This is a genomic window from Shewanella sp. HN-41, assembly GCF_000217915.1.
Lineage (GTDB): Bacteria > Pseudomonadota > Gammaproteobacteria > Enterobacterales > Shewanellaceae > Shewanella.
In genome coordinates, this window is record NZ_AFOZ01000031.1 from 1 (window position 1) to 57,671 (window position 57,671).

At 46.1% G+C, this 57,671-nt stretch carries 42 protein-coding genes, 1 tRNA gene and 2 pseudogenes (1 of these 45 running past the window's edge); 24 read left to right on the top strand and 21 right to left on the bottom strand.

From position 1 onward, the window contains the following. Window positions 1-38 precede the first annotated feature (38 nt). From SOHN41_RS11705 to atcC, 5 genes are all read left to right on the top strand, one after another. Window positions 39-115: transfer RNA gene (locus SOHN41_RS11705), tRNA-Met, on the top strand. 295 nt (window positions 116-410) lie between these two features. Continuing rightward, entirely contained in the window at window positions 411-695 is a 285-nt protein-coding gene (locus SOHN41_RS11710) for a J domain-containing protein (RefSeq protein ID WP_007649137.1), read from the top strand. A 24-nt stretch (window positions 696-719) separates the two neighbouring features. Next, on the top strand, window positions 720-1,235 hold the full coding sequence (gene atcA, locus SOHN41_RS11715) for a cold adaptation protein AtcA (protein WP_007649138.1): 516 nt from the start codon (window positions 720-722) through the stop codon (window positions 1,233-1,235). Beyond that, window positions 1,235-1,993 (top strand): cold adaptation protein AtcB, encoded by a 759-nt coding sequence (atcB, locus tag SOHN41_RS11720; protein ID WP_007649139.1) that lies wholly within the window; start codon window positions 1,235-1,237, stop codon window positions 1,991-1,993. The genes atcA and atcB overlap by 1 nt, the downstream gene beginning before the upstream one ends. Before the next feature lie 11 nt (window positions 1,994-2,004). Continuing rightward, window positions 2,005-2,901, top strand: coding sequence for a cold adaptation protein AtcC (gene atcC / locus SOHN41_RS11725; protein ID WP_007649140.1), 897 nt, complete (start codon window positions 2,005-2,007; stop codon window positions 2,899-2,901). Between the two features lie 94 nt (window positions 2,902-2,995). On the opposite strand, the gene SOHN41_RS11730 is transcribed toward atcC, so the two are convergent. From SOHN41_RS11730 to smc, 11 genes are all read right to left on the bottom strand, one after another. Next, on the bottom strand, window positions 2,996-3,682 hold the full coding sequence (locus tag SOHN41_RS11730; RefSeq protein ID WP_007649141.1) for an exonuclease domain-containing protein: 687 nt from the start codon (window positions 3,680-3,682) through the stop codon (window positions 2,996-2,998). Next, window positions 3,683-5,530, bottom strand: a complete 1,848-nt coding sequence (locus tag SOHN41_RS11735) for a DUF294 nucleotidyltransferase-like domain-containing protein (RefSeq protein WP_007649142.1) — start codon at window positions 5,528-5,530, stop codon at window positions 3,683-3,685. It lies immediately after the preceding gene. 135 nt (window positions 5,531-5,665) lie between these two features. Next, a complete protein-coding gene (locus tag SOHN41_RS11740; RefSeq protein WP_007649143.1) occupies window positions 5,666-7,402 on the bottom strand; it encodes a sodium:solute symporter family protein in 1,737 nt (578 codons plus the stop codon). 11 nt (window positions 7,403-7,413) lie between these two features. Beyond that, window positions 7,414-7,680 (bottom strand): DUF4212 domain-containing protein, encoded by a 267-nt coding sequence (locus SOHN41_RS11745; protein ID WP_007649145.1) that lies wholly within the window; start codon window positions 7,678-7,680, stop codon window positions 7,414-7,416. A gap of 326 nt (window positions 7,681-8,006) precedes the next feature. Beyond that, window positions 8,007-8,627 carry a thiol:disulfide interchange protein DsbA/DsbL gene (locus tag SOHN41_RS11750; RefSeq protein ID WP_007649146.1) on the bottom strand — a complete coding sequence of 207 codons (621 nt, stop codon included), beginning with the start codon at window positions 8,625-8,627 and terminating at the stop codon, window positions 8,007-8,009. 106 nt (window positions 8,628-8,733) lie between these two features. Continuing rightward, the gene (locus SOHN41_RS11755) at window positions 8,734-9,597 is read right to left on the bottom strand and encodes a hypothetical protein (RefSeq protein ID WP_007649147.1); all 864 of its coding nucleotides are present in this window, start codon (window positions 9,595-9,597) and stop codon (window positions 8,734-8,736) included. 57 nt (window positions 9,598-9,654) lie between these two features. Continuing rightward, window positions 9,655-10,860, bottom strand: coding sequence for an HD-GYP domain-containing protein (locus tag SOHN41_RS11760; protein WP_007649149.1), 1,206 nt, complete (start codon window positions 10,858-10,860; stop codon window positions 9,655-9,657). A gap of 235 nt (window positions 10,861-11,095) precedes the next feature. After that, entirely contained in the window at window positions 11,096-11,575 is a 480-nt protein-coding gene (locus tag SOHN41_RS11765) for a DUF2919 domain-containing protein (protein ID WP_037458964.1), read from the bottom strand. 193 nt (window positions 11,576-11,768) lie between these two features. Further along, window positions 11,769-13,817: an NAD-dependent DNA ligase LigA gene (gene ligA, locus SOHN41_RS11770; protein ID WP_007649154.1), complete on the bottom strand. Its 2,049-nt coding sequence runs from the start codon at window positions 13,815-13,817 to the stop codon at window positions 11,769-11,771. A gap of 77 nt (window positions 13,818-13,894) precedes the next feature. Continuing rightward, a complete protein-coding gene (gene zipA / locus SOHN41_RS11775) occupies window positions 13,895-14,932 on the bottom strand; it encodes a cell division protein ZipA (RefSeq protein ID WP_007649157.1) in 1,038 nt (345 codons plus the stop codon). Window positions 14,933-14,955: 23 nt separating this feature from the next. Further along, entirely contained in the window at window positions 14,956-18,393 is a 3,438-nt protein-coding gene (gene smc / locus SOHN41_RS11780) for a chromosome segregation protein SMC (RefSeq protein ID WP_007649159.1), read from the bottom strand. Window positions 18,394-18,590: 197 nt separating this feature from the next. On the opposite strand from smc, the gene cysZ reads away from it, so the two are divergent. Next, on the top strand, window positions 18,591-19,370 hold the full coding sequence (gene cysZ, locus SOHN41_RS11785) for a sulfate transporter CysZ (RefSeq protein ID WP_007649162.1): 780 nt from the start codon (window positions 18,591-18,593) through the stop codon (window positions 19,368-19,370). 123 nt (window positions 19,371-19,493) lie between these two features. On the opposite strand, the gene SOHN41_RS11790 is transcribed toward cysZ, so the two are convergent. Beyond that, complete coding sequence (locus tag SOHN41_RS11790; RefSeq protein ID WP_007649164.1) at window positions 19,494-20,615, bottom strand: beta-ketoacyl-ACP synthase III; 1,122 nt, start codon at window positions 20,613-20,615, stop codon at window positions 19,494-19,496. After that, window positions 20,612-21,880, bottom strand: a complete 1,269-nt coding sequence (locus SOHN41_RS11795) for an RDD family protein (protein ID WP_007649165.1) — start codon at window positions 21,878-21,880, stop codon at window positions 20,612-20,614. Before SOHN41_RS11795 ends, SOHN41_RS11790 begins: the two co-directional genes overlap by 4 nt. A 246-nt stretch (window positions 21,881-22,126) precedes the next feature. On the opposite strand from SOHN41_RS11795, the pseudogene cysK reads away from it, so the two are divergent. The 4 genes and pseudogenes from cysK to SOHN41_RS11815 all read left to right on the top strand — a co-directional run bounded on the left by cysK (window position 22,127) and on the right by SOHN41_RS11815 (window position 28,816). After that, window positions 22,127-23,094 (top strand): annotated as a pseudogene (gene cysK, locus SOHN41_RS11800) (cysteine synthase A). A 223-nt stretch (window positions 23,095-23,317) separates the two neighbouring features. After that, window positions 23,318-24,403, top strand: coding sequence for a methyltransferase (locus SOHN41_RS11805; RefSeq protein ID WP_007649177.1), 1,086 nt, complete (start codon window positions 23,318-23,320; stop codon window positions 24,401-24,403). A 123-nt stretch (window positions 24,404-24,526) separates the two neighbouring features. Then, window positions 24,527-25,516: a TDT family transporter gene (locus SOHN41_RS11810; RefSeq protein ID WP_007649179.1), complete on the top strand. Its 990-nt coding sequence runs from the start codon at window positions 24,527-24,529 to the stop codon at window positions 25,514-25,516. Between the two features lie 681 nt (window positions 25,517-26,197). Continuing rightward, the gene (locus SOHN41_RS11815; RefSeq protein WP_007649188.1) at window positions 26,198-28,816 is read left to right on the top strand and encodes a TonB-dependent receptor plug domain-containing protein; all 2,619 of its coding nucleotides are present in this window, start codon (window positions 26,198-26,200) and stop codon (window positions 28,814-28,816) included. Window positions 28,817-28,869: 53 nt separating this feature from the next. Here SOHN41_RS11815 and yfcC read toward each other — a convergent pair whose 3' ends face one another. Beyond that, window positions 28,870-30,375, bottom strand: coding sequence for a putative basic amino acid antiporter YfcC (yfcC, locus tag SOHN41_RS11820; RefSeq protein ID WP_007649190.1), 1,506 nt, complete (start codon window positions 30,373-30,375; stop codon window positions 28,870-28,872). A gap of 311 nt (window positions 30,376-30,686) precedes the next feature. On the opposite strand from yfcC, the gene SOHN41_RS11825 reads away from it, so the two are divergent. Continuing rightward, window positions 30,687-31,598, top strand: a complete 912-nt coding sequence (locus tag SOHN41_RS11825; RefSeq protein WP_007649194.1) for a LysR family transcriptional regulator — start codon at window positions 30,687-30,689, stop codon at window positions 31,596-31,598. Window positions 31,599-31,809: 211 nt separating this feature from the next. On the opposite strand, the gene focA is transcribed toward SOHN41_RS11825, so the two are convergent. Continuing rightward, entirely contained in the window at window positions 31,810-33,408 is a 1,599-nt protein-coding gene (focA, locus tag SOHN41_RS11830; RefSeq protein WP_007649195.1) for a formate transporter FocA, read from the bottom strand. Window positions 33,409-34,321: 913 nt separating this feature from the next. Here focA and SOHN41_RS11835 point away from each other — a divergent pair. The 3 genes from SOHN41_RS11835 to pflA all read left to right on the top strand — a co-directional run bounded on the left by SOHN41_RS11835 (window position 34,322) and on the right by pflA (window position 39,564). Then, a complete protein-coding gene (locus tag SOHN41_RS11835; protein ID WP_007649196.1) occupies window positions 34,322-35,854 on the top strand; it encodes a DUF3360 family protein in 1,533 nt (510 codons plus the stop codon). 623 nt (window positions 35,855-36,477) lie between these two features. Further along, the gene (gene pflB / locus SOHN41_RS11840; RefSeq protein WP_007649197.1) at window positions 36,478-38,760 is read left to right on the top strand and encodes a formate C-acetyltransferase; all 2,283 of its coding nucleotides are present in this window, start codon (window positions 36,478-36,480) and stop codon (window positions 38,758-38,760) included. A 63-nt stretch (window positions 38,761-38,823) separates the two neighbouring features. Beyond that, window positions 38,824-39,564, top strand: a complete 741-nt coding sequence (pflA, locus tag SOHN41_RS11845) for a pyruvate formate lyase 1-activating protein (protein WP_007649198.1) — start codon at window positions 38,824-38,826, stop codon at window positions 39,562-39,564. A 15-nt stretch (window positions 39,565-39,579) separates the two neighbouring features. Here the strand turns inward: pflA and yfbV are convergent, their stop codons facing one another. After that, on the bottom strand, window positions 39,580-40,023 hold the full coding sequence (gene yfbV, locus SOHN41_RS11850) for a terminus macrodomain insulation protein YfbV (RefSeq protein WP_007649208.1): 444 nt from the start codon (window positions 40,021-40,023) through the stop codon (window positions 39,580-39,582). Window positions 40,024-40,163: 140 nt separating this feature from the next. Between yfbV and ackA the strand changes: the two genes are divergently transcribed. From ackA to SOHN41_RS11875, 4 genes are all read left to right on the top strand, one after another. Continuing rightward, on the top strand, window positions 40,164-41,363 hold the full coding sequence (gene ackA / locus SOHN41_RS11855) for an acetate kinase (protein ID WP_007649210.1): 1,200 nt from the start codon (window positions 40,164-40,166) through the stop codon (window positions 41,361-41,363). A gap of 122 nt (window positions 41,364-41,485) precedes the next feature. Continuing rightward, window positions 41,486-43,639, top strand: coding sequence for a phosphate acetyltransferase (pta, locus tag SOHN41_RS11860; protein WP_007649212.1), 2,154 nt, complete (start codon window positions 41,486-41,488; stop codon window positions 43,637-43,639). A 480-nt stretch (window positions 43,640-44,119) separates the two neighbouring features. Beyond that, complete coding sequence (locus tag SOHN41_RS11865; RefSeq protein ID WP_007649216.1) at window positions 44,120-44,551, top strand: hypothetical protein; 432 nt, start codon at window positions 44,120-44,122, stop codon at window positions 44,549-44,551. A 599-nt stretch (window positions 44,552-45,150) separates the two neighbouring features. Beyond that, window positions 45,151-45,375, top strand: coding sequence for a hypothetical protein (locus SOHN41_RS11875; RefSeq protein WP_007649218.1), 225 nt, complete (start codon window positions 45,151-45,153; stop codon window positions 45,373-45,375). Between the two features lie 117 nt (window positions 45,376-45,492). On the opposite strand, the gene SOHN41_RS11880 is transcribed toward SOHN41_RS11875, so the two are convergent. Then, a complete protein-coding gene (locus SOHN41_RS11880) occupies window positions 45,493-46,416 on the bottom strand; it encodes a class I SAM-dependent methyltransferase (protein WP_007649220.1) in 924 nt (307 codons plus the stop codon). Window positions 46,417-46,422: 6 nt separating this feature from the next. Continuing rightward, a pseudogene (locus SOHN41_RS11885) lies at window positions 46,423-47,530 on the bottom strand (AI-2E family transporter). A gap of 98 nt (window positions 47,531-47,628) precedes the next feature. Between SOHN41_RS11885 and folX the strand changes: the two are divergent. The 3 genes from folX to gltS all read left to right on the top strand — a co-directional run bounded on the left by folX (window position 47,629) and on the right by gltS (window position 50,733). Then, complete coding sequence (gene folX, locus SOHN41_RS11890) at window positions 47,629-47,991, top strand: dihydroneopterin triphosphate 2'-epimerase (RefSeq protein ID WP_007649227.1); 363 nt, start codon at window positions 47,629-47,631, stop codon at window positions 47,989-47,991. An 85-nt stretch (window positions 47,992-48,076) separates the two neighbouring features. Continuing rightward, window positions 48,077-48,970 (top strand): TIGR01777 family oxidoreductase, encoded by an 894-nt coding sequence (locus tag SOHN41_RS11895; protein ID WP_007649229.1) that lies wholly within the window; start codon window positions 48,077-48,079, stop codon window positions 48,968-48,970. A gap of 539 nt (window positions 48,971-49,509) precedes the next feature. Then, entirely contained in the window at window positions 49,510-50,733 is a 1,224-nt protein-coding gene (gene gltS, locus SOHN41_RS11900; protein WP_007649236.1) for a sodium/glutamate symporter, read from the top strand. Between the two features lie 68 nt (window positions 50,734-50,801). On the opposite strand, the gene lepB is transcribed toward gltS, so the two are convergent. The 3 genes from lepB to SOHN41_RS11915 all read right to left on the bottom strand — a co-directional run bounded on the left by lepB (window position 50,802) and on the right by SOHN41_RS11915 (window position 54,875). Next, window positions 50,802-51,464: a signal peptidase I gene (lepB, locus tag SOHN41_RS11905; RefSeq protein ID WP_037458973.1), complete on the bottom strand. Its 663-nt coding sequence runs from the start codon at window positions 51,462-51,464 to the stop codon at window positions 50,802-50,804. A 151-nt stretch (window positions 51,465-51,615) separates the two neighbouring features. Continuing rightward, window positions 51,616-54,132, bottom strand: a complete 2,517-nt coding sequence (locus SOHN41_RS11910; RefSeq protein WP_007649240.1) for an ABC transporter permease — start codon at window positions 54,130-54,132, stop codon at window positions 51,616-51,618. Between the two features lie 2 nt (window positions 54,133-54,134). Beyond that, the gene (locus tag SOHN41_RS11915) at window positions 54,135-54,875 is read right to left on the bottom strand and encodes an ABC transporter ATP-binding protein (RefSeq protein ID WP_007649245.1); all 741 of its coding nucleotides are present in this window, start codon (window positions 54,873-54,875) and stop codon (window positions 54,135-54,137) included. A 52-nt stretch (window positions 54,876-54,927) separates the two neighbouring features. Here SOHN41_RS11915 and SOHN41_RS11920 point away from each other — a divergent pair, with 52 nt between their 5' ends. The 3 genes from SOHN41_RS11920 to SOHN41_RS11930 all read left to right on the top strand — a co-directional run. After that, window positions 54,928-55,527 (top strand): arylesterase, encoded by a 600-nt coding sequence (locus tag SOHN41_RS11920; RefSeq protein WP_037458975.1) that lies wholly within the window; start codon window positions 54,928-54,930, stop codon window positions 55,525-55,527. Window positions 55,528-55,671: 144 nt separating this feature from the next. Beyond that, window positions 55,672-56,739, top strand: a complete 1,068-nt coding sequence (locus SOHN41_RS11925; protein WP_007649257.1) for a DUF3083 family protein — start codon at window positions 55,672-55,674, stop codon at window positions 56,737-56,739. 174 nt (window positions 56,740-56,913) lie between these two features. After that, on the top strand, window positions 56,914-57,671 hold the 5' portion of the coding sequence (locus SOHN41_RS11930) for an SO2930 family diheme c-type cytochrome (RefSeq protein WP_083820776.1). 1,972 nt of this gene lie beyond the right edge of the window; only the first 758 of its 2,730 coding nucleotides appear in the window; its start codon is at window positions 56,914-56,916; the stop codon falls past the right edge of the window.

Consider the following 57,671-nt stretch of genomic DNA (forward strand, 5'->3'; position numbering starts at 1 on the left):
AATGTGAAAATAGCAAAGTAATACAGATAGATATCGGACGCGGGATGGAGCAGCATGGTAGCTCGTCGGGCTCATAACCCGAAGGTCGTTGGTTCAAATCCAGCTCCCGCAACCAATTCTCTTTATAAAAGAGAACATAACCAGCATAGGCTGGTTTTTTTGTAGCTAAAATTTGCAATACCACTGACTATCCCTCTAAGTAGATCAAATGGCTCCCATAAATCCGTTTATTTTAAAAGCACCACTAAGCCTGCGATCAGTCTACAAATAGCCACTCAGGTGTTTGCCGCCCCATAAGCATTTCTGCTATGATCCAGCGCTGACTAATCATAATTCCACAAAATTTAAGATAATCAGATTTAAACCCTTTTTATCTTGCGATATCAGATCCATCGCCTGCAGGTACAAGTATGATTAACCACTTTAGTGTGCTCGGCATCAAACCCAGTGCCAAAGAAGACGACATTAAAAAAGCCTATCGACGACTCTCAAATAAATACCATCCGGATAAGTTGTTAGGTGCCTCTGAAGAGGAAAAGGAACAAGCATCACAGCAACTCGAACGCGTTAAAAAAGCCTATGAAGTGCTATCGGACCCCAAGCTTAGAAATGCGTTTATTAAAGATTTCAATAACGTGATAGTGACAGATCCCGCTGGTGCCATGCGCGAGTTATGGGATCAATTTTACCCTTGAACGTTTAATGTAGAGTAATGCCATATGGCCAAAAAACTGAATATCTCACGCATTAATGAGCTGAAAAATAATGCCTACGACAATATCGAGTCCTATGATGACCCCGATACTCCCAAGGCACTAGAACAATTTACGAGTCAAATCAAAAAGGTATTACAAGCTGATCCAAAAATGTTGGATTCAGTGCCTGAATATCTCCCCGTTGCGCTCTACGGTCGAGTGAAGTTTCCGAGCGATGCCAAGCTGAAATGGGCCCATTGGATCAACACGGCCACTCAACCCGAATGGGATGAGTTTAAGGTCACCATTGGCTTTAACAATGCCGATTTGCCATTAGTATTGGCCGTACGAACCTACTCAGAAGATTTGCTTATTGAAAGCTGTGCTGTTTTGTATTTACTTGAAACTCAAGGTAAAGCAACACCACCACCTAAGCATGATGAAGATGATGATGACGACTATGTCGGTCATTCCGATGACGACGATGAAGGTGAAGAGGAAGATGGCTACTACGATCACTATGATGATGAGGACCGCTAATGAACACTAGTCTCATTGAGATAACCGTTGCCGAAATAAAAGAACTGGCAGACGTAGAGCCAAAACAAGCGAGCAAACGTTTCGAACTCATCGCCACCACCATGAGTGATGAGCAATTGGTTGAAGTTATTGAACAAATGGACATAGTCACGCTGACTCAAATTAATAGTCACCATGATATATCCTGCCCTTCAATCATGTCAGAACTGATGACCCCAGAGCAAATCCGCGACATAGTGTGTCAACAACCTTTGTACTGGGAAGAAAAAATTAAAAACAACGCTGAAGAACTCATACAGCATACCTTTGATTTTTTAACCTATTTAATCCGAATTCAAGATAGCGAAGAAAAACAAACCGCCATTTTAGAATGCATTGCCGACGATCCAGCAGGCCTCTTCTACCTGTCTATCCCCTTTATCGAAATGATGTTGGGCGAACAACACCAAGACGATGACGGCTTTACCGACCTCTTTGATGATGAAGAAGACACGGACACCGTCGGTTACGATAGCCGCTCGAAGAGTGAAGAAGCCCATAGTTTGAGCATAGATGATCCCCGCAGTCTGATGGCGCTTATCCACGAACTGGCACCCGATGTTGAAAAAGCGATCAAAAATTTGCTGCGCAACGAAAGCTCAGGCTGGGAAATTATCATCAACAAGTTCGTCAATGAACTCGTGATCCAAGCCAAAGAGAAAAACCAAGTGGCGGATGAATACGCAGAAGTCGATGATATGTTTAGCTTTTTGGATTAAGGAATCTTTTGATGCAACTGGTACTGCGTGATGTAGATCAGGGACCATACCTCAGTAAGGTATTGATCCAAGGCCAAGCAGACGAATCGCTGAGCGGTGAACAGCTGTCACAAATCAAATCCAAAGCCATTTTGATGAGTCTCAAACTGGCCGACAAGTTCTATAACAAGTATAAAATGCACCTGCTAGAGCAAGCGGCACACGATGTGATTGGTGTCGTCAGCCTAGGTTTAATGGAACTTTCCCATCAAGATCAACAACAAGCTATACGTCTGCTGACAACCGCCGACGGTGTTGTGAAATGCTTCCAAAAGGGCTGGAGTATGCTGAGCACGGTGAGCAAACATAAGCTCGCCAACGGAAAATCACTCTATGGTGATGTTGACAAGTTCCTCCTTGAGCAAGTCTCTAGCCCTCCAGATGCCGAAGAGTGGCAGGGTTTTCATGCCTATCAAGAGGCATTAATCGAATACCAGCGTCAACAGTCGATCGCCGCCTTAATGGCGCAGTTTTATGTGCAAACTCACTACGACCCTTTGGACTTTCTCAACCTTGAGAGTGTATTAGCCGAAGCCGTGTTATATAGAATGTTGTTTGATAATGCCAAAGTCAGACAGGATTTAAAAAAGAGAATAGCCAAAGTGACGCTGTTAGATGAGTGGTTTACCCTTGAGCACATCGAGCTTCAAACCCAGAGAGCGTTAGCTGAGCTGCCCACGGAATTGGCTGAAACTATCAGCAAAGATCTCGGCAAAAACTTCGCCCCCGCCCTACTTCGCACCCTAAACTTTGCTAAAAGCTACCGCGCGCTCTTACTCGATGGCGCCTCCCCCGAGCGTCTAGAGCGATTCGAGCACAAAGAAGGTCTCATCGGCCTCCTAGGCTGGCCGCTCTATATCGTGTTTTAATCTTGACGGTGTTTAACTTGGAGTGCTGGGCTCGATGAGCCCAGTCATTATTTAATCGTTAGTGCTTTATTTAATAGTCCCTTTTACATGAAAGTTAGAAGGATTTTGCAAGTAGATCAACAACTTTAAGCTGTCTTGCTCCCCCCATTGCCGCAATTTGTGCCAATAGTAATTCGGCGCAGGCCAATGCATCTGTCAACGCGCTGTGGGCAGAGTATATAGGTAAGCCATAACGCTCACGGCAGGCCCCAAGGCGCAAACTGCCTTCTTTGATGACAGAATGCTCCCGTAGCAAACGCAACCTTTCAACCATGAGGGTATCAATAGTAGGCAGCATCACAGTCTGATGATAAATCGCGAGAATATCCTGCTGTAAAAAACGGCAATCTAAAGGGGCGTGGTGTGCAACGAGTATTCTGCCGCGGGTGCGACTAAGAAACCATGCCATTGCTTCTTCAATACTGACAGCTTGCACTAAATGATTGTCAAGAATGCCATGAATAGTTGCACTCTGGCCGACACTGCCACGAATCTGCACCAATTTCTGCTCTGCCCCCGCCAGTGGAATTGCTCCATGCTCAATAGGCACAAGACCAATACTCAAAATTTGATCGCGCACGGGATCGAGCCCTGTCATCTCCAAATCCATTGCCATCAGTGGCGCTTCGGACAAAGGCATATTCAGTAAGGGAATTAAGGACTGGTAATAATCTTTAAATAGCCGATGCTGACTGCGTAGAATGCGCCATTTAAGCTTGGCCCTAACCATCCAACGGCCCATTTAAAAGCTCCGCATAAACTTCATTTTCATCCCTGACTGCGCATCGTGTACTACCTTAAAAGCATCCCTTAATTGGTGCCGCACTAATGAAGACAAATGCGCAGGTAATAAATAATTGCTCAGGGGTTGTCCCTGGGTATGTTGGTAGCCTTGATTAGATAAACGCATATGGGCAATAAACTCATGGGCATCGGCCAAATTCAGTGCATCCTTGCGATTAAGAATGTTCGCCTCCATTAAGGCGCGAATGCGTTTAGCCGTATTCACTTCTTTGATGCCCGCCGATAACGCATAGACACGGGCAATATCATTGATTAAAGCATTACCTTTATGTTTTAAATCAATACCTTTAACTTCGCTTCCATCACGTTCAAGCACAAACTTGCGAAAGAACCCTAAGGGTGGAGACTCAATCAGTGAGTTACCCGCCATTCCCGCCAGAAATATGTCGTTATCACGGGTTTGGGCTAGCACTTTATCCTGCAGAGCATCGAACAGGGTTTGCGGACCGTACACAGAACGCATATCGAAAAAAATACTGGCATGCATGAGTGCCTTTGGTTCTGGGGTTATCACCCATCTTTCAAAGACCTGCTGCCATTGCTTCAGTGACATTCGCCACTGTGGATTCTGCGCCATAATATTGCCGGGACAGAAAACATAGCCACATTGGTCAAGCCCTGCACACACGGCATGGGTGAGTGCATCGAAATACCCCTTAGCATAATCATCCATTTCATCTGCGACTAACAGGCCATTGTCTTGATCTGAACACGCAGCTTGATCCTGTCTACCTTGGGAACCAAAGGCTAACCAACAAAAAGCCATCGGTGGCTCACCCAGCAATTGCTGATTGAGCACAATTAAGCGCCGCGTCAGGGCATCGGTAACCGAGGTTAATACCCGGCCAATTTCTTCGGCCCTTGCATCGGCACTGATTAAATTTTGCAGTAACAGAGGTATTTGTTTGCTCACATTAATTAGGCTCGCCAGATCCTGCTGTCGCTCTATTTCACCAATCAACAGCAAGGGCTGTGAGCCTTGGCCACGTAAAATATCTGTGCTCGTGACCATGCCAATCGCTTTACCCTCATCAATAATTGGCAAATGGTGAATATTGTACTCACTCATTAGCAGCATTGCCTCAAAAATCAATGCATTAGATGAAATTGAAACGGGGGATACCGTCATCGCTTGATGAACGGCTAAATGGCCATCTAGCCCCGCCGCCAACACGCGATTACGTAGATCCTTATCGGTTAAAATGCCAACTAACTTGTGATTATCTATGACTAAAAGCGAGGATACCCGGGCATTACGCATCAGCAGAGCGGCTTGGGTCACACTGGCATGGGCATCAATCATAATGGGATCGGATGACATTAAGGTGCTAATACGACTCGTGGTCGTCAGATCTTTTGCCTTAAAACGCGCCTCATGGCGCAAACGCTTTGCAAAGGCTCGAGTAAAAAACTTATCAAAACTTCGGCTGTCGCCCCTCAATTGATCAAACAATGTCTGGGGTAAATGGTAAACCAAACCATCCTCTAAGATAGCGACCTTATTGACTACTTTCTCACCCGATAACAAGGTCGAAAAACCAAAAAACTCGCCCTCACCGACCCTATCCACCAACACGCCTTCGGGGTCGCGCACCTCAAAGGCACCGCTACGCACTATATATAATTTAGGTGCATTCGCATCAAAGGTGACATAACGAGAAACTTTACTGTAATAGCCAACGGTAACCGCCTTAGCACAACGTAAAACCGTCTCATCGGCTAAGGTATCAAAGGGAACAATGGATTTTAAAAATTGCACTACGGGCTGCAATTCACTGGCATTCATCGGCAACACCTTATTTTTAGGTGGATTGATCTTCACTATAACCTGCAATAATCCTCCGCCATATTCGACTAAAGTCAGCGAACCACTAAAGACAAAAAGAGCGCCTAAGCGCTCTTTTTCAACTCGATGGGCCTACTAGTGACCGTTTGCTTCGCCAGAACCTTTAGGGAAACGGATAGACTCAACCATTTCCTGTACATGTTGTGGTGTTGCAGAGGTGACTTTACTGACTAACGCCGCAACAGCAAAGTTAACGACCATACCCACCATACCAATACCTTCGGGTGAAATACCGAGGAACCAGTTTGCAGGTACGTTAGCCGTAGGGTCAACAAACTTGAAGTAGATGATATAACCCGCAGTGAACAGTAATCCCGTTAACATACCGGCAATCGCACCTTCTTTGTTCATGGTTTTAGAGAAGATACCCATGATGATGGCTGGGAACAGTGACGATGCAGCAAGACCGAAGGCAAAGGCCACTACCGCAGCCACAAAGCCTGGAGGATTCACCCCAAAGTAACCTGCAATCACAATACCGATACCCGCTGCAAGCCTTGCAAACATCAGCTCTTTCTTGTCAGAGATATTGGGCATTAGGTTCTTTTTCAGCAGATCGTGTGAAATCGATGTTGAAATCACCAACAATAAGCCCGCCGAAGTCGATAGGGCTGCGGCTAAACCACCCGCGGCCACCAAAGCAATGACCCAAGCTGGCAGATTGGCGATTTCTGGTGTCGCTAATACAATGATATCGTTATCGATCTTCATTTCGTTGGTGCTAGCCGCATCCTCTATTTTGCCTTTAGCATAATAGATTTTGCCGTCGCCGTTTTTGTCATCCCACTTGATCAGACCGGTTTTTTCCCAGTTTTTGATCCAATCGGGTGCAGTCTCATAGGCAACACCTTTTTGATCTGAGCCGTTAATAGTTTCGATCATGTTTACGCGAGAGAATGCCGCTAACGCAGGTACAGTGGTATACATAATCGCAATAAAGACCAGTGCCCATCCCGCAGAGATACGCGCATCTTTCACCTTAGGCACAGTGAAGAAACGCACGATAACATGGGGTAAACCCGCAGTACCCACCATCAAGGCGCCTGTGATACAAAACACATCGATCATGCTCTTAGAGCCATCGGTATAGGGTGCAAATCCCAGTTCCGTCGATAGATTGTTAAGCTTTTCTAACAGATATACCCCTGTATTATTACCCGCTGCATCGATCAGTTCAGCACCGAAGCCAATTTGCGGAATAATGTGACCCGTCATCATCACAGACAGGAAGATAGCTGGCACCATAAAGGCAAAAATCAGCACGCAGTATTGGGCAACCTGAGTGTAGGTAATCCCTTTCATGCCCCCTAACACAGCGTAGAAGAACACCACTGCCATACCGATATACACACCGGTATCGACTTCGACCTCTAAGAAACGAGAGAACACAACACCCACACCCCGCATTTGCCCTGCGATGTAAGTAAAACAAATGAAGATGGCACAAATCACCGCAACGGTTCGCGCCGCCTGCGAGTAATAACGCTCACCCACAAAATCAGGCACAGTAAACTTACCAAACTTACGTAAATAGGGCGCCATACACAGGGCTAATAAAACATAGCCGCCAGTCCACCCCATCAAGTACACACTGCCGTCGTAACCGACGAAAGACACTATACCTGCCAGAGAAATAAATGACGCTGCCGACATCCAGTCCGCCGCCGTTGCCATACCGTTAACCACAGGATGCACGCCACCACCAGCGACATAAAACTCTTTGGTAGAGCCTGCCCGTGACCAAATAGCAATCCCGATATAGAGCGCAAACGAGAGCCCTACGATAAGATACGTTAATCCTTGAACACCCATTTCAGTTCTCCTTAGTCTTCTTGTACGTTATATTTTTTATCTAAGGCGTTGGCTTTTGCCGCATAGACAAAAATAAGCGCAACGAATACATACATAGATCCCTGTTGTGCAAACCAGAAGCCTAATTTAAATCCCATGAAATGGATTTCATTGAGTACATCAACCAATATAATGCCGCATCCAAATGACACGCCGGCCCAAATAGCTAATAAGCCAAGAACGAGACGTAAATTCTCGCGCCAGTAGCCTTTTGCTTTATCGTTGTTTTCAAAACCCATAGCGACTCCCCTGTGCTGTTTTATTATTAAGTCTTGTTTAATCTAGCAACAGCTGGGGTGACCACAATCAAGACCTTAGTCTAATTTGTGAATAGGCTCACAATTAAATAATCAAAATATTACTTAAAATCAACTAATTAACAATTAAATTACATTTGAATGGAATTTTAAATTTTTCGCAGGTTAGACCAATGTCGAACAGATGGGAGCCGCATTTATCAACATTTTTGGACACAGAACAAAAAAATAACCCAGCATCAGCTGGGTTATTCATCAAAAACATGAGCAAAATTCGTTCATAAACAAAATCAATCTGGCGATCAGACTTATTTATCAGCCAAAAATTTCACTAATTGTGCGAGCTCTTCCGGGCTATGGGCAGTGGAAGTTAACATATAACGTCCGTTTACCATCAATGCTGGTACCCCTTTTAGGCCTGCCAATTCTGCTTGGGAGTCATAGTTCATCACAGTAAACTTAGCATCGACAGAATTCATTGCCGCATCCACATCATCGGCTTTGGCACCCTGTGATACGAAAAAGGCTTTAACCTGCTCGGGTCGAGTAAAGGGCTCTCCTTTCTCGTGGATTTGTTTAAAGATGGCTTCATGCACTTGCTGCGTCATTTTCAGCTTTTGCGCCACATAATAGGCAAGTTGGCTCAATTCCCAAGCGGGACGCCCCGCACCAACAGGAGTGCGCTCAAAGGCGACTTCCTTACCGAGTAAGGCGATCGTCGATACCATTAGCGGCTCTTGTTTATAGCAATGTGGGCAGTTGTAGGAGAAAAACTCCCGTAACATAGGCTTTTGTGCTTCGGTTATTCCCGCCACTGTGATGTAATCTTTACCTTCTTCGAAGTTTGCCGCTTGTGGCGCAAAACTGGCACTCAGCATTAGTCCACACATCAATGCGACCACGGGGCGAACAACATTTAATACACTCATTATACTGTCTCTTTTCGTTGGATTTGTTGTATATAGGGATAGCACTATGCCTAACAAGGCCTAAAGATAACCTAAAACTTCAGTCTAAATCTTTAACTTTTGTTCACTAACATGCCGCGAGCATAGCAAGCGGTGAAGCATATTGGTAACTGAAACCTAAATCGGCCACAATGGCCTCGCCGATGATCACCTTACTAGGCATTGTCAGTTGATTAAACTCCGGAGGCACTAAGCCTAAGGACAGGGCTGCGGCGTGATAGAACTCAGCCTTAGTGGGGTGTATAGGTGCGCAAAGATTATAGATAGGAGCGATAGTTTTCCCTTGGCAATTCGCCGCTAAAATGGCGCTCACGGCTCGAACACAATCGCCCAAATGGACTAAATTTACAGCTACATTCGCCCCTGGAACATCGGTTTTGCCCGCCAGAAAACGCCCGGGATGGCGTTTAGGCCCCACGAGTCCAGCAAAGCGCAGGATACAACTATTTTTTTGGGCACCAAACAAGGCTTCAGCCTCTAACAAGGTTTGGCTATCGGAGGATTCGGCGGCAGCATCGGCCTCCGTCATCGATTTATCTTGGCTTGGGTACACACCCGTAGTGCTGATAAACACTATGCCTTGGTATTGCCAGCCTTGGGTTAATGCGATGAGTTGTTGTAATTCTTCAACATAAGCCCCATTACCACGCTTTAATCTGGGCGGAATATTTACCACGAGAAAATCGGTTTGCAATACCTCCTGTAATGCTTGTGCATCGGGTTTAACATCGGCGTCGGCACCTAACTGCAATTGAAAGGCTTCGATTCCGGCATCCGAAAGCAACAAAAGCTCATCGATACTGCGCTTACAGCCTGTTAGCCGATATCCTTCTTGAACTAATTGCTTTGCCAAGGCAAACCCGAACCACCCGCACCCCACAACAGCGACGCTTTTGGATTTTACGCCCAGTTGTTGTTCCCTATCTGCCATAGTCATTCCGAGGAAGTCAAAATCAGCGGATAGAATACGGAACTTAACCCATAAGATTCAAGCTTGCAGTGAGCTAAAATAAAAACTAATGCCCTTATCCACCTGCAAAGTGCGGATCGCCCCTTCGGTCAACTCCTCCGCTTTTATCGCCTTTTGTACCGTGACGCCCTCATCACTTAAAAAACGTAGCGATGCTTCACTGCCATCTTCCTTACAGGCCCATACTTGCGGTTGACTCACATCCTTAGTGGTCATAATGACTTTTGCCACACAGTCATCCGATAGTTTAACGATAGTCCCTGGAGGATAAATCCCAAGGATTTTGACCAATACGGCGATTAAAGATTCAGCATGCTTACTCGCCCGATTTTTAAATAAATACCCTAATGCGACTTGAGGAGATGAGGCTTGCTGACCACTCAGTTGCTGATCATAGTCATTTGCTAAACTCACTATTTGGGTAACGATGGGGATCTTATTGCCCTTTAAACCATCGGGAAATCCAGAACCATCAATAAATTCATGGTGATGCAAAACGATATGCAACACTTCTTTGGGGAATAATCCGCTACGGTTGAGCATGTCATAGCCAAAGTTTGGGTGCATTTGCAGATAGTTAGATTCATGGGCAGTCAAAGCACCGCGCTTTCGGCGAATAATGTCGGGAACTTTAAGCTTACCGATATCGTGAAATAAACTCCCAAGGGCAATATCCCGCAGCTCCCTAGGGGTGAGATCCAGTGCATGGCCTATCATCATCGCCAGCACAGCCACCGAAACCCCGTGTTGAGTCACACTGACATCTTTTTCATCCATCCCCACTAAGGTGAGAAACGGTTTTTCTACCTCCTGTAGATGATTCAAGAGATCCTCGACAAGTGCGGCCGATAAGCGATAAGCGCCCTCGGGATCGCTGACAATTTTACTAAATACGTTACGGCAATTATTAACGTCTTCTAAAAAACGCTTCTGGCTTAGGCGCATTGCCCTACGGGTATCGGCCTTAAGATCTCGCTCTGGGGGAGTCTCTGCGGCTTCTTCAATATCCTCATCTTCATCCGAGGTTTGAACATCCCCGAGGCTCTCGGAAATCAGGAAAACATAGGGCACACCTAATCCACGGATCATTTCAATTTGAGCGGCACTGCTGATGTCGACACGGTTAAATAAAAAAGGGTGATTCGTCCATGACAAAGGCAACTTGACTCTCATGCCAAGTTGAAGTTCGGATAATAATAGTTTGCGTTGTTCTGCTTTTGCCACGCAGTAGGACTCCTTTCAAATGCACAGAAGAAAAATGGACCGTCAGTCCATTAATTCGAGGCACCTTTAAGCTAAGTACATATAACTATAGATGATTCCAAGAAATCAGTAAGCTATAAGTCAAAAAATGCTTATCAAACTGAGGGATAACACACATAAATCTTACAGTTTTGAACGGAAATCTGATAAATATCAAAAATAACAATAAGATAACACATCAGTTTAATATTTGAGCTTAGGCTTCCTTTGGCCAATCCGCAAGGTAATAACCTAGTCGCTTCGATTTAAGCACATATAAACTGGACCAAAACAGCACTAAAGCATCGAGCGCTAGACTCCAGTGGAACAAAAATTGTCCATGGATCAATCGCTGGCCTAATAGTAGGGCATCCACCAACAGGAGAAGCCACAGTCCCCATTTTAAGTGAACAAAAAGTGGCCTTACCCATAATGGTGAACGGCGACGTTCGGCAATCACGACAAAATAGAGCAACACGGCGCCAAGACCCGCAGCGAGAGACAGTAAAAAATCGGATTTTTCAGGATAGAAAATGCGAACCAATTCAGCCCTATCACTAGCTTGAGTTAAGGAAGCAATAAAAATACACCAGCCACGGGCTAAAAATGCCAAAAGCGCGTACAAGAAAATAGGTGGCTTGATATGGCCTTTATCATCGAGCCAAGTGATGTGACTGAAATTCAAATAGGTTTCCATTTAGAAGAAGCTAAAGCAGAATATCAACTAAATGGTGCCTATTCAGTCAATTTCAATGGCAGCCTTCAATAAATGCCATGGATCCATAAAGGTATCTTCGTCAGCTCGCTGTGGAATGTGCGATGAGCACAAATAAGCCTTGTAAGGCTTATTTGTCGGTAAATTTAATCACACTCAGTACACTTAATGCTTTTCAGCCAAAAAGGGCTAACAATTCAGCCTCATCGATCACTTTCACGCCGAGTTCCTGTGCCTTGGCAAGTTTGGATCCCGCAGCCTCACCCGCGACTAAACAATCGGTATTCTTTGAGACACTGCCAGCGACTTTCGCCCCCAGAGCTTGCAACTGCGCTTTGGCATCGTTGCGATTAAGCTGGTTTAATGTGCCAGTTAATACCCAAGTTTGGCCTTTTAGTGGTTGTGCGTCCGCACTTGGCGCTTCAATGGCGGGCCAATGCACACCAGCAGCGATTAAGGCATCGATCACCTCAAGGTTATGGGGCTGAGCAAAAAAGTGTGCCACATGTTGGGCAACGACCGCACCGACGTCCTCAACCTCTGTTAACTGCTCCACTGTGGCATCACGCAACGCATCTAAACTGGTGAAGTGGGCTGCAAGATTAGCCGCCGTCGCCTCACCGACTTCACGGATCCCCAATGCATATAAGAAACGCGCAAGTGTTGTGGTTTTAGCCGCTTCAATCGCCGCGGCTAAATTGGCTGCCGACTTCATACCCATACGATCGAGCATGGTCATCATAGAAGCGGTGAGCTTAAACAGATCCGCAGGACTCTGAACTAACTCTTTATCAATCAATTGCTCGACGACTTTATCACCCATGCCGTCGATATCTAACGCCTTGCGAGAGGCAAAATGCTTAATCGCCTCTTTGCGCTGCGCCTCACAGAATAAGCCACCACTGCAACGGGCTACCGCCTCACCTTCTAGACGTTCGACTAGACTGCCACAGACGGGACATTCTGGTTTAAAGACAATTTCTTTTTCAGCACCAGTACGCTTCTCCAATACCACAGAAACTATCTGTGGGATCACATCACCGGCGCGGCGGATAATCACAGTATCACCGATTTTTATCCCTAAACGCTCAATCTCATCGGCATTGTGAAGCGTGGCATTGGAAACCGTCACACCGCCCACAAATACCGGTTTTAAGCGTGCAACGGGCGTAACTGCGCCCGTGCGGCCCACTTGAAAGTCCACATCTTCGAGCAGGGTCATTTCCTCCTGGGCAGGGAATTTATAGGCAATGGCCCAGCGGGGGGATTTTGCTACAAAACCTAAACTTTGCTGCTGTGCAATATCGTTGACTTTCATCACCACGCCATCGATTTCAAAGGGTAAACCACTGCGACGGGTTAGAATATCTTTATAGTAGTCAAATACTTGGTCTAATTCAGCGCAGACTTCAATTTCATTGCTGACGGGTAAACCCCATGACTTAAGCTGCTGTAACTGCTCGAAATGGGTTTTGGCTAAGGGATAGGTATCCGGCTCAACAACGCCCAAGGCATAGGCATAAAAGGCCAGTGAGCGAGAGGCGGTTATCTTACTGTCGAGTTGACGTAGGCTTCCCGCCGCTGCATTACGTGGATTGACAAACAGCTTTTCATCCTTTGCCCGAGCACGGTCATTAAGCGCTTCAAAGGCCGCTTTAGGCATAAAGGCTTCACCACGCACTTCAACCAATTCAGGGAAATCATGGCCACGCAATTTAAGGGGGATTGATCGGATTGTCTTGACGTTTTCGGTGATATCTTCACCCGTAGTGCCATCGCCGCGGGTCGCGGCGCGTTCGAGCACCCCATCACGATATAAAATGCTCACCGCCAGACCGTCGAGTTTGGGTTCACAGCAAAAACTCACCTCACCCACTTTATCTGTAACCCGCCGGTGGAAGGCGCTAAAATCTGCCTCGTCGAAGGCATTATCTAGACTCAGCATAGGTTTGAGGTGAGTGATTTGATCAAATTTAGCCAGCGCCATTCCCCCGACACGCTGGGTCGGCGAATCGGCAGCAATATACTCCGGAAACTGCGCCTCTAGCTTAAGTAAACGCTGCATCAGCCGATCATACTCGGAATCGGTAATGCTTGGTGCATCATCCACATAGTAACGAATATTGTGTTCGTTCAGTGATTGGCTGAGGGCCAGCATTACCTGCGGCGCATTCTCGCGTGACACATCGGCAGAAAGAAGTTTATCGAGTTGAATGTCTTGCATATTCTTTATCCAGATCTCTTTAGAGCACAAAAATGAGGCCGCAATTAGCGGCCTCATCATGTCAGAATGATTTAATATTAAGCGTTCGCGCGGATACGGTGCAAATAGTCTTGTTTAGTAAACTCGCCCCAAGGTTGGCGCTGGCCATCGAGTACAACAGCATCGATATCATCCGCGAGCTGACGCGCCGAGTTGAGCATAATGGAAAAATTCATTAAGGCATCGCCATAGCAAGGTAGCGTCATAAAAAATACGACGCCTTGGGTGCTGAATTGCTCCATATTATCGGGGTCGAACACCCCTGGCTTTAACATGTTTGCAATTGAAAACAAAACTTTACCATTTCCTGCGTTATCCACATGACGGTGGAAAATATTCATATCGCCATATTTAAAGTTTAAGGTTAAAAAGCAAGGCAGCAGTTCAGCACCATTAAGTTGCTGCCCTTCTTTGGCAACCACATGTAGCACCAACACATCCCGGGGCTCACCTAAACCTTCTTCAACGGCTTCTTCGACATCTTCGTCTTGGTTATGCTCTTCTCGATAGACGTCTTCGTCATCAAATAATGCGGTTTGAGTCGGCACGGGTGCATGGGCTCGTTGCTCCTCTGCCACTTTTTGAGCAACCATAGCGGCATGGGATTGGCCTAGGTGCGGAGTATGCCCCGTGAGCATAGGCTCTTGACGCGAAGCTTTAGGGCCACGGTGTTGCTCTTTGGCTGTCGGTGACTGCAGACTAAAATCCGGTTGTTGTAGAATAGGCTCTTGTTTAATCTCTGGCTGAACGTCTTGTTTGAAGAGCGGCTTAGATTCTGGTTTTGTATCTACTTTGGCATCTTGTTTTAAATACGGGTTAATCGCAGGCGTATCATGGCTGGTTTCTCCCGCCTTACGCACACGTACGGCACCGATACCATCGGCATCAAAGCCATCGGCATCGACCCGCTTAGGCGCACCCTCGCTTTTCTCTGCCTGTTTCTTATAAAAATTACCCATTGAACTATCTTTCAATGACTTAGGTTGTTGTCTTCTAATAGACCAAAATCCATGCACCAGCACAGCAACTATGGCTATGGCGCCTAAAACAAACAGAACTAGTTGCAAATCTTCCATTGGTTACCCTGTCTTTCTTCTAGTTATCCAGCGTCAGCCATCGCCACCGCTTGCTCTAAATCTACCGCGACTATACGGGATACACCAGGCTCATGCATAGTCACGCCTATTAGTTGATCAGCCATCTCCATGGTTATTTTGTTATGGCTAATATATATAAACTGTACACTTTGTGACATTTCTTTGAGTAATCGACAGAAACGTTCCACGTTGGCATCGTCTAATGGGGCATCCACTTCGTCTAACATACAGAAGGGTGCCGGATTCAGCCTAAAAATAGCGAATACCAATGATAAAGCGGTTAAGGCTTTTTCACCACCCGAAAGAAGATGGATTGTGCTGTTCTTCTTACCCGGTGGTTGGGCCATAATAGTCACGCCCGTCTCCAGCAAATCATCCTCTGTCAGTGCTAAATAAGCGCGTCCGCCACCAAATACCTTAGGGAATAAACGCCCGAGATCTTCGTTAACAGTATCAAACGTCGCCTTAAAGCGGGTACGGGTTTCCTTATCTATCTTACGGATCGCCTCTTCTAAGGTGGCGAGTCCTTTATTTAAATCGTCATCTTGATGATCCAGATACGATTTTCGCTCACTTTGCTGTTCAAATTCTTCGATCGCGGCGAGATTAATGGCTCCTAAACGGATGATTTTTTGTCGTATCTGATCTAAATCACTCTGCCACTTATCGGGATGCCCATCTAAGGGTAAGGTGTCGATAATCTGTGACAGGACAATGTGTTGTTCCTGCAGTGCCTCTAATTGACTTTCTGCTTGGCCTTTTAATCCTTCACGACGTAACTTTAACGTGCTCAGGCTTTGAGTCAAGCCCTCAAGCTTACCAAGCTCTTGTTTTTGCTTTAATCCTATACGGTTTAATGCCTCTGAAAGCGTACTTTGCTCCGTTCGTACAATTTTAAGGCCCTGTTGCTGCTGCTGTTGTTGATTAAGCAACTCGGCTAATTGTGCAGCCAATAACTCACTATTTTGCAGCCCACTTTGCTCTAGCACGCTGGCAAGCTGAGCTGACAATGTTTCTCGAGACTGGGCTAATTCACTGACACGGATTTGCTGCAACTGAATTTGCTCGCTGCTGACGGCCATTCGCATTGTCACGGATTGCAAGCTAGTCCTAAGGGTCGATAACTGGCGTTCAATCTCAGTGATCCGAGCCTTTAATGCTTGATGGCGCACTAAATCTGTTTGGGAGTCCTGACTGAGTTGTTGCTGATTTTCTAGGCTCGACTGCAGGCTCTCCTCAAGTTCGACCTCTTGCTCTTCAAGCAGGTTAAATTGCTCAGTTAAGGTGGAGATCTGCGCCGCATTCAGCGACAGAGCTTGTTCAAGCTGAGCGCGCTTCGCGGCGGATAACTGAGCCTGCTCGCTTGCGTTAGCCAATTGCACCTGTTTAGTTGTCTGTTCTAGCTGTAGCTGATGTAACTTCTGCCCCCCAGAGATAAGCTGTTGTCTTGCTTGATTTAAGTTAACAGTGCATTCAGCCAACTTAGCTTGCAACTGGGCAAGTTTGCTCTCCCACTCACGGATCCCCTCGGATAATTGCCCTTGCTCTTTACTGAGCTGCACTAGGGATTGCGCACTATCTTGCTTGGCAATTAAAAAACCTTGGCCCAATAAATAGCCATCGGCGGTGACAATACGCTCATTGTCCTTAAGTAGAGGCAACATCAGCCTTGCAGATGGCAGATCCTGGGCCCATTGCAGCCCAGACAACCAAGGGGCAAGATTGACATTGGATTGGAGTTTGGCCTGATAGTCTTTATTTAGCCCTATCTCTGTCGGCTGTATGGCAAAAAGGTGAAAACCAACTTCAGTCTCAGGTACTCCAACGGGTAGGTTCATCAGGCCATTTAAGGCAAGTTCTGCGGCCATTTCCCAGCCATTTTCAACGGTTAAACTTTGCCATAGCTGCGGTTTATCCGTTAGTTGTTCCTGTTTTACCAGCCATTGCTCGACCAACTCAAAACGAGCCCGCATTGAGGTCAGCTCTTGGGAAACTCGCTCAAAATCGATTCGAACTTGATCTAACGCTTCAGTCTCTATGCTGACTTGATGTTCAAGTTGATGATTTACTTCCACTTGCTCGGCGAGCGTGTGCGTTATTGCCGCCACCGCTTGGCTAAGGGGTGTGAGTCTATCTTCCTGCTCAAGGTGAGCCAGTGTTATTAGCTCAGTCTGTTGCTCACGGCTCTGTTGCTGTTTATGCTCCAACAATTGCTGCTGATGTGTGAGCTTGCTGCGACTAAGCTCAAGCTGTAATTGGTGTTGAGCAACTAACGCAGCTTGCTTGCGCAAGCTTTCGGTCTGTTGCTCGTTACGCTCGACACTCATTACCCACTGGCATTGCAGCTCATCCAGTATTTCTTGCTGTTCTTCATGTTGGGGAGCCAGTAGGGATAACTCTAACTCCAACGCCCTGAGATTCGTTTGATAGCCATCGAGTTTATCCGTATGTTGTTGGATCTGTTCCTTAATCTGAATTAACTGTGTCTCAAGCTGAGCATCGCGTTGTTTTTGGCTCTGTAATTGCTGCTCTAACTTTGCGATTTCGGTGCCCGTAAGATAATAGCCCTCGACCGCACGCTGTTCCTGTTCAGCCAACTGAGCGAGTTGTAATTGTAATTCAGTAGCTTGCAACTCTTCGGTTTGTGCAAGTGACTGTGCCGCCGCTTGTTGTACTTCCATCCCAGTGATTTGCTCAGACAGATTTGCCATCTGGGCTTGCAACTCTTGATAACGCATAACAAGGAGTTCGGCATGGGTCTTGCGCTCGGCCTGCTTTAACTCACGGTATTGTTTGGCTGCCTTGGCTTGTTGGGCAAGCTTATCTAACTGTTTGCCTAACTCGCTACGAATATCCCCCAAACGTTCGAGGTTTTCGCGGGTATGACGAATACGATTTTCAGTTTCACGACGCCGCTCTTTATAGCGGGAGATCCCCGCAGCTTCCTCAATAAAAGTGCGCAGATCTTGGGGTTTAGATTCAATTAACCGAGAAATAGTGCCCTGTTCAATAATCGCGTAACTACGCGGCCCAAGCCCTGTACCCATAAATAAATCGGTAATATCTTTGCGGCGACACTTTTGGCCATTGAGAAAATACCAAGATTCACCATCACGACTGACCTGACGCTTTACCGAGATTTCTTCATAACTGGCATATTGGCCCGCAAGACGGCCCTCTTTGTTTTCAAAGACCAATTCCACCCCGGCCACTGAAACAGGTTTACGGGCGCTGGAGCCATTAAAAATCACATCGCTCATCGAGTCGCCGCGTAGGTGTTTAGCCGAGCTTTCGCCCAGCACCCAACGCACGGCGTCAATCACGTTGGATTTACCGCAACCATTTGGGCCAATAATGGCGGTTAATGCCTGTAAAAAAGGAATTTTAGTGGGATCGACAAACGACTTAAAGCCGGCAAGTTTTATTTGTTTTAATCTCATAGTGCCAGTTAGCGCGTCTCTGAATTATGGCCCGAAAATGAGCCAAGCGGTGCAAATGTATTCTGCTGGCAACTTTAACAAAGCAAGCAGCATTTTGTAACGCTTTTTATTGAATTCACGCGGCTTTTAGCTTGTCATCTGCCCATGAGTTAATCACAATCGCATACAGTTGTAGCTCAACTTTTTGGAAAGACGATATGACACAGAAGAAAACCTTGCCCTTCCCCGCCAAAAGCGGCGTTAATTATTTTATCGACGGTTTTAGCCTGATCAGACGCAAAGGGCTGCGTACCTTCGTATTTATTCCCTTGATGATTAACCTGCTGCTGTTTGCTGGCGTCATTTATGTGGCAATGGGCCAGTTAGATGCCATGTTTACTTGGCTAAATGCCCAGCTACCCGAATATTTAAGTTGGTTAAATTTTTTACTCTGGCCACTCGCCGTCACGACTATGTTAGTTATGCTCGCCTTTGTGTTTAGCTCGGTGATGAACTGGCTCGCCGCGCCTTTTAATGGCCTGTTGGCTGAAAAGGTCGAACAATTACTCACTGGCAAACCGCTGAACACAGGTTCTGGTATCGATTTAATCAAAGATTTACCCCGTATCTTGGGTCGAGAGTGGATCAAACTTAAATACTATCTACCCCGCGCACTGGTGTTTTTATTACTGTTTTTAGTGCCTATGGTCGGTCAAACCTTAGCCCCCATCCTATGGTTTTTCTTTAGTGCTTGGATGATGGCCATTCAATATTGTGATTATCCCTTCGACAATCACAAAGTCAGTTTTAAAGATATGCGCTTTGCCTTAAATCAGACCCGTGGTAGCAGTTTTAGCTTTGGTGCGACTGTGACGCTATTTTCGATGATCCCCATAGTGAACTTTATCGTGATGCCCGTAGCGATTTGTGGCGCCACCGCCATGTGGGTCGATAAATACCGCGAAGCCTACCGCAATCCTGTGATAGCACCAGAATAGTTTAGGAAGCAAATCGTCTCTAAAATAACGCGGGTGTGAGGTCTATTGCTGCAAAATAAAAACAGCCTCAATTGAGGCTGTTTTTATTAATGAAAATCGCGGAACAATCGGTTTATTCCGAGGTTAGCACTTTTGCAGAATGACACTACCGATGGAGTATCCCGCACCAAAGGAACTCAATAGGCCTAAATCGCCCGCCTTAAAGTCGCTGGAAAACTTGTGGAACGCAATCACTGAGCCCGCAGATGCCGTATTGGCATATTCATCGAGCACCACAGGTGCCTGCTCCGGCGAAACCTCATCCCCAAGCAGTTTTTTCACTACAAACTGATTCATATTGATGTTTGCTTGGTGTAACCACAAACGTTTGAAGGACTGAGGCGTAAGATCCTGTTCGGCTAAATGTTCGTCTAGATGCTGATAAATCATCGGCAACAGTTCTTTAAACACTTTACGTCCCTGTTGGTGGAACAATTTATCTGGCTGGTGTGCCGAGCTGGGATCGCAGCGATTTAAGAAGCCGAAATTACTGCGGATATTGTTTGAGTAGTCAGTAAAACACCGGCTTGAAAGGATCTTAAATCCAGTACCTGGGGCAACAAGACTCTGTTCTTCGAGTACCAGTGCGGTAGCCACATCACCGAAGATAAAATGGCTATCACGGTCGCAGTAGTTGACTTGAGCCGAGCAAATTTCAGGGTTGATAACGAGTACCCGAGAGGCTGAGCCCGTGGCAATCGCATTGGCGGCGGCGACAATAGCGAAGGTCGCTGATGAACAGGCCACTTGCATATCATAGCCATAACCTCGGGTGCCGAGCGCGCGCTGGATTTCAATCGCCATTGCGGGATAGGCACGCTGGGTATAAGCACAGGCAACGATCACCAGATCAATCTGCTCAGCCTTAAGATTGGCATTATTGAGCGCCATTAATGCGGCTTCAATCCCAATTTCGGCCTGCATAGAAAGAGCATCACTGCTGCGCTCAGGGATCAAAGGCATCATCACTTCAGGATCGAGAATCCCCTCTTTGACCATCACATACCTGTGTTTAATACCCGAGGCTTTTTCGATAAATTCGCTCGATGAATAGGATAAGGCCGCGACATGACCCTGCTCAATTAACCCTGCATTTTCAAGGTTAAATATATCCACATAGGCATTGAAACTCTCCACGAGGGCTTCATTGGAAATACTGTGGGGCGGCGTAAATAAACCGCTTCCCGAAATAACAACCTGTTTCATAGGTGCTCCGAACGAGTGCTTATTGTAAGGTGAGCAGACGTAGCATGTTCCGTTGTCTGCACAGGGTTTAATCCATTTTTTACCTGTGCCTGTTGCTGCTCTAATTGTTGCTTTTTATGCATTTGTATTAAGTCTATCACGACTGTTGAGGATATTTTATCTTGGATCCCCTGCCGATTGGCATCCCAAAATATTTGGATAAAGCCAAGTAACCCGGTCGTGAAGCCCGCCGCATAGCCGCCATAACGGCCAAATGCGCCCCACAGGCTGATTTTAGCGCCATCGAGTTGGATAACTCGGATCCTCAAGAGTTTCTTTCCTAAGGTTTGTCCATCAAATTTGGCGGTAAACACAGTGAAGTAAAAGGCGGCCCAACCAAATCCTAAGCCCATATCGCTCATAAAACCTTTGATCCAGGCAAGAATACTGTGAGTGTCGCTATCCTCCTCGTCCGTGTTTTCGGTATGGTTCTTCGCGGTATTGTTATCTGTATTAGCATCGGGGGGCCTAGCTGTTGATACCCCCTTATCCAATGCAACTTTCTCATCGGTTTTAGCATTCTCTTGCCCATCCATGTGTTGCTCAGGCTCAGGACTTGGCGATGCCAAATTAACCGGCCGTGACCGCGATGTTGTTGAATTGAGGGTCACTTCAAACACGTTAACCTCGGGCCAGAGGCTGCCAGCCATGATTTCCTGACGTAACTGCACTTTATCGGCCTCGGATAAATCCGTGCTATCTAAAGTATCTAACACCATATCGCGACGTTCAACGGCCGATAGCCCCTCAATGGGAGAGGCTTCCATGGTCTGTTTAAGCGCATAGATTTGCTCACGGGCACAGTCTGCATCACCACAGAGTCCAAGGGAGACAAGGGCTGGAATGGTCATTACGACGCTATTGATATCTTGAGGTGCTGAGTTTTGTTCACGGGAGGATTGATTCGATTGATGGAAATCCCATAAATTCCCCGCCGAGCTAAATAGCATTAACCCCAGCATGGCCGCATAAAGTCCCCATTTGAGTAAACGGCCAAACTGGCGACTGCGTTTTTCGATATAAATAATCCCCACCACCAAGAGCACAAACAGCCAATCCATTTGTTCGGCTAACATAGTAATAAATAAACCGTCGATTAACATGGCTAGCGCCCGCTTAAAGGGTGTGGCTAGCGGGGTATAAAGTACCGATTCGGCAATAGTAAATGCCTTAGGGGTAACCATAGTTCTTGGATCTTTGCCCAAGTCCGTTTGTTGTTGCTTCATGGTGTTGCAATCCAATCCTAATAAGCGTTTTTATAACCGAAACATCAAGTGGTTATTCCTATTGATGTTTCAAATCCTACTGATGTTAGCAAGAGGTTAACACAGTTAAACCCAGTGCCAATTGGGCTTTGCGAATAACAGAATTACCTTTAATAACTAAATAGAATAAAGAAGAACAAACAATCACTTCTAAATGCGCCACAGGCGATTATGATTCAATAGTGCAAACATAGGAGCAAGCAATCCATGAGCAAAATTTTCGAAGACAATTCATATACTATTGGCAACACCCCGCTAGTACGTTTAAACCGTGTTAGCCAAGGTAAAGTACTGGCCAAAGTCGAAGCACGCAATCCAAGTTTCAGTGTTAAATGCCGTATCGGTGCCAATATGATTTGGGATGCCGAGAAAAAAGGTTTGCTAACGAAAGATCATGAACTGATCGAGCCGACATCGGGTAACACGGGGATCGCACTCGCCTATGTCGCTGCCGCTAGGGGTTACAAGCTGACTCTCACTATGCCAAATACCATGAGCTTAGAGCGTCGCAAACTACTCAAGGCCCTAGGTGCAAACCTAGTGCTAACCGAAGGGGCAAAAGGCATGAAAGGCGCGATTGATAAAGCGGAGGAAATCCGTCAATCAGCCCCTGAAAAATATATTTTATTACAGCAATTTAATAATCCAGCCAACCCAGAGATCCATGAAAAACCACAGGTCCTGAGATCTGGAATGATACCGATGGTGCGGTGGATGTGTTTGTTGCCGGTGTGGGTACTGGCGGTACAATTACAGGTGTAAGCCGTTACTTGAAAAAAGTAGCGGGCAAAACCATTACTTCAGTTGCGGTTGAGCCAGCAGATTCTCCTGTGATTGCGCAAACCTTAGCAGGCTTACCTGTACAACCTGGTCCACATAAAATCCAGGGCATTGGTGCAGGATTTATTCCTGGTAACTTAGATTTAGAGTTGATTGACCGCGTAGAAGCAGTCACCAACGATGAAGCCATCGACATGGCCCGCCGCTTAATGCAAGAAGAAGGCATTTTAGTGGGTATTTCATCGGGTGCGGCTGTGGTTGCGGCAAACCGTATCGCGGCATTACCTGAATTTGCGGATAAAACCATCGTCGTGGTATTACCCTCGGCGGCAGAACGCTACTTATCTTCGGTATTGTTCCAAGGTCAATTTGGCGACGAAGAAAATATTCAGTAATTTGTCGGTTTTCCATGCAAAAACCCGGTTATAACCGGGTTTTTTTATAACTCTTCACGGCTCACTATCCACTCTATCCCTATAAACTTCTGTTCCCTAAATTTAGGTGACACTCAATGAATAAATTAAGTTAGGACCCAGTTCATAGTTTTTTAACACCGAACTGATTTTCGTGACTCAATTCGCTATAAAGGCATTATCTAAAGCCAACTAGCTCGTTTCTATGCCTTTTTACTCTGCTCCCCGTGATATCAACGCTTTTGATGCTAAATTTGAAGCTCAAAAAATTGCCTTCGGGCCAATCAGTTTCCAAGTTGCCCACTGCCTGATGAAGTTCAACATTCTAGCCACAATAGATAAGGCTGGCGGGAATGGCATCACCTTGACGGAATTGAGCCAATCCACCCAGATGAGTGAGTACGCCCTCGGTGTATTGCTCGATATGGGACTGAGCATGGGCTTGGTCTGGCAAAAGGATGCAACTTATATACTCGATAAGACAGGATATTTTCTGTTACATGATGATATGGGGGCAATCAATCTAAACTTTGTTCAAGATGTCTGCTATCAAGGTTTGTTCCAACTTGACAAGGCCCTCGCGGAAGGAACCGCGGCAGGATTAGCCGTATTTGGGGAATGGAATACTATCTATCCCGCCTTAAAAGATCTGCCATCGAAGGCGAAGGAAAGCTGGTTTGCCTTCGATCATTACTATTCAGATCATGCGTTTCCCGCCATTATTCCATTAGTCTTTAAGCATAATCCTAAGCACTTAGTCGATATCGGCGGCAATACTGGCAAGTGGGCATTCACTTGCTGCCAATACGAACCTGAGGTGGAAGTCACTATCATGGATTTTCCTGGCCAACTCGCTATTGCGGCGCAGCAAGCTGCCAAGTATGGATATTCATCACGAGTACATACCTTTGCCACGGATCTGCTAGATGAATCCCTGCCCTTTGTGGAAGGTGCCGATACTTACTGGATGAGCCAATTCCTCGATTGTTTCTCTAAAGCGCAGATCCTAAGCATTCTTAAACGCACCGCCAATGCCATGGCACAAGACAGCCAGCTTTTTATTGTTGAAACCTTCTGGGATAGGCAACCCTCTGCGGCTTCGGCTTACTGTGTAAATGCCACTAGCCTCTATTTTAGTGCTATGGCCAATGGCAATAGTCGTATGTATCACTCTAAGGACGTGTTGGCTTTACTGCAACAAGCGGGGTTATATGTTGATGAAGATACGGATAATTTAGGGCTTGGGCACACTTTACTGCGCTGTAAACTCAAACCAAACAGTAAATTTTAATTACGTTACAAATAAGTTTAATCAATTTTATTTACCGAACCCTCAGACATACACTGACATTATCAAAACAGCGTCCTCTATTGGGGCAATGTTAAGCAATGTCAGTATTGAGAGGTAAGTAAAATGACTTCAAAACGCAAACGCTGGACAGCAAAAGCCGCCAAATTACCTAGCCCTATGGCAGGGTTAGCGCTCGCCATTGCTAGCTTAGGTTGGGCCTTTGAAAGTATGCTACCTTCACTCCAAGGTACGGGCCAGCTCACAGGCGCTATCATAGCTTCGCTGTTGTTAGTGCTGCTTAGCGGAAAATTTTTACTCCATCCCAACATTTTAAAGGACGAACTCAGCCACCCTATAATTGGCAGCGTGATCCCCACATTTGCCATGGCATTGATGGTGGTATCGAACCTGCTCGGCCATTATTTCCCCCATGCGGGATTAACCCTTTGGTTAGCCGCCATTATTATCCATTTCGTCTTTTTAGGGGCGTTTATCTACTACCGCACTATCGACTTTAAACTTGAACATATGGTGCCAAGCTGGTTTGTGCCACCGATTGGCATCATAGTGGCTGCGGTATCTTTCCCAAGCAATGGCGAACCTTGGTTAGTTAACCTGATTTTAGCCTTCGGTATGCTCGCATATTTAGTCATGCTGCCACTGATGCTCTATCGCTTAATTTTCTGCCAAGCAGTACCTGAAGCGGCTAAACCAACAATTGCAATCCTCGCCGCTCCAGCCAGCTTATCCTTAGCGGGCTACTTAACCGTGTGCGAGCAACCTTCGATTGCCGTGGTCGCCGTCTTAGCGAGTATTGCCGTCTTGATGACAGCGGTGATTTACCTCGCCTTCTTCCATCTACTACAACTGCCTTTTAGCCCAGGCTATGCCGCGTTTACCTTTCCAATGGTGATCGGTGCAACGGCACTGTTTAAAACCGCCCACTGGCTTGAGCAATTTAGTCAAATGGGCGAGCTCACTCATTGGGTAAGATTACTCGCCGATTTCGAACTCGGCGTAGCTACCCTAGTGGTTGCTTATGTCGCTATAAGGTATTTCATCCATTACCTGCCTAAGTCTATTCATAGAATGCATAACGATACTAGGGTTTAACTTAAGCAATAAGTGTAAAAATGCTAGAAACTGTTTGACTACTTAATATCCCAATCTGATTTTACAAAATATTCGTATGACAAAAATGAGTAAATTTAACCCCCTTATTTTATTTAATTAAACGAACCTACATTTAGAGTGTTTTACAAGCAGATTCTCCATAAAACAGTTAAATTAAATTGAAAACACTGAATACCTGAAAGTCACTAAATAAAAGGGGCTCAAACGTTAAACCAAACCGTACAGCATCTATTATATTAAGATAGTTTCAATACACCAACCCTTATAAATACAGTACCCAAAACCGTATAAAACAGATGTCTAAATTAAAATCTAAATATACGAAAAAAGTATAATTATTTTATTTTTACAATAAAATTAAATTTTCACAAAAAATAAACAAGCAAGAAACAACAGGTTAAAACAAAAGCTTAATTTGTTACCAAAATCCATTCAAACCATCTAAATCCCGCTTAAAACCACAGTAAATAAACAAAATAAAGTCATTTAAATAACAACTAACATTTAAGCGTTGCAACTTACATAAATTCACACTGTTGCACTTGTTATTTTCTTGTGGTTATATCTTGTTCCTAATTAAATAGGCACTTATTTCTTACAACGTTCCGTATTTAATTAAAATAACAACTAAACAAACAACAAGTATTAAGGGAGAATGATATGCGCGCTAATTCAACATTAGCCAAAGCAGTTCGCTTTGCGTTAATTGGTGGTGCCACTACTGCGGCTTTATCAACTTCAGCTATTTATGCTGCTGAAGATGGTGCAAAAGTTGAACGTATCGAAGTAACAGGTTCTCGTATTAAGCGTACGGATATGGAAGGTTCATCACCCGTTACAACTATTGATGCTTCTCAAATTGAAAAAACAGGTGAACTTAGTATTACAGATGTTCTCAGAAGAAGTAATTTGAACTCATTCGGTTCTTTCTCTGAGCGTTCAGGAAGCAGTGCTCAATCACAAGCAACCATTAACTTACGTGGTGCAGGCGAAGACCGCACATTAGTATTGTTAAATGGTAAACGTATGCCAGGTTCACCTACTTTAGGTGGCACTGCAGTCAACTTAAACACTATCCCTACTGCTGCGATTGAGCGTGTTGAAGTGTTAACAGATGGTGCCTCAGCTGTTTATGGTTCAGATGCGGTAGCGGGTGTTGTCAACATTATTTTGAAACAAGGCTATGAAGGACTAGAAGTTTCTGCGACAGCAACACAACCGACACAAGACGGTGGTGAAGAATGGAAAGCCCACATTGTGGGTGGTACTGTCGGTGAGAAAGGTAACGTGACCTTCTCATTTGAACACTTAAATCGTGAAATCATTTATCAACGTGACCGTTGGTTCTCTAGTTCAACCAATGTGTTAGCACCGAAGTTTGATGATACTACTGGTGTGTCTATCTATGCGCGTAACTTCTTAGATATGACGACTGGTGGTTTCCAACCACTTACCGCTTGTAATAACCCCCAAATGGTTGGCGGTGGCCACATTTATGATGCAGGAAGTGGTGACTATGTTTGTGGTTATGACTATACCGCAGAAGCTGCTGACCATGCTGCACGTTCATACACTGCGGGTTATGTGAATGGCGAGTATGAGCTGTCTGATGAAATTACCTTCAAAGGACAAGGCCTTTTCGCTCGTAACGAAACCTTCGGTCGATATGCTCCGGCGGCGGGTTGGTTCAACGTTGCTCCAGGTCAGGTAGACGTTCAAAACTATGATGCCGCAGGCAACATGACTGGTGTAACCAAAAACCAAAATGCGGGTCGTGTTTACTATCGCTTTACCGATGTCGGTACCCGTGATGCCAACACCATCGATTACAGCACTGATATCCAATTAGGATTAGTAGGTAACCATGATAGCTTTGGCTGGGATGTGACTTACCACTATAACCTCGCTGAAAACAGCAACTACGGTACTGGCTATGTACACAGACCGACTGTAGAGAAGTATGTGAAAGACGGTATCTTCAATTTCGGTCCTGAAGGTAACTCAGCCTCTGTTATCGCAGATATGGCGCATCAAACACTCAAGCAAGACATCATGGAATTCCAAAGTCTAAACGCTGGGATTAACTTTGAGGCCATTGAGTTACCAGCAGGTAACATTGGTTGGTATGTGGGTGCTGAAGCACTGCAATACAAATACGAAGCTAACGTAGACGCGCAAACTGCTGCCGGTGATGTCATTGGTTCATCTGGTAATGGTTCATCAGGCGACCGTGATGTTTACGCTGTATTTGCAGAATCTATCATCCCAGTCACTGAAGACTTAGAATTGAACTTAGCATACCGCTATGACAAATACTCAGACTTTGGTTCAGCGACTACGCCTAAAATCGCGTTAAGATACCAAGTCATTGATGATGTTGTTTTCCGAGCATCTTGGGGACAGGGCTTCCGTGCACCATCACTATCAGACCTCCTAGCTGCTGATGCGTTTAGTGCTGATACTGCGACAGACTATCACTACTGTGACGTACAAGGTACGCCTGTTGCTGACTGTAAAGCAAAACAGTATGACGTGACACGTAAAGCAAACAAAGAACTTGATCCAGAAACATCAGACTTCTACAACTTAGGTTTAGTGTGGGATATCACTGATAATCTAAGCACTAAAGTTGAGTACTACAATCTGAAGATTGATGACGTAATCACCTTTGTGTCATTAGACTCGCTCTTGAAAGAAGAACAAAAAGTAGGTTATGGCAACTTAAGCCGTGGTGAAATTGTCCGTGCAGGTAACACTGCAGATGGTAAATTACTGGCTGCTACAACACCAAAAGCAAACGGTAATGGTTTTGAAACCTCAGGTATTGATTTCAACGTCACTTATTCTGGTTTTGAGACTGGAATCGGTGAGTTTGGTACAAGCTACGACTTAACTTACGTATTGAATTATGACGAAGAAGAGTATTTTGACGGCCCTGTAAACGATAAAATTGGTCGCAATGGCATGCCACAAATTCGTTTTACTTGGGCAATAGACTGGACTTATGGTGAACATTCAGCATCGATTATTTCTCAATATATCGACAGTCAAGCAGAACGTACCGATCCTAAGACATATCAACAAATCGGTCACTTAACGTCCCAAACAACGTTTGACTTAAGCTACGCTTATAACACGTCTTGGAATGGTAAAATTGGCTTGGGTATCCGTAACCTAACTAACGAAGATCCAGTTCTGAACTCTGATTTAGAATACGATAAGTCTCTGTATAACCTATACGGTCGTACATACACAATGACTTATACTCAAAAGTTCTAATCTAAATTAGCACTAACAAAAACGGCATCCTTGGATGCCGTTTTTTTATCTAGCTAACTAAACCCAAGATAATGTGCACCAAGCACTACCACACTTGAGACCAACATCAGCAGCAACATAAAACGCCATACAAACTTCAACCAATTCCCCCAATCGACGCGGCATACCCCAAGGGTTGCCATCAAAGACGCGGAGGTTGGCACTATGATATTGGTGAGTCCATCCCCTAATTGAAAGGCTAATACCGCCACTTGGCGCGTAACACCGACGATGTCAGAGAGTGGTGCCATCAGCGGCATAGTCAAGGCTGCCTGCCCTGACCCCGACGTCACAAAAAAATTAAATACCGATTGAAACAGCAACATAAACCAGGCAGATAAAGCATCGGGTAGATGACCAATCACTCCGCCCGCGCTGTTTAGTATCGAATTAAGCACACTCGGTTCAGTCGGGGCCCCGCCGCCGAGCAGGAGTAAAATCCCCGAGGCACATCCCACCAAGAGCGCTGGCTCTAACATGGTTTTTGCGCCTTCTTTAAAACTCTGCGCCACCCTGTTAAGCGTCAAACCATTGAGTTTAAATACACAACCAATAACGCCAGCGACTATGCCCATAGTAAAAAACTGACTGGCAATTTCAGGGATAAACCATGCCTTAGCGACCACACCCAAAATCACCCAAACCATAGTCAAGACTAAGGTGAGCAGGACTAAAAGGTCACCGAAGTTGAATCGGCTCTCAAGTGTTGCATTGGCATGATGCTCACGGAAAAAACCATCAGATTGATAGCTGTGGGACAATCTAGGCTGCCGCTGAATTTTATGGGCATAACGCATGGTAAAGACAATGCCAAGCAAGGTGAACCCAAGCCACATAGGGAAGCGCAACTCACTGCCAGATAATACGGGGATACCCGCAATACCTTGGGCTATCGCCACACTAAAGGGATTCATCCAAGAACTGGCAAAGCCAATTTGGGTCGCCACATAGGTCACCATTACAGTGGTGATGCCGTCATACCCTAAACGGATCATTAGCGGGCAAATAATGATGGCAAAAGCAATCGCCTCTTCTCCCATGCCGAACACGGCGCCGCCTAAGGAAAACAGTGTGAATATCACCGGAATGAATAACTTTTCATTACCGCGGGTTTTATCGATTAATTTCAAGATACCGTTATCTATGGTGCCCGTGGCCATCACCACCCCGAAGGACCCGCCAATCACCAACATAAACATAATAACGCCGATGGCGCTGCCCCACTTAGAGCCCGACGTTAATCCCTCGAAGGCAAAGTTAAAAAAGCCAACCCCGCCCTCACCTTTAAATAAAGCAACGGGTTGCAGTTTAGGCTCACCCGATTCATCGAGTTGATAGACAAAAGAATTAGGATCTACAACGGTTCTAACTTTATCAACACCCTCAGCTAAATAGTGCACCTCTTGGGTTTGAAACGAGCCAATAGGGATAAAGTAAGTCATCAACCCTGCGAACAATGCCACAAAAAAGATGATCACTAAGGTATCTGGCATGGTGAAGTTAACAGCTTTGGGGGCCATTGGGGATACATTGGCTGTCTTGGTTGCCTCGTGTGGCTGAGATGTCATAAGCGCGCCATTTTTATCGTGAAATTGAAAGGCCGCACTATAAACTAAATTTCATAGAATCAACATCGACACCGCCAACCAGTGGAACAACAGGGCTTACAACACAATTAACAACAAAGAGTGAAGCAGCTCTAAAATCCGCATTCAAGATCATGACTTTACTTGTAGGCACCTCGGCTCAGACTTAAAATCGTTGCCAACAAACCATCAATAAAATTGATGGTTTTCATTGCCGCATTTTTCAGTTAGGAGCCCATCACTACATGAAGTACTCACTCAAGCAAATTGCCGTTTTCGATGCTGTCGCCAGCCTTGAGAGTGTGAGTGCCGCCGCCAGAAAACTCTCCATGACACAGTCCGCCGTCAGTATGTCCCTCGGTCAACTCGAAAGTCTGCTCGGTCGACCTCTCTTTATTCGTCAAGGAAATAGACTCACATTAAGTCACTGGGGAAACTGGTTACGCCCTAAGGCAAGGCGATTATTACAGGATGCTCAACAGATCGAATTAGGTCTACATGAGCAACATTTAATCAGTGGTAGAGTGAAACTTTGTTCCAGCCAAACTGCCGCTGAGCATCTGCTACCCGAGCTTATCAGCAAGATTGATACTGATTTTCCCGAATTACGCATCGAATTGATGGTAGAAAACAGTGATAACGTTGTCGAAGGCTTACTGAACTATGAGTTCGATTTAGGGATTATCGAAGGTCGAAACGATGATAGCCGTCTCCATCAAGAACAATGGTTAGATGACCATTTAGTGGTGATCGCCTCCCCTCATCATCCCTATGCTCGCTACGAAAGCACCAGCTTGTCACAGCTTGAACAGGCAAAATGGGTGCTAAGAGAACAAGGTGCGGGGACGCGGCGCATTTTTGATGGTGCCATTCATGGGGTCATTGAAAAATTAAATGTCTGGAAAGAATATGAGCATGTCCCACTGCTCAAGGCCTTAGTTAAAAATGGCCCCTATCTAAGCAGCCTTCCCTTCTTAGATGTGGAAAAAGATGTGGCTAATGGTGAACTGGTTATTCTGTCAACACCGCAACTCAATATGAAACGTCACTTATCTTTTATATGGCGAACTGATGCGGGCGAAAATCCATTACGCGACTGCGTCATAACGGAAGCGAGACGATTAATCAGGCACAGACAAACGCTGATTAAGCGTTAAAGCGAATATCCCGACATTGCCATAACAATGCCGAGATTGGTACAACACACTAGCTTAATAGCCGTTTCGAATTGTAGATCACTTTATAGAATGAGCAGGGTATCGGTCAGCAGGCCCTCTGTGCCGTGGATGGAGGTGGCTCTCTCAGGGAAGAGTAATGCCGTGCCTGCGTCCGATATCCTGCGATCTAGCATAATGAGGAATCCGCTATTTAGTCATAGAATGCCTCACACACCACCTTAGCGATGTGCTCTCGGTTTATCATGCCGCATAACTGGCCTTGCTCTATCACAGGATATGCACTAGGTCGGCTAGATGATGCATGGCGTAATCGCTCCTCGTAGCTTTGGTAGCTGCTTGCGAGCATCAATCCCGTATCCGTCACAGGGAATAGTTTCTGGCGATCGACAACCATCAGTTCAATTAAGGCATCGAGGGGATCCTTAGGGGATACAGTTAACACTTCGGTTTGCATTAAGTCCCCGACCTTGTCAGGAACACCCCGGGTAAATTCCTGCGCCCAAAGACTACGCAGTAAGTCCTGTTGTGAAATAAATCCCACTAGAGCGTGTTTATTATCGACAACAGGCGCACAACGCACTTGAGCCTCACTCAACACCTTCAATCCGAAATACACAGATTGATCAGCGTTCAGGGTGATAGGCGCAGGGTCCATCACATCACTCACACGCATTTTAGGGATAGGCTTTGAAGTCACTTTTGCATTTAACATAATAGATTGTTCTCCAGTTGATACAGTTTGAATATAAGGCTCAAAAATATTGGCAGGCTGACACTGAGTCGACATTGCCGTACATGACACTGGGCAAGTCGTCGAGGGGTGCGCCAAAGGATTAACAAGGGTTAACTTAGGGTGATCAATATTCGGGGTATGCGTTCCTTTCGCTTGTTCAATCCACCAGTAACCCAATCCAACCAAGATCCCACCGCCAACGATGTTGCCGAGGGTGACGGGTATGAGATTATTAAGAATAAAGTGGCTGATAGTTAAATCATTGAATTGAGAGGCTTCAACGCCAATCGAAGTGAAAAATGACGGCTCGGCAAAGGTGTGAATGGCGATGCCTAAAGGCACCATAAACAAGTTAGCAATACTGTGTTCAAAGCCACTACTCACAAACATGGCCACGGGTAACATCAATAAAATCGCTTTAGTTAAGGCATCACGACTGGCAAAAGTCATCCATACCCCTAAGCACACCAACATGTTACAGAGGATGCCTAGGCTAAATGCCTGCAACCAACTATGGTGTAATTTATGCTGAGCAATCGTTAGGGCATTAAGCCCCCATAATCCCCCATCGAGCTGATACATACGGGCTGACATAATCAACAACAACATCAACATAGCACCGAGCAAGTTACCTAAATACACCCGCCCCCAACACATGCCCAACTGTTTGCTAGTGACTCGCCTCTGTGCCCAAGCGACTGAACTCAGCACTGTGCTAGTAAAGAGCTCCCCACCACAGATCACCACCAGCATTAACCCTAAGCTAAATGCCAATCCCCCCACTAAACGTACTAACCCCCACGCACTTCCCGCAGCCCCTGTGGTGACCGTGATATAGAACACAAAGGCCAAAGCGATAAAGGCCCCAGCAAATGCGGCCAACCCAAAGGATTGCCACACCGATTTAACGATCTTACTTTGGCCATAGTATTCAGCTTGTTGATAGAGACTAGGCTTATCGGCGTCACTCTTTCCGCGTTGACCTTGAGTCGATACTAGCGCTGGGTTTAAGTGCCGTGGCGCCCCCATGCGAGCATCATAGTGTGATGCTTTCATGTTATTGCGCTCCAACGTTGAGTAATGCCCTAACAAATCCCGCACACAACATAAGTTTCTCCAGTAATTTCATTGCTCTGTGAATCGTTCACTCAAACAATACGCTGAAGACTTGCTCAATAAAATTGGATAATAATGATGACAACCATCAAAAACACTGATGAACCGTCGTATCATAAAAGCAGATGTTAAGAATTAAACCAAAAATCAACAAATTATTTAAATAATTGTTTTAAATGGATAATTTCAATCTTAAATGTAAGGGGTGCAAAAACATATTGAATAATACTCAGGGTAAAGGTGGATGCGCGTATAACGCCTTATCTTGCTCAACGTCTAAATAGGGATAACTGACAAGGCAATACACTCAATACCAGCCCATTATCAGCCCAACTGATAGACAAAAGCCCTTACTCAATCGAGCTGGCAATTTTAGTGATACATCACACTTACCCCGGCAAGCATAGCGATCTAATGCTCATTAGCGTGTCACTTTTCAGAACGACTCTCGTTTTTGCATCGTTTCGTAGGGCAACAACACAAAATGGATAACAAATGTGATCAATAGGTAACGCAATATGCGTGCCTAAGCGTCAACTTTTCATATTCGCCCGTCTAAGTTGTTAAGTGCCTCCCAATTCACTAAAACAGCCATTTCAGATTTATTGATACCTAGTGATGGGACTAGACTCTTATGTTAAGATTTATAAGGTAAATTGGTCTTACCAATTTAGATAATATAAATTTCGATACTATGGGGACTATGTTCAGCACTATTGGTCCACATCGACGATAAAAATGTGGCGATTCCTCACTTGTAAGCATGCAAGAAAGGTTTTTGTCGACACCATGAAACACGCTCAGTTTTCATCAAATGATGAATCACAATGTTCTTTTCGGAGAATGAGAAACTATGTCTGAAACAGTCAATAAAGCAGAAAGTGAAGCCCCAGAGCGCACCTACAGAGAGCTGCACCGTCCAGCTTCTCAGTTTGTCTCTCGCGAAGCCTATTTAGAGCATGAACTTAAAATCATGAAGCCCAGACGCTGGGGATTAAATTTACCGGGTCGTGATTTTCGTTTTGAATGGGAAGACCTCGTCCCCGCACTCGCAGGAACCATTGGGATTACAGTGATGTATTCAGCTGTGATGGCCGCATGGGCAGCGGGACTCACTGAGCGTTGGGAGCACATCAACTTAGGCGCAGAGTTCGCCATCCAAGTTGTACGCGTCGAAATGCTTATCCCTGCTTTACTCTTTTGTATCATTAGCTCAGGTTTTATTAATCCTCGCGCCAACTTAGGTGGTAACCATGGCCCGATGATACCTTTGATTGGTGCCATCGCTCTAGCGGGTGCACATCCCCTTGCCCTCGCAATCCTGATTGGTGTTTTCGGCTTAATTCTCAGTTATTTCAAAGGAGGATCTCGGCTTGTTAACCTGACAAGTAGTGGTGTGGCAGGAGGATTATTAGTCTTCCTCGGTTTTATGGGTGCTAAAAGCCAAATCGGCTCACTCTTCGAATGGTCTAGCGGCCTACAGGCAAAACATAGTCTTGATTATTCATTAGGTTATGTGGCGTTTGCTATCTTGCTGGTCAATGTCATTTTATATGCTTACCTCGCAAAAGTAGGAAAGCGCTGGCTTGCCATTCCACTGTGCTCAATCACAGCAATTGCCTTAGCCTTTGGCTTAGGGGCCGGACTTGACCTTAAATTTGTTACCGAACCAGGGATCCCTAATCTAAATCCCGTTTATTGGTGGGGTTCTACCGAACATGGATGGCAGTTAGGTTTACCTAATATGGCACATTTTATCGCTTCGCTGCCCTTTGCCATCCTAGCCGTTGCCATGTGGTCACCCGACTTTTTAGGTCACCGTATTTTCCAAGAATTGAATTACCCTAAAGGCGCTGAAAAAGTATTAATGGATGTCGATGACACTATGACGACTTGCTCGCTACGCCAAATGATAGGAACAGCAGTGGGTGGAGGTAACATTACCTCTTCATGGGGCACATATATGATCCCAGCGGCCATCGCAAAACGTCCTATTCCTGCGGGGGCCATTTTACTTGGTAGCCTATGTATCATTGTGGCCATCATTGGCTATCCAATGGATGTGACCGTCTGGCGCCCTGTGATGTCTATCGCTCTATTAGTGGGTGTGTTTTTACCCCTGCTAGAAGCGGGTCTGCAAATGGTCAAAGACAATCTCAGTAGTCAAGCTGCGGGGATCTGTATTTTTGCCTCCTTCGTGGCTAACCCAGTTCTCGCTTGGGCACTCACAATGTTATTAGATAACAATGGCCTTATCGGCGATAAAGAGCGTCCAAAGACATTGTCATTTGCCGATCGTATCGTGATTCCAGGGCTGGCATTTGTGATTTGTCTTGCCGCTATGCTCGCTGTTGGGATGATCGAAGGCATACCTGCACTTCTATAATCCTATGGGTGGAGAGTCAACTTTGATTGACTCTCCACTCGATAACTCGCTTCAATATCAATGATACATAGTCAAATAGCTTGAGTTATATAGATTTTTTTATAATAAAGCCCCTTGACTATGTACCCTTGAACTTAACATGACACCGACACGCACAAGTTAACCAGCTTGTCGTTACAAGCCTGCGTGATCCTGTATCAATTAAGTTGTTGGGTAGTTTTTTTCCCTATTTTCATTTTGCATCAGCCGACAATTTGATGCGATGCAATCGAAACTTAGAGGGATAAATGCTACCTCGGTAACAAATTTAGCATTAAGTATTGGCAAACTGACCTGATAATGGTGCGGACGAATAAGAGCTATGCTAATATTTTTATGGACAATTGGTCTTACCAATTAACTGATGTTTTACGTATAGCCGATAATCGAACTACGCGAACATTTGCCCTCTTATCGGATATCAATAAACAGCATTTTTGAAGTGCCTCACTTCAAAACACAGTTCCCATCATAGGGCGTCATCATGAAGGGAGCTTTATTCAGGAATGAGCTATTGGCTTTTACTCGCACCACAGAGTGCTTAACGCCAATAACCTTTATCTCAACTAGAAGGTATTAGTACGATGACCGACAAAACTGAACTGTTTGCCAATGCGTGGGAGGGTTTTACTCCTGGTGATTGGAAATCCGAAGTCAATGTGCGTGACTTTATCCAACAAAACTACGCTCCCTATGAAGGCGACGAATCATTTCTAGCCGGTGCCACCCAAGCGACCACGAGCCTGTGGGACAAGGTCATGGAAGGCATTAAACAGGAAAACCGCACTCACGCCCCTGTTGATTTCGATACTAAGATGGTCTCCACCATCACTTCCCACGACGCTGGCTACATCAATAAAGAATTAGAAACTATCGTTGGTTTACAAACGGATGCGCCGCTAAAACGCGCCATGTTGCCCAACGGTGGTATTCGTATGGTGGAAAGCTCCTGCGCCGCATACGATCGCGTGCTGGATGAAGACGTTAAATATGTCTATTCAGAACTGCGTAAAACCCATAACCAAGGCGTGTTCGATGTTTACACTCCAGAGATTATGGCTTGCCGTAAATCGGGCGTATTAACGGGTTTACCCGATGCCTATGGTCGTGGCCGTATCATTGGCGACTATCGCCGCGTCGCACTCTACGGTATCGATTACCTAATGAAAGATAAATTTGCCCAATTTAGCTCACTGCAGGCGCAGTTTGAAGCGGGTGAAGATTTATCCAGCGTTATTCAATTACGCGAAGAAATTGCCGAGCAACACCGCGCACTAGGCCAAATGAAGAAAATGGCCGCTAAATACGGTTTCGATATTTCTCGCCCAGCGACTAACGCAAAAGAAGCGATCCAGTGGACTTACTTCGGTTACTTAGCCGCAGTGAAGAGCCAAAACGGCGCTGCCATGTCATTAGGCCGTACTTCTTCTTTCCTCGATATCTATATTGAGCGCGATCTGAAAAATGGCACTTTAACTGAGCAACAAGCTCAGGAAATGATTGACCATTTCGTGATGAAACTGCGTATGGTTCGCTTCCTACGCACCCCAGAATACGATGAACTGTTCTCCGGCGACCCAATTTGGGCGACTGAATCAATCGGCGGTATGGGCTTAGACGGTCGTACGTTAGTGACTAAATCAAGCTTCCGTTTCTTGAACACCCTTTACACTATGGGCCCAAGCCCAGAGCCAAACATCACAGTACTGTGGTCAGATAAACTGCCCATCGGTTTCAAAAAGTACTGCGCGAAAGTGTCTATCGACACTAGCTCAATCCAATATGAAAACGATGACTTAATGCGTCCAGATTTCCAATCTGACGATTACGCTATCGCCTGTTGTGTAAGCCCTATGGTTGTGGGTAAACATATGCAGTTCTTCGGTGCCCGCGCCAACTTAGCCAAAACTATGTTGTATGCAATTAACGGTGGCGTTGACGAAAAACTGAAAATCCAAATCGCGCCAAAAGCCGACCCAATCACAGATGAAGTGCTCAACTTTGACGACGTGATGAATCGCTTAGACGGTTTAATGGATTGGTTAGCGACGCAATATGTCACGGCACTAAACTCAATCCATTACATGCACGACAAGTACTCCTACGAAGCGGCGCTGATGGCACTGCACGACAGAGACGTACGTCGCACTATGGCTTGTGGTATTGCGGGGCTTTCTATCGCAGCCGACTCACTGTCAGCCATCAAGTTCGCCACAGTTAAACCGGTGCGTGATGAAAATGGCATTGCCGTTGATTTCGAGATCAGCGGTGACTATCCAAAATTTGGTAACAACGACCCACGTGTTGACGATATCGCCTGTGACTTAGTCGAGCGTTTTATGGCGAAAATTCGCGACCGTAAAATGTACCGCAATGCGATCCCAACGCAGTCAATTCTCACCATCACCTCAAACGTGGTTTATGGTAAGAAAACAGGTAATACCCCCGATGGCCGTCGTTCAGGAGCACCATTTGCACCGGGTGCAAACCCTATGCATGGCCGCGATGAAAAAGGCGCAATCGCTTCATTAACTTCAGTGGCTAAACTGCCATTTGCCCACGCTCAAGACGGTATCTCTTATACTTTCTCTATCGTGCCAAATGCTTTAGGTAAAGATGAAGATGGCCGCCGCACTAACTTAGCGGCACTGATGGACGGTTATTTTACCCATAACGAAGGACATGAAGGTGGCCAACACTTGAACGTCAACGTGATGAACCGCGAAATGCTTGAGGATGCTGTCATCAACCCAGACAAGTACCCGCAGCTCACTATCCGTGTTTCTGGCTACGCAGTGCGCTTTAACTCACTGACGCCAGAGCAACAGCAAGATGTGATCACCCGTACTTTCACTAAAGGTCTGTAAACTAAATTAGGTAAGGCTGTAGTACAATGTACTGCAGCCTCACTAATTTAAACAGGAGTCACAATGGCAGTTACCGGTCGGATCCACTCGGTGGAATCCTTTGGCACAGTAGATGGTCCAGGCATACGGTTTATCACCTTTATGCAAGGCTGTTTAATGCGCTGCCAATATTGCCACAACCGTGATACTTGGGATCTTGATGGTGGCAAGGAAGTTCAGGTCGATGAGTTAATGAGTCAAATTATTAGCTATCGACCTTTTCTCGATGCCAGTAATGGCGGCGTCACCGCCAGCGGTGGAGAAGCCATTTTACAGGCTGAATTCGTCGCCGAATTATTTAAGGCCTGTAAAAAAGAAGGTATTCACACTTGCTTAGATACCAATGGTTTTGTGCGTAAGTATACGCCCATTATCGACGAGTTACTGGACCATACCGATTTAGTCCTGCTCGATATCAAGCAAATGAATGACGACAAACATATAGAGTTAACTAAGGTCAGCAATCACAGAACATTGCAGTTTGCGCAGTATCTGGCCAAACGCAATCAGCCGACTTGGATACGCTATGTGGTGGTGGGTGGATTTACCGAGGATGAAGCATCGGCATTACAGCTAGCCGAGTTTATCAAGCCCATGAAAAACGTTGAAAAGGTAGAATTACTGCCCTACCACGAACTCGGTAAACACAAATGGGAAGCCATGGGAGAAACCTATCAACTCGATGGCGTATCACCACCGAGCCGAGAGACCATGGAAAAAATCAAAGCCGTTTTTGCTCGGCAAGGGATAAATGCGGTTTATTAGGACGCCAAGGGAGGCTTAAAGCTCCTCCCAATAACTGGCATCTAAGCGCTCAAAGGCTATTTTTAAGATGAGCGCCATATCGAGGTAACACGCCTTAGCGCCCAAGGATTGGCAATGAATGCCCATGGCAGACAATTTCGCACTCAACTGATTACTCCAGTCGAACAGCGATAACGGTAATGGATGGCGCGCACGCCAGCCTAACCACAATAAGCCCTGCAGCGGCAGGCTGATAAAAAACAACGCGATAGTGAGGGCTTGGGGTAAAAACGCCCAACCATAGGTATACAACTGACTCACACTCGCCAAAATCGCCAGCACTGGCATCACCAGAATGGCAAGCTGAGTGGCGCGTACCACCCGATACTCAGGAAAATACAAACCCAGTTGTCTAACCATAGGCCAAGTCTTCATATAACGACGACCGTCACCTAAGGTTTTGAGAATATTGATACTCAATTTTAGACACCTACAACAGAGGAACACTGCTTTTACCATAGCACAATCTGGCACTACGCCCCAAGACTGTGATGGCAAATACTCAAGCGTTCCCAAGATTTTGAATCGTTAACTTAAACACAATGGCAAAAGGTTTACACATGTCTAATAAACTGGTTTTAGTACTCAATTGCGGTAGCTCTTCACTCAAATTTGCCGTCATTGACGCGCAAACAGGTGACGATCAGATCTCTGGCCTAGCCGAGTGTTTTGGCTTAGAAGACTCACGCATTAAATGGAAAATCAATGGCGAAAAGCATGAGTCCTCCTTAGGTGCTTTCACCGCTCACCGCGAAGCCGTTGAATTTATCGTCAATAAAATCCTCGCAGGTCAACCCGAATTAGCGGCACAAATTCAAGCCGTGGGTCATCGTATCGTACACGGTGGTGAAAAGTTCACCCGTTCAGTGATTATCGACGAACATGTGATCAAAGGCATTGAAGAGTGTTCATCACTGGCACCATTACATAACCCAGCCCACCTTATCGGTATCCGCGCGGCCATTGCTTCTTTCCCTAAACTGCCACAAGTCGCTGTGTTTGATACCGCATTCCACCAAAGCATGCCAGAGCGCGCTTTTATCTATGCCCTGCCTTATAAATTGTACCGCGAGCATGGTATCCGCCGTTATGGCATGCACGGCACTAGCCATTTATTCGTTAGCCGCGAAGCGGCAAAAATGCTTAACAAACCCTTAGCTGAAACCAATGTGATCTGTGCGCATTTAGGTAACGGTGCCTCAGTGACTGCGGTTAAAGGTGGTAAGAGTGTCGACACTTCTATGGGACTCACTCCGCTCGAAGGCTTAGTCATGGGCACTCGTTGTGGTGATATCGACCCATCCATCATCTACCACTTAGTGCACCAACTCGGTTACACACTGGAAGAAGTCAACAATCTGATGAACAAGCAAAGTGGTCTGCTCGGGATCTCTGAGCTGACCAACGATTGCCGCGGCATCGAAGAAGGTTACGCCGACGGCCATAAAGGCGCGACCTTAGCCTTAGAAATCTTCTGTTACCGCTTAGCTAAGTACATCGCCTCTTACACTGTACCACTGGGCCGTTTAGATGCGCTCGTCTTTACTGGCGGCATTGGTGAAAACTCAGAATTAATTCGTACAAAAGTGCTCAACCTATTAGAAATATTCAATTTCCATGTCGATAGCGAACGTAATAAGGCGGCTCGCTTCGGTAAAAAAGGCATCATCACTCAGGATAACAGCACAGTGGCCATGGTGATCCCGACTAATGAAGAGTGGGTTATCGCCGAAGACTCCATTACACTGATCAACAAATAATAAGATGATCTAAGCCGTTTGCTCACCCAAACGGCTTTATTGTTAGCGACCTACAGCTAACACATTTACAAGCAATTTCGCAGATATTTATCTGCCAAAAACCATCGAACTTAGAGGTTTTTATGTCCCGAAATATTATGTTAATTCCCATAGGCACAGGTGTTGGCCTGACCTCCTTAAGCCTTGGAATGGTGCGCGCCTTAGAGCGCCATGGGGTTAAAGTGCAATTCTTTAAACCCATTTCCCAATTGCGTCCCAATGACAACGGCCCAGAACGCTCGACCACCATTTTAAGCAAGTCGCCAACAGTTAATCCGTTAGAGCCCTTCGATATGGCCCATGCGGAAGCCTTAATTCGTGCAGATCAAACCGATGTGTTGATGGAACAAATCATTGCCCGTACAGCGGAATGTGCCAGCAATACTGAAACGTTAATTGTTGAAGGTTTGGTCCCAACCCGTAGTCATCCCTTCGCCGATGACGTTAACTACGCCATCGCCAAAGCCATGGATGCGGATGTGATCTTTATCGCCACACCGGGCAGCGACACACCGACAGGCCTAATGAATCGCCTCGAAATCGCCTATAACTCTTGGGGTGGCAAAAAGAACAAACGCCTAATTGGCGCTGTGATCAACAAAATTGGTGCGCCAGTGGATGATGAAGGTCGTGCACGCCCCGATTTATCTGAAGTGTTTGATCACCAAGCGACTCTGCGTTCCGATGCCGCCAGTATGTTCCAGCTACCAGGTAAGAGCCCGCTGCGTATCTTAGGTAGTGTGCCCTACAATCTCGATTTAGTTGCCCCCCGAGCCTCCGACCTTGCCAAGCATTTACGTGCACGTATTCTGAATGCCGGTGAAATGCACACCCGTCGCCTACGTAAAGTGACCTTCTGTGCGCGCAGCATCCCCAATATGGTTAACCATATTAAAACGGATTCCCTACTGGTGACCTCGGGCGACCGCTCGGATGTGATCGTTTCAGCGTGTCTTGCCGCCATGAACGGCGTTAAGATTGGCGCACTGCTACTCACCGGCAGCTACGAGCCAGAGCCTGAAATTCTCAAGCTCTGCGAACAAGCCTTCGAAACAGGTTTACCGGTTTTCCTCATCGATACCAACACTTGGCAGACTTCACTAAACATCCAACGCTTCGACCACGAAGTGCCTGTGGATGATGCGGTACGTATCGATTTAGTGCAGGAATATGTCGCCGGCCATATCGACCAGAGCTGGATTGAAAGCGTCACTAAAAACTCTCCACGGGAACACCGCCTGTCGCCACCCGCGTTCCGTTACAAGTTAACTGAACTGGCGCGGGCTGCCCACAAAACCGTGGTGCTACCTGAGGGTGATGAGCCACGTACCATCAAGGCCGCCGCCATTTGTGCTGAACGTGGCATAGCTCGCTGCGTACTCTTAGGTAAAAAAGATGAAATCCTACGTATTGCAGCACAGCAAGATGTCGTGCTTGGTGAAGGTGTGGTGATTGTCGACCCCGATGAAGTACGCGATCGTTATGTCGAGCCAATGCTAGATCTACGTCGCAGCAAAGGCTTAACCGAAGTCGTTGCCAAAGAGCAATTAGAAGACAACATGGTGCTCGGCACTATGATGCTGGCGCAAAATGAAGTCGACGGTATTGTCTCTGGCGCGGTAAACACCACGGCCAATACCATCCGCCCACCGTTGCAATTAATCAAAACAGCGCCTGGCTCAAGCTTAGTTTCATCCATCTTCTTCATGTTGATGCCAGACCAAGTGTTGGTTTACGGTGACTGCGCCATTAACCCAGATCCCAATGCCGAGCAGTTAGCAGATATCGCTATTCAATCGGCTGAATCAGCAAAAGCCTTCGGTATCGAACCAAGAGTGGCGATGATCAGTTACTCAACGGGTAACTCTGGCACAGGTTCAGATGTAGATAAAGTGCGTGAAGCGACTCGCATCGCCAAGGAAAAACGCCCAGATCTGATCATCGATGGGCCATTGCAGTACGACGCGGCGGTCATGCCAAACGTGGCACGCTCTAAAGCGCCTAACAGCCCAGTAGCAGGTCAAGCCACAGTGTTTGTCTTCCCCGATCTCAATACGGGTAACACCACCTACAAGGCGGTACAGCGAAGCGCCGACTTGATCAGTATCGGCCCTATGCTGCAAGGCATGCGTAAGCCTGTGAACGACTTATCCCGCGGCGCTTTAGTGGATGATATCGTCTACACTATCGCATTGACGGCGATCCAAGCCTCACAAAATGATGCAACTAAAGGCTAATAAGAGATTTGAACACTTATTAACCTAAAAAAGCACCGGCAAATGTCGGTGCTTTTTTATATGAGTATTTAAAATAAACCTTGATGGTATACATACCCAATGGGACAGAAGGAAAAACTAAAGAACACGCCTTTAACAAAGTAAATAGCTGTTAAATGACACTAAGCATTGTGAATAGAGTTAGTCATTCGATCAAAATATCCACAAGAAAATAGGGATTATGGTGGGAAATAGAAAAACGTCACTTTTTAACCAGCAGATAAAGCAAGACAATATCAGTGAGTTACAAAGTATCACTGAAGTCTTCAACATAGTTTTCCACAGATTCTGTGGATAACCTTTTGAGTTTATCCTTTAGTATATGCCACAGTATTCACCACTCAGTCAATCCATTTTTGTGCTTCTGCTAAATGATTACAAAACTTGAACATGGACGCTAAAATCGAGATACTTAACAACAAATTCCAATAACTAAAAGCTATGAGAACCCTATTACTTCTCTCCTTATTGTTCCTATTTGGTTGCAGCGATCCCGAAAAGGATCAGCATACGCTAACCCCCGAAGAAGTCAGCCTTGGTTTTTTTCACGCGATTTATGTCGATCGTGATGTCGAGAAAGCGAAGCAGTACGTTGATGATCCACTTAAAGAAGTGCTCACCCATTACTATATTGCTGCGGCGGTGCAACGTAATATGCTCAGCCTCTCTATGACTAATGTCGAAATGGAGATTGACGATATTGATATCGACTTTTTCCGTAAGTTTACTAAAGATGTGATTGTCGTGGTTAAAATGAAGGGGCTCAAAGGTGGACAACCTTGGATAGACGACAGAACGATTCGGCTACATAAAATCGGTAATCAGTGGATCATTGTTGAAATCATGCCCGAAAAACGCAAAGTCAATGGTTAAGACGTGCTCTAATAGAGCAAGGTTTAAAGTGATCCTGTTTGTAATACCTTTCACATTCACACTGCTCGTCCAAAATAGGTAAAAAAATAGCAACCCTAGGGTTGCTATCTCAATACGCTTGTTTTGTTATTTCTGACTCATAATTACCGTCAGCCTAACACTCAAATTAGGCTTGGATCACTTCTTCTTCGCTTTCAGCAGGTAAAGACGTCAGTACATCGTCTTTTACTTGGTAATAAGCATTTTCGTATTCATGAACTTCCATAACAACTCCTGCTCGATTTTGTAAGGTCGCAAAGGCATGCCGTTCTATGCTGACATTTTGCCCAAGGGGAAAGGGATTTCCGTGGGCGAGAGTATATCAAAGCCCAACACAGAATTACATAAAACTTTCAGTTTCGTTTAGATGTCATAGATAAAAACACTGATTTGCGACACTTTACGTCAATAAAAAGGATTAACCAATGAAAGTCTTTCAGCGAGTATTTCCAACTCATATGCATTTACGCTATTAACAGCGCTGGCTTAAAAATAAAGAATCTTGGGAAAAAGTGCGCTAACTGCTATCAATTAACTAATGATGCGAGTAGGAGGTAGACATGAACGCACTCATTGAACTTGAAGCGACTAAACTAACGACATTATTTAGCCACGGCGACATATTAGGGATCCGTATGTTTATGGAGCACATGAATATCCCACTGGATGTTCAGGATAGGCTTTATGATGAAATTTCAGCACTAAAAAATCTAGATCAAAATCAGGTGAGCCAAGTGATTGAAGCCTTTGGCCAGTCCCTGTTATCGGAACGACTAAGCTACTAAGTGTTAAATGAATAATTGGCTAAGTACTGACTTGCCGCTCCTAATCTTTTGTTTGTCACACATAAAAAAGGCCAGTTACACTGGCCTTAGGGCTGAGCAGCGATAAGCCATACTCAATCAAGTTATCACTTCCCCCTTTAATTGATAGCGTAACACTTTCAGTGATTTCTCCTCGGACACATCGATAAATGCAGCGGGGTTGGCCAGTCGTTCTCTATATTCTAGGGCGGGAGCGGCTTCTTCAACCTGCTGGCGCAGGAAATGAGTGTCGAGTTCGGGGGCATTTAAGCAAAGTAGCACTTCACCATTATCGGCAAGCAACTCGGGTAAACGACGAATAAGACGCACATAGTCCTTAGTCGCCACAAAACTGCCCTTCTGATTACTAGGAGGATCGGCAACGATAATCCCATAGGGGCCGAGTTTTTTCAGTTTGCCCCATGATTTAAAGATATCGTGGCCTAAAAAACGTGCTCCAGCACTAAATCCATTGAGTAAATGGTTTTGCTTACCGATAGCTAGCGCTCCTTTGCTCATATCCATATTGACCACTTCATCGGCACCGCCTTGTAGCGCCGCAACGGAAAAACCACAGGTATAGGCAAATAAATTAAGCACTTTTTTATGGCGCGCATTCGCCCTTACCCACTGACGGCCGTTAGCCATGTCGAGGAATAATCCGTGATTCTGACCACGCATCAAATGAACTTGGAAACGGGCACCATTCTCGCTCACCACATGGGACTCGGGGACTTCTCCCTCCAGCAATTGGCAAAATGTCTCGCCCGCACTGCGGTACTGATATACAAGGTTTAACGGGGTTGAAGGATGCAACGCTTGCCAACGCGCAGCAATAGCTCGATGGCAAACCGATAAATCCGCTTCTTCCAGTGGAATAAAACTGGTTAATAACAATACTGGCGCAAACCAATCCAAACACAAATGTTCACTGCCGACATAATGTCCACCGCGACCATGGAATAGCCGTACAGCATCTTCACCGAACTCAATTGACGCCAGTGCTTGTATAAAACTTTGCATTATCTACTACTTAATCTCTGTTGAATGGGTGTCGGCGTTTTCACCGACGGGATTGGCTGTACTAGGGTTAAGCGCCAGTTTATCGTCCACATCATCCGATAATAGGATCGCTAACCAGCCACCACTCTTACTCGATTCTAGGGCAATTTTAACCACCATGGTCAATGGCACGGAAAGTAGCATACCTACAGATCCAAGTAGCCAACCCCAAAAAATTAACGATAGAAAGACCACTAATGTGGAAAGCCCTAGGCCACGCCCCATAAATTTAGGCTCAACTACGTTGCCCATCACCATATTCGCCCCCAGATACAAAAGAGCTGTGCCCCCCCGCGGCCGCGGGGCCCAATTGGACAAAGGCTAACAACACAGCAGGAATGGCCGCAATAATCGAACCTATGTTAGGGATATAGTTGAATAAAAAGGCGATGACAGCCCATAACAGCGCATAATCCACCCCGATAAAGGTTAACCCTATTCCTACTATGATCCCCGTGGCGAGACTGACTAAGGTTTTAATCACCATATATTGGTTAACCGATTGCAAGAAGCGATCGATCTGCTTTAAACGCATATCGGGATCGTCCAACGCCAAATGCAATTTTTTCGGTAACGACTGAGCTTCAAACAACATAAACACAATGGTAAGAATGATCAGGAATAAGTTGGCCATAACATTCCCCACGCCAGAGAGCATGTTGGTGGTCATAGACAAGGCCATACCCGGGTCGAAGTAGGCTAAAAACTGATCCTTCGATATCTGGATATTTAAGGTATGTAACTTATTTAATATCCAAGCAAATTGCTCGACTAACTGCACGCGATAGTAAGGCAATTGCTTGGAAAACTCATTGATTGAACTGCCCACAAGGGAAGCCAACCACAACCCCATCAACACAATAAAACCCATCAGCAGGATCACAGCTAGCCATTTAGGCACCCGGTATTTGGTCATTTGACCAATGGCAGGATTACAGATCACTGCAATAAAACTCGATAGCACAAAGGGCACTACGATTGGACTCGCGGCCTTTATCCCGGCCAAAATAATCACTACAAAGGCCATTACCGCAAAACCACGATAGGCTGCAGAGGGCGCATTAGCTCGCGTCATTTATTAAAAATCCTTCTTGATCTTAGATAAAATTGTTAGGCTAGCGCGAGAAAAATGATTATCTCATGCACCTAAGACTTAAATAGCAAACTATCGTTATGAAACCAGAAACCGCGATTATACGCATTAAAAACTTAAGACTTCGCACTTTTATCGGTATCAAAGAAGATGAAATTCAAAATAGGCAAGATGTGATAGTCAATGTCATCATTCATTACTGCGCCGAGCATGCCCGTAACAGTGATAATGTTGAAGATGCGCTCAATTACCGTACTATTACCAAAAAAATGATTGAGTTAATTGAGAACAACCGTTTTTCATTACTCGAAAATCTCACCAGCCAAACGCTGGCCATCGCCAGTGAGCATCCCTGGGTTGAGTTTGCCAGTGTCGAAATCGACAAACCCCACGCCCTACGTTTTGCCGATTCTGTTTCTATGGAGTTGTGTTATCAAAAATAATTCCCCTAAAAATACCCAGACTCAGTGATCGCTTCGCACCGTATTTCGGTATATATACCCAAGCTAAACCGATATGAGAGGTTCCATGAATATATTGATCACTGGTGCAAGCGGGTTTATTGGCAGCCAACTGGTAAAGCTGTTGGCTGGCGAGCACCGATTGACCATACTGTCACGCCGTCCCGCTAATACTCGACAATCACGGGGCGCTAACCATCAATACCTTACCAACCTCAATGATATGGACGATTTAAATCACTTCGACGCGGTAGTGAACTTAGCGGGCGAACCTATTATTGCTAAACGCTGGAGCAAACGTCAAAAACAAGAGATTTGCACCAGTCGCTGGAATATCACCGCAAGACTAAGCCAACTGATAAAACAAAGCACAAACCCACCTAAGGTCATGGTGAGCGGCTCAGCCATCGGTTTTTATGGTCGCCAAGGCGAGCAACGCTTAGATGAAACTAGCCAACCCCACATTGAATTTAGCCATGAGATTTGCAGCACATGGGAACAGTTAGCCCAGAACGCCGCATCGGATAAAACCCGCGTCTGTATTATCCGTATTGGAATAGTACTCGGCCAAGGTGGAGCCCTTGCTAAAATGTTACCCCCCTTCAAACTCGGCGTCGGAGGCCCCATTGGCCATGGCCGCCAAGGGATGAGCTGGATACATCTTGATGATGTTATTGCACTTATCGACTTTCTACTCAATCGGCAGAATTGCCAGGGGGTATTCAATGCTACAGCGCCCAATCCCGTAAGCAACGGTGAATTTGCCAAGACCTTAGGTAAAATACTTAACCGCCCAGCCCTGATCACAACCCCACCACTGGCACTGCGACTCGCTATGGGGGAAATGTCAGAACTCCTTACCGAGGGCCAGTTTGTTATGCCTAAACGGGCACTCGAAGCGGGTTTTACATTTAAATACAGCGAACTTGAGGCCGCATTGACGAATATTGTTGCAAATTAAGTAAACTAAATAGCCAATCCCCTCGCGATAGACATCACTATCCGCTGAGGGATGTTTAAACTAATGACTTAAAAATAAAGCATAAATTGAGCCGCTCACCCCTTCACATTGGCTCATCCACCCAAACTATAGATACAATACTTTAGACAACAGCCGATAAACATTATCGCAACAATATGATTTGTAAGATAATTTAACGACGCACACGACTTTTTCTGTTAAACTCACCGCAACTTGCTTACCAAAGTGATATATCGAGCATTCATACGAACGACCGATATTGGCCTAAGCAAGACTCACACTGGCCACGAGATCCCCGGTACGAGCTACCTCGTTAACGATACGGATCTGTTAGTCCACTACGGTTCACATTCGCGCTTATTCATCCTGCTTCGGTATTAGGGGATTGGTCAGGATCAGCCCTCAAGATCGGCGCTTCATATCCAGCATTAGCAGGTACTTAATAACAAGATGGGTCACCCACTGCTCACGTTCAGCACTGAGGTATTCCCACATAAGACAGTTTGTAAGGAATTATCATGCACACCACTTATACCATTGGCGAGCTAGAGTCGTTCTTAATTGCTATTTTCGTGCTGTTTATCGGCCACGCTATCAACCGCCATGTCCGTGTCTTTAGACAATATAATATTCCCGAGCCCATAGTTGGAGGACTCATTATCGCCGCCACGGTTGCCTTCCTTCACTTCCAGCGTATCAGTCTCAGCTTCAGTCTATCGCTGCAAAATATCTTAATGTTGATGTTTTTCAGTACAATAGGATTATCCGCTAACTATAAGCTTTTGCTCAGTGGCGGTAAGAAAGTGTTCATATTCCTCGGTGTCGCCTCGTTTTACATCGTTATCCAAAATGCCGTTGGAGTCAGTTTAGCGAGTCTATTAGGCTTAGACCCTATTATGGGACTCATTGCGGGTTCCATCACCCTCTCTGGTGGCCATGGTACGGGTGTGGCTTGGTCGCAAACCTTTGCCGAAAACTATGGTATTAACACCCTAGAATTTGCCATGGCGGCAGCAACCTTTGGCCTAGTGATGGGCGGTATTATCGGCGGGCCAGTCGCACAGCGGCTGATAGGAAAGCACCATCTTGTGTCCCAGTATGGTATTGGGCGCAAGCACCATATTGAGCATCCCCAATTGCTCACTTACGACCAGTTAGAAGAAGATCAAGTCACAGCCAAAACCATGTTAGAAACCCTTTTTGTGCTGCTCTTATGTGTTGCTGGCGCAAAATGGCTTACGGTACTTGTAGGGCTATCGGGTATTGCTTGGTTAAAAATGCCGGACTTTGTCTATGCCCTATTCCTCGGTGTACTCATCGCCAATATCACAGAACTGACCCGCGGCTATAAACCCCATACAGAGAGTATCGATGTAATAGGCACTGTCGCACTGTCACTCTTCCTCTCCATGGCATTGATGAACTTAAAGTTATGGGAAATTTTTGATTTAGCCATCCCGCTACTGGTGATCTTATTAGTACAAACTGCAGTGTTAGCGGTGTTTGCCTATTTCGTGACGTTCAAGGTGATGGGCAGTAATTACGATGCCGCGGTGATCACTGGTGGCCATTGTGGCTTTGGTATGGGCGCAACGCCAACGGCGGTGATGAATATGGGGGCGCTGGTATCGCGTACGGGGCCTTCACCCCAAGCCTTTATGGTCGTGCCTATCGTCGGGGCCTTCTTTATCGACATAGTTAACTTGATTGTCTTGCAAGGTTATCTGAGCTTTATGAAGTAGCGATTCATCATTTGCCATAAACAGGGTGCCTATTGAGGCGCCCTTTTTATAGCTGAAAATAACTCAGGCTAGAACGCGCGCATTAAGCGTTCGGTCCTAGGTAAGTAATGGTCGTCATAATCGAGGGAGAAAATAACGGAACTTGAACGACCGACTATCTCATCCCGGGGAACAAAGCCGATGATCCGAGAGTCAGCGCTATTATCTCGATTATCCCCTAGGGCCAGATAATGCGCATCCGGCACAATGACAGGTCCAAAGTTAGCAAGCCCTGAGGGAACGGCATTAAGCCGAATACTGTGTGCCATACCGAGTAAATCCTCCTGCATTTCAGTGACATCAGCCGGAGCATAGGTACTCAGGGCTTGGGATCTATAATCCAAGGGTTCACCATTTAAATACAAACGATTATCCCGCATCATCACAGTATCGCCCGGCACAGCAATCACTCGCTTAATCAGTTTTTTATCTGCCTTTTTCGAATCAAAAACCACTATATCACCACGGGCGGGATCAGCCAGTTTGACTAGGGCGATATGCGTAAAGGGCACCCTGAGATCGTAGGCCATCTTGTTTACCAGAATGCGATCACCCTCGACGATAGTTGGGAGCATAGAGCCCGTTGGCACTGTATTCCAATCGGCCACGGCACTTCTGAACACTAACATTAAGCCGATAAACAACAGAAAGGATCGGTTATCCTTAAACAGTTTTGTGATTCCTTTGAACATATTTTCCCCTCTATGGCATTGATGCTCAAGATCCATCATCAAGAGCGTTAAGGCAAACTAACCGTGATTCACCGTTAAATAGACCCATTGAGCCGCACTAAGTTCTGTTGTCATCAACTTGCGTGTTAACCCGCGCAATCAACCACTCACACTAACTGCCCGCCTTTAATAGCTCAGAGCAGGATTGATTGAGCAATTGGCGGCAGCGCCACACTCCGAGTAAGGCCACCAGCAAGGCACCTGAAACAGGGGCTATCCCCCACCAAGGCCAGTGCATATATACATTAAGTTCAAATACTTGAGTCTTGAGTAGATAGAGCGCAAATTCGGCGACTATCACGGCAAGCACACCCGCAATTGCGCCAAGTAAGGCAAACTCTAACCCCGTTGCACTGCGCAATAGCCAACCCGAAGCGCCGAAGGTTCTCAGCACAGCTAATTCGCGTTGCCGAGTCGCCATACCAGCCTCAGTCTGTGCGATCAAGACTAAGGCACTGGCGAATAATACCAGCACCAGCACTAAGGTCAGTGACAATGACACTTGCTCTATGATCTGCCTGAGCTGGCCCACCATAGCGCCAACATCTATGATAGATATGGTCGGAAACTGCTGAATAAGTGCCAGGATCACCGCATCCCTAGGCGTACCATCAGCATTCATCGCTTGACCGTTTGTTGCTTGATCATCCGTAGCTTGCAGCTGATCATTTAGATAAAAACTCGCCATCGAGGTATAAGCAAAGGGCGCTAAGGCCTCCTCGGTAAAAATCATAAAAAAGTTCGGTTGCAGCGTTTCCCAGTGCACGGCGCGAATGCTGGCAACTTTAACTGTGAGCTCCTGATTATCAATGACATAAGTCAGCTTATCCCCCAGAACTACCCCTAAACGTTCCGCCACACCGGATTCCACCGACACTTCATCGACGGCTTGATTAAAGTGACCTTCTAGCAGCTCATTATTCGCGGGCAGGGTTTTACGCCAAGTCAGATTAAGCTCCCGTGAAATGCCCACTCTACCCTGCTCGCCCGCCTCGGCCTGCTCATTCGAAATCAGTGCTTCACCGTTAATTTGCGTTAAACGGCCACGGATCACAGGATAAATGTCCGTCGCCGCTATGCCCTTAGCCATCATAAAATCATTTAAAGGCTTAGCATCATCGGGGGCGATATTGACGAGGAAGTAATTAGGTGCATTTTCGGGCAACTGTTTTTGCCATTCGTTGAGCAGATCCTGTCTTAGGGCCAGAATCGTTAATAACAGTACCAATGCCGCGCTAAACCCCACCAATTGCACCGCATTTTGCCGAGCACGACGCCTTAGTCCCGCCAGTGCCAATTGCAGGGGATTGGTCGTCTTCATACCGACACTGTGCCCTAGACGTATCATCACAAACCCAAGCACACTTAACAGCACACCGAGCAGTAATACCGCACTGACGACTGTCAGGGTCAGAGCCCAACTTTGGGAATACAAATAGCCTAGCAGCGTCATCGCCCCTAAGCTCAGTAAGAAATGCAGCCACATGCCAAACTGTAAACCTTCCAACTGACGCTGTAACACTCGTAGCGGTGGAATCGCCAATAATCGCAGCAATGGATAAGCCGAAAACATAAAGGCACTGATAAGTCCAGTACCAATACCAAGCAATAATGGTCGAGTGAGGGGCGGTGAATAGGCTGCAATTTCAGCGGGTAAGAGATGACTAATGCCAAAATCGAGCAGTGCACCACCCAGCAGGCCCAGACCAATGCCGAGTAAGGTCACCAACAGCAAATGCATCCCAAACAATAGGCGAATTTGTGTTGCCGAGGCGCCAAACGTTTTCAGCATGGCCACCACATCGTAATGACGTTGGCAATAACGCTGGGCGGCAATCCCAATTGCGGCGCAGGCCAGCGCTATGCCAAGTAAACTTGCGAGCAACAAAAATCGCTCCGCTCGCTTAACCGCACCCGCTATAGGCGAGTCGCCGGATTGCACATCGACCCAGCGTTGAGAGCTATTTAACAGCGGTTTAACATTTTGCTCAAAGGCCGTCAGCGAGGCTTCATCCCCCGTAAATTGATACAGATAAGTGACTCGGCTGCCCAGTTGGATCACCCCAGTTTTGGCAACATCCTCTATCCGCATCAATACCACGGGCGATGAGGCGAAGGGATTAAAACCCGCATCGGGTAAGCGGCTGATCTCATTACTGAGCACAAACTCACTGTTACCTAGCTCGATGGATTTGGGATAACCTAAGAGTCCACCTAAACGCGTCTCAAACCAGATCTCATCCGCTTGGGGTAGGCCCTTGGTTTTACCGATGGTAAGTTCAATCTCCCCCTTGAGCGGGTACCCAACTTCAACCGCACGCACTGTGACTAACTGAAACTTATCCCCCGAATACACCATGGAATTAAATTGCATGTTAGTCACATGCTTAAGCCCGAGCTCCTCAGCTGAGGCTAAAATTGCCGCATCAATTTTAACCGGCGAATCGATGATCCGGTCGGCGGCGATAAACTGCGTCGCTTGGCCATTGATGGCAACTTGCAGTCGCTCGCTGACCCGCGCAAGTCCACTCACCGACAGCACGGCCAAGGTAATAGCGAGAATAATTAATAACAATTGTCCTTGCTGTAACTCGCGCTTAAACAGGCGCCATGCCAAGCTTAATTCCATGATTAAGCCTCCTTAGCATTGGCTAAGGGCATGGTGTCAAATGAAGACTGAGAGTTCTCTTCCTGTAGGTGACCGTTATCCATCACCAGCTGCCGCTGACAGCGTTTGGCCAATTGCAGATCGTGGGTGACTAAGATAAGTGTGGTGTGGCTTTCCTGATTGAGTTCAAACAACATATCGGCAATTTTATGGCCGTTAACGCCATCTAAATTACCCGTGGGTTCATCGGCAAACAACACCTTGGGCTCACAGATAAAGGCTCGGGCAATCGCGACTCTTTGCTGCTCGCCGCCCGAAAGCTGCTTAGGTAAATGGGTTAAACGGTGGGATAAGCCGACTCGATCCAGCATGGCCTGCGCTTTTTCCTTGGCATTTTTTACGCCAGCAAGCTCGGCGGGTAACATCACATTCTCGAGCGCCGTCAGGGTATCTACCAACATAAAGGATTGAAAAATAAAGCTGACCTTCTGTTTACGCAGCGCAGCTTTTTGCTCTTCATTCAGCTTTGACAACGCCACGCCATCGAGCCAGATCTCCCCCGACGACGGTGTATCAAGCGCCGCCAGCAATCCCAGTAAGGTGGATTTGCCAGAACCCGATGGGCCAAGAATGGCCACACTCTCACCTTGCTTGACATCTAAGTTAATGCCATTGAGGATAGTGAGAACTCCTTCCTGAGTAATCACTGATTTTTCGAGGTTAACCACATTGATGGCACTGTTTTTTAAGATGACGTTAGACATAGGATCCTTCTTATATAAATCGTTCTGGTGTCAATCGCTGAGAGTTAAGTCAATGACTAGGTCCCTTTGGGCCTTCGTCCTATTGAGTATCTTTGTGGCCACCCCATCCCACGCGGCACGGGTGCTAATCCTCGGCGATAGCTTAGGCGCAAGCTATGGCATGGCAGAACAGTCAGGCTGGGTGGCGCTGCTGCAAGAAAATCTGCCCGAACATGAGTTTACCAATGGTTCAGTGAGCGGTGAAACCACCGCTGGCGGTTTGCGTCGCTTACCCGCGCTGCTCGATTCTGTCGCCCCCGACCTTGTGGTCGTTGAATTGGGTGGTAATGATGGTTTACGTGGATTTCCCCCAACACAACTCGAGAACAATCTAACCCAAATCATTACCCTAGCCAAAAAGAGTGGCGCAAAAGTGCTGCTAAGCGAAATCATGGTACCGCCTAATTATGGCCCTCGCTATACTCAAAAGTTCACCCAAGTGTATCAAGACATATCTAAAGCACAGGATATAGTGTTGATCCCCTTCTTTATGCAGGATATCGCGCCCAATCCAGAACTCATGCAGCGTGATGGCATTCATCCCAACGAAAAAGCCCAGCCTAAAATTGCCAACTGGATGCGACCTTGGATTGAAAAAGCGTTAACTCAATAAAATAGCTGCAATTTTAAGCTAATAAACAACTTGCTTAGCTAAACTCATGTGCAAGCGATAAAAACGTGTTCTAACGCAATATTAGCCCTATAGATAAACAGTAAAATTCGTGTTAGCAAATGGTTAACCCAACAAGGAGTCAATATGTCCCTTAGCCATCAGCAAAAAGTGTACATACCCAAGGAAGCCCGTACCAACCAATATATCACCGCCGAAATCAAGGTGACGGATGAGTTACTGAGCCAATATCCCGATTATCAAAGCTGTTATCAAACCTTAAGCCGTTTGATATTCAACTTGGCAGAACAACACGATCTGCGTAATGTTCACGTGATCACTAACGATAAACTGCCCGTTGTACGTTACCATACTGAAGCCTATTGCTTCCAAACCACTGAACAAATTCTATTTTTTTACAATCCAGCCTACCACGAAGCCCAAAATTTATTCTCACAGGAAAACTACCGCGCCCGTAAATTGCGCATAGTGTTCCTCGCCACAGGCGAAGATATCCGCAGTAATTCCGCTAGTTTTCACATTAAAGTGCGGGAGTTACTCAATGCCTTGATGCCTAAGCTACCGATTAAGGATCTTAAGGTGAAGATCCGTGATCATCAGCATTTATCCTATGATCTGTTCGCTAAGGCCAAGGGATATAAGGAGACCTATGGTTATAAACTGCGCGCTATCGGCCCAAGATATAAGGCCAGAAAATGCGAGTTACCGGAAAATACCAGCTCACTCACCTATGTGACTGTCAGTTTGCCCCTGAGTCGCAAGCTCAAGCAGGGGTTATTACCCGACTCAGCCACTGACTTTACGCCTTTATATCAACATCTTGAGGATAGTTTTCTCAAAGCGGCGGCCAATAAACAACTCACTCGCCTCGCGATGATCGCTAACGGTTTAACACCCTTGGTACGTAACAGTAAGTTTGAGAAGTTGGACAGCAAAACCGAAGTACAGATGATAGGCTTCGATCCAAATGCGACTGGGCAACAAGTGATCCGTCGCTGGGATGCCGATAACTTAGTCGAAGCGGCCCACTTTACCATAGTGGCGGGCATGAAAGACTGCGATGATTCGGGCTTTGGTCGCTTTATGAATAATGTCGAAGCCGCGTTGAAAGCCTTTGCGACTGAGATAGGATTGGATCCGGAACGCGAAGACTTAGTCGTGCGTTTCCATCAACATATCAGCTATCAAATCTGATTGAGTACAGATTACCGCTAAATAACAGGGCGCATTGAGCGCCCTGTTATTTTAGAAAACCGCAATTCGTCATTTTCCCTACCACACGTTGCACCATTTTGGCCATATTTCACATTGCCTTTTTTTGCCCCTAGCGCATTCTGTTAACTAAATAATAACAAAAAGGGAGCAATCATGTTTAATAACACTATTAATCCGTCTAGGACTAAGGGCCCTAAGGCTACTAGCCTGAGGGTTTCATCCGCTCAAACCCACAAAAAGACGTCGAGTAAGGCGGCATGGCTAATGCCTACGGGGATAGCCCTACTCATGGCTTTTAATCTCAGCGGTTGTTTTTCCGATGATGAGTCAGCACCCACAGTCACCCCTCCAGTCGTGCAACCACCGGAAACGGGGCCGACCTTCCCCGAAGGCGCCATTAAGATTGCCGCGGGTGATAACCTCACGACCCGCATTCAAGAAGCGCTGATCAATGCGCAAAGTGGCGCCGTGATAGTGCTACCTAAGGGCACCTTCAATATAGACTCGACCTTACTCTTCGATGGAGATGTGGACGGTGATGGCACTTTCGCCAAAAACGTCACCATCATGGGTTATGGCATGAATGACACTGTGCTCAATTTCTCCCAAGCCAACTCGGGCGATGGCATCTTCGTGCAAAATGCGATGAACATCATCATTCAAGATCTGTCGGTCAACGAAGCCAAAAACAACGGTATTAAGCTTAAAAACACCAATGGCATTATTTTGCGTCGAGTCGGTACTGTCTGGGAGGGGCCGCTAGATAAAGATAATGGTGCCTATGGCCTGTACCCGGTTGAGTGCGAAAATATTCTTATCGAAGATAGCTATGTTCGTGGCAGTGCCGATGCGGGGATTTACGTGGGGCAATCCCAATATATTGTGGTACGCCGCAATATCGCCAAGGAGAA

Coding starts and splice junctions, on each gene's coding strand:
- SOHN41_RS11750 (WP_007649146.1), bottom strand. CDS start 8,627: ATGAGTGTATTAAATGTTGTTCGCCCCGTGGTCGCATTGATGTGTGGA.
- pta (WP_007649212.1), top strand. CDS start 41,486: ATGTCCCGAAATATTATGTTAATTCCCATAGGCACAGGTGTTGGCCTG.
- SOHN41_RS11795 (WP_007649165.1), bottom strand. CDS start 21,880: ATGAAGCAACAACAAACGGACTTGGGCAAAGATCCAAGAACTATGGTT.
- yfcC (WP_007649190.1), bottom strand. CDS start 30,375: ATGGCCCCCAAAGCTGTTAACTTCACCATGCCAGATACCTTAGTGATC.
- SOHN41_RS11880 (WP_007649220.1), bottom strand. CDS start 46,416: ATGCAAAGTTTTATACAAGCACTGGCGTCAATTGAGTTCGGTGAAGAT.
- cysZ (WP_007649162.1), top strand. CDS start 18,591: ATGACACAGAAGAAAACCTTGCCCTTCCCCGCCAAAAGCGGCGTTAAT.
- SOHN41_RS11790 (WP_007649164.1), bottom strand. CDS start 20,615: ATGAAACAGGTTGTTATTTCGGGAAGCGGTTTATTTACGCCGCCCCAC.
- zipA (WP_007649157.1), bottom strand. CDS start 14,932: ATGGAAGATTTGCAACTAGTTCTGTTTGTTTTAGGCGCCATAGCCATA.
- SOHN41_RS11805 (WP_007649177.1), top strand. CDS start 23,318: ATGCCTTTTTACTCTGCTCCCCGTGATATCAACGCTTTTGATGCTAAA.
- gltS (WP_007649236.1), top strand. CDS start 49,510: ATGCACACCACTTATACCATTGGCGAGCTAGAGTCGTTCTTAATTGCT.
- SOHN41_RS11735 (WP_007649142.1), bottom strand. CDS start 5,530: ATGAATGCCAGTGAATTGCAGCCCGTAGTGCAATTTTTAAAATCCATT.
- SOHN41_RS11745 (WP_007649145.1), bottom strand. CDS start 7,680: ATGGGTTTTGAAAACAACGATAAAGCAAAAGGCTACTGGCGCGAGAAT.
- atcB (WP_007649139.1), top strand. CDS start 1,235: ATGAACACTAGTCTCATTGAGATAACCGTTGCCGAAATAAAAGAACTG.
- SOHN41_RS11895 (WP_007649229.1), top strand. CDS start 48,077: ATGAATATATTGATCACTGGTGCAAGCGGGTTTATTGGCAGCCAACTG.
- SOHN41_RS11740 (WP_007649143.1), bottom strand. CDS start 7,402: ATGGGTGTTCAAGGATTAACGTATCTTATCGTAGGGCTCTCGTTTGCG.
- SOHN41_RS11765 (WP_037458964.1), bottom strand. CDS start 11,575: ATGGAAACCTATTTGAATTTCAGTCACATCACTTGGCTCGATGATAAA.
- folX (WP_007649227.1), top strand. CDS start 47,629: ATGAAACCAGAAACCGCGATTATACGCATTAAAAACTTAAGACTTCGC.
- SOHN41_RS11875 (WP_007649218.1), top strand. CDS start 45,151: ATGAACGCACTCATTGAACTTGAAGCGACTAAACTAACGACATTATTT.
- SOHN41_RS11865 (WP_007649216.1), top strand. CDS start 44,120: ATGAGAACCCTATTACTTCTCTCCTTATTGTTCCTATTTGGTTGCAGC.
- SOHN41_RS11825 (WP_007649194.1), top strand. CDS start 30,687: ATGAAGTACTCACTCAAGCAAATTGCCGTTTTCGATGCTGTCGCCAGC.
- SOHN41_RS11815 (WP_007649188.1), top strand. CDS start 26,198: ATGCGCGCTAATTCAACATTAGCCAAAGCAGTTCGCTTTGCGTTAATT.
- atcC (WP_007649140.1), top strand. CDS start 2,005: ATGCAACTGGTACTGCGTGATGTAGATCAGGGACCATACCTCAGTAAG.
- SOHN41_RS11915 (WP_007649245.1), bottom strand. CDS start 54,875: ATGTCTAACGTCATCTTAAAAAACAGTGCCATCAATGTGGTTAACCTC.
- SOHN41_RS11920 (WP_037458975.1), top strand. CDS start 54,928: ATGACTAGGTCCCTTTGGGCCTTCGTCCTATTGAGTATCTTTGTGGCC.
- SOHN41_RS11730 (WP_007649141.1), bottom strand. CDS start 3,682: ATGGGCCGTTGGATGGTTAGGGCCAAGCTTAAATGGCGCATTCTACGC.
- focA (WP_007649195.1), bottom strand. CDS start 33,408: ATGAAAGCATCACACTATGATGCTCGCATGGGGGCGCCACGGCACTTA.
- SOHN41_RS11810 (WP_007649179.1), top strand. CDS start 24,527: ATGACTTCAAAACGCAAACGCTGGACAGCAAAAGCCGCCAAATTACCT.
- ackA (WP_007649210.1), top strand. CDS start 40,164: ATGTCTAATAAACTGGTTTTAGTACTCAATTGCGGTAGCTCTTCACTC.
- SOHN41_RS11910 (WP_007649240.1), bottom strand. CDS start 54,132: ATGGAATTAAGCTTGGCATGGCGCCTGTTTAAGCGCGAGTTACAGCAA.
- SOHN41_RS11755 (WP_007649147.1), bottom strand. CDS start 9,597: ATGGCAGATAGGGAACAACAACTGGGCGTAAAATCCAAAAGCGTCGCT.
- pflB (WP_007649197.1), top strand. CDS start 36,478: ATGACCGACAAAACTGAACTGTTTGCCAATGCGTGGGAGGGTTTTACT.
- atcA (WP_007649138.1), top strand. CDS start 720: ATGGCCAAAAAACTGAATATCTCACGCATTAATGAGCTGAAAAATAAT.
- pflA (WP_007649198.1), top strand. CDS start 38,824: ATGGCAGTTACCGGTCGGATCCACTCGGTGGAATCCTTTGGCACAGTA.
- SOHN41_RS11925 (WP_007649257.1), top strand. CDS start 55,672: ATGTCCCTTAGCCATCAGCAAAAAGTGTACATACCCAAGGAAGCCCGT.
- ligA (WP_007649154.1), bottom strand. CDS start 13,817: ATGCAAGACATTCAACTCGATAAACTTCTTTCTGCCGATGTGTCACGC.
- lepB (WP_037458973.1), bottom strand. CDS start 51,464: ATGTTCAAAGGAATCACAAAACTGTTTAAGGATAACCGATCCTTTCTG.
- SOHN41_RS11710 (WP_007649137.1), top strand. CDS start 411: ATGATTAACCACTTTAGTGTGCTCGGCATCAAACCCAGTGCCAAAGAA.
- smc (WP_007649159.1), bottom strand. CDS start 18,393: ATGAGATTAAAACAAATAAAACTTGCCGGCTTTAAGTCGTTTGTCGAT.
- SOHN41_RS11835 (WP_007649196.1), top strand. CDS start 34,322: ATGTCTGAAACAGTCAATAAAGCAGAAAGTGAAGCCCCAGAGCGCACC.